General features: G+C 69.8%; 59 protein-coding genes (2 of these 59 running past the window's edge). 24 read left to right on the top strand and 35 right to left on the bottom strand.

The window, feature by feature from the left end:
- Positions 1 to 257 carry the 5' end (the start) of an imidazole glycerol phosphate synthase subunit HisH gene (hisH, locus tag H4W30_RS01680; RefSeq protein ID WP_192742381.1) on the bottom strand. It extends 367 nt beyond the left edge of the window, so only the first 257 of its 624 coding nucleotides appear in the window; the start codon lies at positions 255 to 257; the stop codon falls past the left edge of the window.
- Between the two features lie 136 nt (positions 258 to 393).
- Between hisH and H4W30_RS01675 the strand changes: the two genes are divergently transcribed.
- The 3 genes from H4W30_RS01675 (at position 394) to H4W30_RS01665 (ending at position 2526) form a co-directional block, all read left to right on the top strand.
- A complete protein-coding gene (locus H4W30_RS01675; RefSeq protein WP_192741149.1) occupies positions 394 to 573 on the top strand; it encodes a hypothetical protein in 180 nt (59 codons plus the stop codon).
- A gap of 72 nt (positions 574 to 645) precedes the next feature.
- Positions 646 to 1818, top strand: a complete 1173-nt coding sequence (locus H4W30_RS01670; protein WP_192741148.1) for an acyl-CoA dehydrogenase family protein — start codon at positions 646 to 648, stop codon at positions 1816 to 1818.
- 39 nt (positions 1819 to 1857) lie between these two features.
- Positions 1858 to 2526 carry an NIPSNAP family protein gene (locus H4W30_RS01665; RefSeq protein ID WP_192741147.1) on the top strand — a complete coding sequence of 223 codons (669 nt, stop codon included), beginning with the start codon at positions 1858 to 1860 and terminating at the stop codon, positions 2524 to 2526.
- Here the strand turns inward: H4W30_RS01665 and H4W30_RS01660 are convergent.
- The 3 genes from H4W30_RS01660 to H4W30_RS01650 are packed head-to-tail and all read right to left on the bottom strand — an operon-like array spanning position 2512 to position 4538.
- Positions 2512 to 2940: an NUDIX hydrolase gene (locus H4W30_RS01660; RefSeq protein ID WP_192741146.1), complete on the bottom strand. Its 429-nt coding sequence runs from the start codon at positions 2938 to 2940 to the stop codon at positions 2512 to 2514. The two genes, H4W30_RS01665 and H4W30_RS01660, sit on opposite strands and share 15 nt — an antisense overlap.
- Before the next feature lie 10 nt (positions 2941 to 2950).
- The gene (locus H4W30_RS01655) at positions 2951 to 3841 is read right to left on the bottom strand and encodes a transketolase family protein (RefSeq protein WP_192741145.1); all 891 of its coding nucleotides are present in this window, start codon (positions 3839 to 3841) and stop codon (positions 2951 to 2953) included.
- Positions 3842 to 3845: 4 nt separating this feature from the next.
- The gene (locus H4W30_RS01650) at positions 3846 to 4538 is read right to left on the bottom strand and encodes a thiamine pyrophosphate-dependent enzyme (protein ID WP_192741144.1); all 693 of its coding nucleotides are present in this window, start codon (positions 4536 to 4538) and stop codon (positions 3846 to 3848) included.
- 52 nt (positions 4539 to 4590) lie between these two features.
- Here H4W30_RS01650 and soxR point away from each other — a divergent pair, with 52 nt between their 5' ends.
- Positions 4591 to 5052: a redox-sensitive transcriptional activator SoxR gene (gene soxR, locus H4W30_RS01645; RefSeq protein ID WP_016335982.1), complete on the top strand. Its 462-nt coding sequence runs from the start codon at positions 4591 to 4593 to the stop codon at positions 5050 to 5052.
- 46 nt (positions 5053 to 5098) lie between these two features.
- Positions 5099 to 5647, top strand: a complete 549-nt coding sequence (locus H4W30_RS01640) for an RNA 2'-phosphotransferase (protein ID WP_192741143.1) — start codon at positions 5099 to 5101, stop codon at positions 5645 to 5647.
- Here the strand turns inward: H4W30_RS01640 and H4W30_RS01635 are convergent.
- Both H4W30_RS01635 and H4W30_RS01630 read right to left on the bottom strand, forming a co-directional pair.
- Positions 5644 to 6516 (bottom strand): prenyltransferase/squalene oxidase repeat-containing protein, encoded by an 873-nt coding sequence (locus H4W30_RS01635; RefSeq protein ID WP_192741142.1) that lies wholly within the window; start codon positions 6514 to 6516, stop codon positions 5644 to 5646. The genes H4W30_RS01640 and H4W30_RS01635 overlap by 4 nt on opposite strands.
- Before the next feature lie 46 nt (positions 6517 to 6562).
- Positions 6563 to 7132, bottom strand: coding sequence for a TetR/AcrR family transcriptional regulator (locus H4W30_RS01630; protein WP_192741141.1), 570 nt, complete (start codon positions 7130 to 7132; stop codon positions 6563 to 6565).
- 160 nt (positions 7133 to 7292) lie between these two features.
- Between H4W30_RS01630 and H4W30_RS01625 the strand changes: the two genes are divergently transcribed.
- Entirely contained in the window at positions 7293 to 9473 is a 2181-nt protein-coding gene (locus H4W30_RS01625; protein WP_192741140.1) for an MMPL family transporter, read from the top strand.
- 116 nt (positions 9474 to 9589) lie between these two features.
- Here the strand turns inward: H4W30_RS01625 and H4W30_RS01620 are convergent, their stop codons facing one another.
- A complete protein-coding gene (locus tag H4W30_RS01620; protein ID WP_225948718.1) occupies positions 9590 to 10144 on the bottom strand; it encodes an NADAR family protein in 555 nt (184 codons plus the stop codon).
- A 55-nt stretch (positions 10145 to 10199) separates the two neighbouring features.
- Positions 10200 to 10355, bottom strand: a complete 156-nt coding sequence (locus tag H4W30_RS01615) for a hypothetical protein (RefSeq protein ID WP_167373564.1) — start codon at positions 10353 to 10355, stop codon at positions 10200 to 10202.
- An 88-nt stretch (positions 10356 to 10443) separates the two neighbouring features.
- Here H4W30_RS01615 and H4W30_RS01610 point away from each other — a divergent pair, with 88 nt between their 5' ends.
- Genes H4W30_RS01610 through H4W30_RS01600 form a run of 3 tightly spaced genes read left to right on the top strand, consistent with a single transcriptional unit; the run spans position 10444 to position 11823 of the window.
- The gene (locus H4W30_RS01610; RefSeq protein ID WP_192741139.1) at positions 10444 to 10782 is read left to right on the top strand and encodes an ArsR/SmtB family transcription factor; all 339 of its coding nucleotides are present in this window, start codon (positions 10444 to 10446) and stop codon (positions 10780 to 10782) included.
- A 55-nt stretch (positions 10783 to 10837) separates the two neighbouring features.
- The gene (locus H4W30_RS01605) at positions 10838 to 11254 is read left to right on the top strand and encodes an SRPBCC family protein (protein WP_318780505.1); all 417 of its coding nucleotides are present in this window, start codon (positions 10838 to 10840) and stop codon (positions 11252 to 11254) included.
- Positions 11251 to 11823 carry a dihydrofolate reductase family protein gene (locus H4W30_RS01600; RefSeq protein WP_192741137.1) on the top strand — a complete coding sequence of 191 codons (573 nt, stop codon included), beginning with the start codon at positions 11251 to 11253 and terminating at the stop codon, positions 11821 to 11823. Before H4W30_RS01605 ends, H4W30_RS01600 begins: the two co-directional genes overlap by 4 nt.
- A gap of 16 nt (positions 11824 to 11839) precedes the next feature.
- Here the strand turns inward: H4W30_RS01600 and hisB are convergent, their stop codons facing one another.
- From hisB to hisD, 3 genes are read right to left on the bottom strand one after another with little or no spacing between them, the layout of a single operon-like run.
- Positions 11840 to 12439: an imidazoleglycerol-phosphate dehydratase HisB gene (gene hisB / locus H4W30_RS01595; RefSeq protein ID WP_005155296.1), complete on the bottom strand. Its 600-nt coding sequence runs from the start codon at positions 12437 to 12439 to the stop codon at positions 11840 to 11842.
- Positions 12436 to 13536, bottom strand: a complete 1101-nt coding sequence (locus H4W30_RS01590; RefSeq protein WP_192741136.1) for a histidinol-phosphate transaminase — start codon at positions 13534 to 13536, stop codon at positions 12436 to 12438. Before H4W30_RS01590 ends, hisB begins: the two co-directional genes overlap by 4 nt.
- A complete protein-coding gene (gene hisD / locus H4W30_RS01585) occupies positions 13533 to 14858 on the bottom strand; it encodes a histidinol dehydrogenase (RefSeq protein ID WP_192741135.1) in 1326 nt (441 codons plus the stop codon). Before hisD ends, H4W30_RS01590 begins: the two co-directional genes overlap by 4 nt.
- Positions 14859 to 14942: 84 nt before the next feature.
- Between hisD and H4W30_RS01580 the strand changes: the two genes are divergently transcribed.
- Positions 14943 to 15737 (top strand): carbon-nitrogen hydrolase family protein, encoded by a 795-nt coding sequence (locus tag H4W30_RS01580; RefSeq protein WP_192742379.1) that lies wholly within the window; start codon positions 14943 to 14945, stop codon positions 15735 to 15737.
- Here H4W30_RS01580 and H4W30_RS01575 read toward each other — a convergent pair.
- Positions 15685 to 16173 carry an Lrp/AsnC family transcriptional regulator gene (locus H4W30_RS01575; protein WP_192741134.1) on the bottom strand — a complete coding sequence of 163 codons (489 nt, stop codon included), beginning with the start codon at positions 16171 to 16173 and terminating at the stop codon, positions 15685 to 15687. The genes H4W30_RS01580 and H4W30_RS01575 overlap by 53 nt on opposite strands.
- A gap of 68 nt (positions 16174 to 16241) precedes the next feature.
- Here H4W30_RS01575 and H4W30_RS01570 point away from each other — a divergent pair, with 68 nt between their 5' ends.
- A complete protein-coding gene (locus H4W30_RS01570; protein ID WP_192741133.1) occupies positions 16242 to 17135 on the top strand; it encodes an SMP-30/gluconolactonase/LRE family protein in 894 nt (297 codons plus the stop codon).
- Here the strand turns inward: H4W30_RS01570 and H4W30_RS01565 are convergent.
- From H4W30_RS01565 to eccB, 3 genes are read right to left on the bottom strand one after another with little or no spacing between them, the layout of a single operon-like run.
- Positions 17132 to 17788: a response regulator gene (locus tag H4W30_RS01565; protein WP_034319368.1), complete on the bottom strand. Its 657-nt coding sequence runs from the start codon at positions 17786 to 17788 to the stop codon at positions 17132 to 17134. The genes H4W30_RS01570 and H4W30_RS01565 overlap by 4 nt on opposite strands.
- Positions 17785 to 18507 carry a response regulator transcription factor gene (locus tag H4W30_RS01560; protein WP_225948717.1) on the bottom strand — a complete coding sequence of 241 codons (723 nt, stop codon included), beginning with the start codon at positions 18505 to 18507 and terminating at the stop codon, positions 17785 to 17787. The genes H4W30_RS01565 and H4W30_RS01560 overlap by 4 nt, the downstream gene beginning before the upstream one ends.
- A 14-nt stretch (positions 18508 to 18521) precedes the next feature.
- Entirely contained in the window at positions 18522 to 19946 is a 1425-nt protein-coding gene (eccB, locus tag H4W30_RS01555) for a type VII secretion protein EccB (RefSeq protein ID WP_192741131.1), read from the bottom strand.
- 145 nt (positions 19947 to 20091) lie between these two features.
- Between eccB and H4W30_RS01550 the strand changes: the two genes are divergently transcribed.
- Positions 20092 to 21165 carry a type VII secretion protein EccE gene (locus tag H4W30_RS01550; RefSeq protein WP_192741130.1) on the top strand — a complete coding sequence of 358 codons (1074 nt, stop codon included), beginning with the start codon at positions 20092 to 20094 and terminating at the stop codon, positions 21163 to 21165.
- 201 nt (positions 21166 to 21366) lie between these two features.
- Here the strand turns inward: H4W30_RS01550 and eccD are convergent, their stop codons facing one another.
- The 6 genes from eccD to H4W30_RS01520 are packed head-to-tail and all read right to left on the bottom strand — an operon-like array spanning position 21367 to position 26786.
- Positions 21367 to 22743, bottom strand: a complete 1377-nt coding sequence (gene eccD, locus H4W30_RS01545) for a type VII secretion integral membrane protein EccD (RefSeq protein ID WP_192741129.1) — start codon at positions 22741 to 22743, stop codon at positions 21367 to 21369.
- A complete protein-coding gene (locus tag H4W30_RS01540; protein ID WP_016336001.1) occupies positions 22740 to 23069 on the bottom strand; it encodes a YbaB/EbfC family nucleoid-associated protein in 330 nt (109 codons plus the stop codon). Before H4W30_RS01540 ends, eccD begins: the two co-directional genes overlap by 4 nt.
- Positions 23066 to 23584, bottom strand: coding sequence for a hypothetical protein (locus H4W30_RS01535; protein WP_192741128.1), 519 nt, complete (start codon positions 23582 to 23584; stop codon positions 23066 to 23068). Before H4W30_RS01535 ends, H4W30_RS01540 begins: the two co-directional genes overlap by 4 nt.
- Positions 23585 to 23589: 5 nt before the next feature.
- Positions 23590 to 24939, bottom strand: coding sequence for a WXG100 family type VII secretion target (locus H4W30_RS01530; protein WP_192741127.1), 1350 nt, complete (start codon positions 24937 to 24939; stop codon positions 23590 to 23592).
- Positions 24940 to 24956: 17 nt separating this feature from the next.
- Positions 24957 to 25985, bottom strand: a complete 1029-nt coding sequence (locus tag H4W30_RS01525) for a hypothetical protein (protein ID WP_192741126.1) — start codon at positions 25983 to 25985, stop codon at positions 24957 to 24959.
- 21 nt (positions 25986 to 26006) lie between these two features.
- A complete protein-coding gene (locus H4W30_RS01520) occupies positions 26007 to 26786 on the bottom strand; it encodes a WXG100 family type VII secretion target (RefSeq protein ID WP_192741125.1) in 780 nt (259 codons plus the stop codon).
- 153 nt (positions 26787 to 26939) lie between these two features.
- Between H4W30_RS01520 and eccCa the strand changes: the two genes are divergently transcribed.
- The 3 genes from eccCa (at position 26940) to H4W30_RS01505 (ending at position 33328) form a co-directional block, all read left to right on the top strand.
- Positions 26940 to 30881, top strand: coding sequence for a type VII secretion protein EccCa (eccCa, locus tag H4W30_RS01515; RefSeq protein ID WP_192741124.1), 3942 nt, complete (start codon positions 26940 to 26942; stop codon positions 30879 to 30881).
- A gap of 9 nt (positions 30882 to 30890) precedes the next feature.
- On the top strand, positions 30891 to 31850 hold the full coding sequence (locus H4W30_RS01510) for a serine hydrolase domain-containing protein (RefSeq protein ID WP_225948716.1): 960 nt from the start codon (positions 30891 to 30893) through the stop codon (positions 31848 to 31850).
- A 440-nt stretch (positions 31851 to 32290) separates the two neighbouring features.
- On the top strand, positions 32291 to 33328 hold the full coding sequence (locus tag H4W30_RS01505; RefSeq protein WP_378233845.1) for an HNH endonuclease signature motif containing protein: 1038 nt from the start codon (positions 32291 to 32293) through the stop codon (positions 33326 to 33328).
- Between the two features lie 287 nt (positions 33329 to 33615).
- Here the strand turns inward: H4W30_RS01505 and H4W30_RS01500 are convergent, their stop codons facing one another.
- Complete coding sequence (locus H4W30_RS01500) at positions 33616 to 34425, bottom strand: inositol monophosphatase family protein (protein WP_318780504.1); 810 nt, start codon at positions 34423 to 34425, stop codon at positions 33616 to 33618.
- A gap of 34 nt (positions 34426 to 34459) precedes the next feature.
- Complete coding sequence (cpt, locus tag H4W30_RS01495; RefSeq protein ID WP_318780503.1) at positions 34460 to 34981, bottom strand: chloramphenicol phosphotransferase CPT; 522 nt, start codon at positions 34979 to 34981, stop codon at positions 34460 to 34462.
- A gap of 202 nt (positions 34982 to 35183) precedes the next feature.
- Between cpt and H4W30_RS01490 the strand changes: the two genes are divergently transcribed.
- Positions 35184 to 35882, top strand: a complete 699-nt coding sequence (locus H4W30_RS01490; protein WP_192742374.1) for a S1 family peptidase — start codon at positions 35184 to 35186, stop codon at positions 35880 to 35882.
- Between the two features lie 61 nt (positions 35883 to 35943).
- Here the strand turns inward: H4W30_RS01490 and H4W30_RS01485 are convergent, their stop codons facing one another.
- Positions 35944 to 36690 (bottom strand): hypothetical protein, encoded by a 747-nt coding sequence (locus tag H4W30_RS01485; protein ID WP_318780502.1) that lies wholly within the window; start codon positions 36688 to 36690, stop codon positions 35944 to 35946.
- A gap of 67 nt (positions 36691 to 36757) precedes the next feature.
- The gene (locus tag H4W30_RS01480; RefSeq protein WP_225948714.1) at positions 36758 to 37711 is read right to left on the bottom strand and encodes a hypothetical protein; all 954 of its coding nucleotides are present in this window, start codon (positions 37709 to 37711) and stop codon (positions 36758 to 36760) included.
- 230 nt (positions 37712 to 37941) lie between these two features.
- Between H4W30_RS01480 and H4W30_RS01475 the strand changes: the two genes are divergently transcribed.
- From H4W30_RS01475 to H4W30_RS01450, 6 genes are all read left to right on the top strand, one after another.
- Positions 37942 to 38283, top strand: a complete 342-nt coding sequence (locus H4W30_RS01475; protein ID WP_076153289.1) for a WXG100 family type VII secretion target — start codon at positions 37942 to 37944, stop codon at positions 38281 to 38283.
- Between the two features lie 21 nt (positions 38284 to 38304).
- On the top strand, positions 38305 to 38607 hold the full coding sequence (locus tag H4W30_RS01470) for a hypothetical protein (protein ID WP_005155348.1): 303 nt from the start codon (positions 38305 to 38307) through the stop codon (positions 38605 to 38607).
- 114 nt (positions 38608 to 38721) lie between these two features.
- The gene (locus H4W30_RS01465) at positions 38722 to 39126 is read left to right on the top strand and encodes a hypothetical protein (protein WP_192741122.1); all 405 of its coding nucleotides are present in this window, start codon (positions 38722 to 38724) and stop codon (positions 39124 to 39126) included.
- Positions 39123 to 40442 (top strand): WXG100 family type VII secretion target, encoded by a 1320-nt coding sequence (locus H4W30_RS01460; protein WP_192741121.1) that lies wholly within the window; start codon positions 39123 to 39125, stop codon positions 40440 to 40442. The genes H4W30_RS01465 and H4W30_RS01460 overlap by 4 nt, the downstream gene beginning before the upstream one ends.
- 30 nt (positions 40443 to 40472) lie before the next feature.
- Positions 40473 to 41819, top strand: coding sequence for an alpha/beta hydrolase (locus tag H4W30_RS01455; protein ID WP_192742372.1), 1347 nt, complete (start codon positions 40473 to 40475; stop codon positions 41817 to 41819).
- A 10-nt stretch (positions 41820 to 41829) separates the two neighbouring features.
- A complete protein-coding gene (locus tag H4W30_RS01450) occupies positions 41830 to 42207 on the top strand; it encodes a hypothetical protein (protein WP_192741120.1) in 378 nt (125 codons plus the stop codon).
- Positions 42208 to 42271: 64 nt separating this feature from the next.
- Here the strand turns inward: H4W30_RS01450 and H4W30_RS01445 are convergent, their stop codons facing one another.
- Genes H4W30_RS01445 through nadA form a run of 4 tightly spaced genes read right to left on the bottom strand, consistent with a single transcriptional unit; the run spans position 42272 to position 47037 of the window.
- The gene (locus H4W30_RS01445) at positions 42272 to 43441 is read right to left on the bottom strand and encodes a S8 family serine peptidase (protein WP_192741119.1); all 1170 of its coding nucleotides are present in this window, start codon (positions 43439 to 43441) and stop codon (positions 42272 to 42274) included.
- A 46-nt stretch (positions 43442 to 43487) separates the two neighbouring features.
- Positions 43488 to 44378: a carboxylating nicotinate-nucleotide diphosphorylase gene (gene nadC, locus H4W30_RS01440; protein ID WP_192741118.1), complete on the bottom strand. Its 891-nt coding sequence runs from the start codon at positions 44376 to 44378 to the stop codon at positions 43488 to 43490.
- The gene (locus tag H4W30_RS01435) at positions 44375 to 46030 is read right to left on the bottom strand and encodes an L-aspartate oxidase (RefSeq protein ID WP_192741117.1); all 1656 of its coding nucleotides are present in this window, start codon (positions 46028 to 46030) and stop codon (positions 44375 to 44377) included. Before H4W30_RS01435 ends, nadC begins: the two co-directional genes overlap by 4 nt.
- Positions 46027 to 47037 (bottom strand): quinolinate synthase NadA, encoded by a 1011-nt coding sequence (gene nadA / locus H4W30_RS01430; RefSeq protein ID WP_063277377.1) that lies wholly within the window; start codon positions 47035 to 47037, stop codon positions 46027 to 46029. Before nadA ends, H4W30_RS01435 begins: the two co-directional genes overlap by 4 nt.
- Before the next feature lie 115 nt (positions 47038 to 47152).
- Between nadA and H4W30_RS01425 the strand changes: the two genes are divergently transcribed.
- Together H4W30_RS01425 and H4W30_RS01420 are read left to right on the top strand one after the other, a co-directional pair.
- Complete coding sequence (locus H4W30_RS01425) at positions 47153 to 47788, top strand: NUDIX hydrolase (protein WP_192741116.1); 636 nt, start codon at positions 47153 to 47155, stop codon at positions 47786 to 47788.
- 40 nt (positions 47789 to 47828) lie between these two features.
- Positions 47829 to 48545, top strand: a complete 717-nt coding sequence (locus H4W30_RS01420; protein ID WP_126733757.1) for an LON peptidase substrate-binding domain-containing protein — start codon at positions 47829 to 47831, stop codon at positions 48543 to 48545.
- A 315-nt stretch (positions 48546 to 48860) separates the two neighbouring features.
- Here H4W30_RS01420 and H4W30_RS01415 read toward each other — a convergent pair whose 3' ends face one another.
- The 6 genes from H4W30_RS01415 to H4W30_RS01390 all read right to left on the bottom strand — a co-directional run.
- Complete coding sequence (locus H4W30_RS01415; protein ID WP_192741115.1) at positions 48861 to 49913, bottom strand: M48 family metallopeptidase; 1053 nt, start codon at positions 49911 to 49913, stop codon at positions 48861 to 48863.
- Between the two features lie 48 nt (positions 49914 to 49961).
- Positions 49962 to 50567 carry a DUF2567 domain-containing protein gene (locus H4W30_RS01410; RefSeq protein ID WP_192741114.1) on the bottom strand — a complete coding sequence of 202 codons (606 nt, stop codon included), beginning with the start codon at positions 50565 to 50567 and terminating at the stop codon, positions 49962 to 49964.
- Positions 50568 to 50664: 97 nt separating this feature from the next.
- Positions 50665 to 50868 carry a biotin synthase auxiliary protein BsaP gene (gene bsaP / locus H4W30_RS01405; RefSeq protein ID WP_192741113.1) on the bottom strand — a complete coding sequence of 68 codons (204 nt, stop codon included), beginning with the start codon at positions 50866 to 50868 and terminating at the stop codon, positions 50665 to 50667.
- Positions 50855 to 51871, bottom strand: a complete 1017-nt coding sequence (gene bioB, locus H4W30_RS01400) for a biotin synthase BioB (RefSeq protein WP_192741112.1) — start codon at positions 51869 to 51871, stop codon at positions 50855 to 50857. The genes bsaP and bioB overlap by 14 nt, the downstream gene beginning before the upstream one ends.
- An 84-nt stretch (positions 51872 to 51955) precedes the next feature.
- On the bottom strand, positions 51956 to 52672 hold the full coding sequence (gene bioD, locus H4W30_RS01395) for a dethiobiotin synthase (protein ID WP_192742371.1): 717 nt from the start codon (positions 52670 to 52672) through the stop codon (positions 51956 to 51958).
- A gap of 53 nt (positions 52673 to 52725) precedes the next feature.
- Positions 52726 to 54918, bottom strand: partial view of a SulP family inorganic anion transporter gene (locus tag H4W30_RS01390; protein ID WP_455423566.1) — the 3' portion only. The gene runs 15 nt beyond the window's last position; the window shows 2193 of its 2208 coding nt (coding positions 16–2208); the start codon falls outside the window, past its right edge — the gene reads right to left on this strand; the stop codon is at positions 52726 to 52728.

The raw sequence follows: 54918 nt of genomic DNA, 5'->3' as shown, positions 1-54918 counted from the left end.
TCGAACAGGATCTGCATGCCGACGCAGATGCCCAGCACGGGACGGCCGCCGGCGAGGCGCTTGCCGATGATCTTCTCCCCCGACACCGACCGCAGCCCCTCCATGCAGGCGGAGAAGGCACCGACACCGGGGACGACCAGGCCGTCGGCCTCGAGCGCGGCATGCGGGTCGGCGGTGACCTCGACGTCGGCGCCGGCGCGCTCGACGGCACGTTCGGCGGAGCGGAGGTTGCCGGACCCGTAGTCCAGGATCACCACGCGAGGAGTAGCCACGCACACCAGGCTAGCGGACCGGATTTTTCCCGGATTCCCCGTTTCGACCTTCACTCTTCTGGGTAATAGCGACTCCGAGTGAAAGGCCGGCGCAGGACCGCCCTGCACTTATGGAGGAACGATGCAGGACGCCGACGAACTGACCCGCCTGCTCAGCGCCTGGCGGGACGACATCGAGAGCGTGCCTTTTCCTACCTTCGCGGAGCTGCTGATCCCGGCGCAGAAGCGGCGCTCCGCCCCCGCCCGGACGGCCACGGCATCGGTTCAGGTGACGAAGACCACCGGATGGCGGAATCACTGACACCCGACTCCGGTCGCGTGTGTGGTTTTCTTCATGGGAAGACGACCCACCGAGCCGACCAGGAGTGACCGCATGAGCAGCAGCCCGGATCCGCGCGACTTCCTCGATCTCGACGCCGAGCTCACCGCCGAGGACCGGGCCATGCGGGACGCCGTGCGCTCCTACGCCCAGGACCAGCTCCTGCCGAACGTGGCCGACTGGTACGAGACGGGCGCGCTGCCCGCCGCCGAGCTCGCCAAGGGGTTCGGGCAGCTCGGACTGCTCGGCATGCACCTGGAGGGTTACGGCTGCGCCGGGACCAGCGCCGTCGCCTACGGCATCGCCTGCCGGGAACTGGAGGCCGTCGACTCCGGGTTGCGCAGCTTCGTCTCGGTGCAGGGTTCGCTGGCGATGTACGCGATCCACAAATGGGGCACCGAGGAGCAGAAGCAGGAGTGGCTGCCCCGGATGGCCGCGGGTGAGGCGCTCGGCTGCTTCGGCCTGACCGAGCCCGACGCCGGCAGCGACCCCGGCAGCATGCGGACCCGCGCGGTGCGCGACGGCTCGGACTGGGTGCTGAGCGGTACGAAGATGTGGATCACCAACGGAACCGTCGCCGACGTCGCGGTCGTCTGGGCGCAGACCGACGAAGGCGTGCGCGGCTTCGTCGTCCCCACGAACACGCCGGGCTTCGCGGCGAACGAGGTCAAGCACAAGCTGTCGCTGCGGGCCTCGCTGACCGCGGAACTCGTGCTCGACGGCGTCCGCCTGCCGGATTCGGCGGCGTTCCCCGAGGTCAGGGGCCTGCGCGGACCGCTTTCCTGCCTGAACGAGGCGCGTTACGGGATCCTGTTCGGCGTCGTCGGCGCCGCCCGCTCCTGCTACGAGTCCGCGCTGGAGTACACGCTGAGCCGGGAACAGTTCGGCAAACCGCTGGCCGGATTCCAGCTCACCCAGCGCAAACTCGCCGATCTCGTCGTCGAGGTCAACCGCGCCGGGCTGGTCGCGCTGCGGATCGGACGGCTCAAGGACGCCGGGACGCTGCACCACAACCACGTCAGCTTCGGCAAGCTCGCCAACGTCCGCTCCGCGCTGGAGGTCGCGAGGACCGCTCGCGCCATGCTCGGCGCCAACGGGATCTCGCTGGAGTACCCGGTGATGCGCCATATGTCGAACCTGGAAACCGTGCTGACCTACGAAGGCACCGAAGAGATGCACGCGCTCTCGCTCGGGCAGTCGGTCACCGGGCTCGCCGCCTTCCGCTGAGCGCCGGAAACTGTCGGTGCCGGCCTCTAGGGTCCGCACATGACCGATTCCCCCGAGTTCCAGTCCGTCGTCGAGCTGCGCCGGTACACGCTGCACCCCGGCCGCCGGGACGAGCTGATCGAGCTCTTCGAACGCGAGTTCGTGGAGACCCAGGAAGCCTGTGGCATGCGCTTGTTCGGCCTCTTCCGCGAGCCGGCCGAGCCGGACAAGTTCGTGTGGCTGCGCGGTTTCCGGGACATGGAGTCCCGGCGTGCCGCGCTCGAATCGTTCTACTACGGGCCCGTGTGGCGCGCGCACGGGCCCGCGGCGAACGAGACGATGATCGACGCCTCCGACGTCCTCCTGCTGCGCCCGTCCGGGCCGGGGTTCCCCGCTCCCGGCGATGCCGGGGATTCCCGGGTGCTGGTGACGGTGTGTCATCCGATCGGTCCCGTCAAGGAGTTCTCCGAACACTTCGCGGAGAACGTGGCGCCCGCCCTGCGGGAATCCGGCGTGGAGACGTTCGGCCACTTCGAAACCGAGCCCGCGGAGAACACCTTCCCCCGGCTGCCCGTGCGAGAGGGCGAGACGGTGTTCGTCTGGTTCGCGAAGGTCGCGGACGAACACCGCGAACTCCTCGCCCGGACAGGCTCCGAACTTGCGAGCCGCCTCGAACTCCCTTGGGAACAGCGGGAACTGACGCCGACCGCGCGGTCAGCGCTGCGCTGAAAGGAGGTCCGCGAGTCCGTCCGGGTACAGGATCGCCTTGCCGCTGGCCACGTCGGCCAGCGGCAGCCAGTGCACGCGCGCGCCTTCGTCGAGCACCACGCCGACCTCGTCGCGCTCGTAGAACGCCTTGTCCGTCAGATCCGCGGTGAACAGGAACACGATCTCGTGCCCCGGCCTGCCTTCGTAGGTGTACACGTTCTCCAGTACGCCGATCTGCTCGACCGAGGTCAGTTCCGCCGCGAGTTCCTCCTGGAATTCGCGGTGCAGCGCCTCGGCGGCGGTCTCCCCGAACTCGATCCCGCCGCCGAGCGGGCGGTGGTAGGTCACCCCTTTGGTGTGATCACGGCCTTCGAACACCAGAAGGTCTTCACCACGTCGGATGACCCCGAGCGCGAGCGGGCGGATCTTCGTCATCCTGGTGACGCTAGCGGAGGAATTCCTTGACGGACAAGGCGATCGAGCCGGCGTCGAGACCGTGCGCGAGGTCGTGGTCGGCCATTTCGCCGTAGATCCGCACTTCCGCGTCGCGCCGGACGCCGAGGGAGAGCAGCCGGTGCGGCCTTTCGGACAGCGCGCCCGTCACCTCGTGCGCCGACGTCCCCGCGAGGTACGGCTCGATCAGCACGACGTCGGTGGCCCCGGCGGCGTCGACGGCCGCGCGCAGCCCGGCGGCGTCGAACGGCCGGACGGTCGAGGTGTAGAGCACGGTCACGTCGAGATCGGCGGTCGCCTCCAGCGTCCGGTCGAGCATCGGCCCGACGGCCACCACCACCCCCCGCCCGCCTTCGCGCAGCGTCTGCAGTCCCGCGCCCAGATGCGCTTTCGCGTTCTCCTGCGCGGAAAGCCGGAGATAGACGCGCCCGCCGCCAGGGATGGACTCGAGCAGCAGCCGCCGTGCCTCTTCGGGATGCCCCGGCACGTGCACGGTCCAGCCCGGCAGCGTGTCGATGAGGGCGACGTCCCCGGGTGCCTGGTGGGTCCGCCCGGCGGTCGGCATGTCATAGGACGCGCCGGAGGACACCAGCACGGCCCCGACGTCCTGGTGCCCGAGGTCGAGTTTGATCTGCTCGAAAGCCCGCTCCACGAGGAACGACGAGAAGGTGTGGACGATCGGGCGCATCCCGGCCAGCGCGAGGCCGCCCGCGGTGCTCATCATCAGTTGTTCGCGGATGCCGACGTTCAGCACCCGGTCGGGATGTTTCCGCGCGGCGAAGGCGAGTTGTGCCGCGGAGATGTCGGCGAGCACGACGGCGACGTTCGGGTCGGTGTCGAGCGCGTCGGCGGCGGCTTCGAGGAACGTTTCACGCATGTTCACGGGTTCAGCCCTTTCGCTCGACGGTCGCGACCACGGCGAGCGGCCGGTCCGGATGCGGTGTGGTGAAGGCTTCGTGGAGCGCGTCGTGATCGCGGCCGTCGACGGTGCGGGTCGTCCAGCCTTCGACCTCGAACCGGCGCGCGATCCCGCCGGGCCAGCCATGGGTGGCCGAGGAGTTGTCGACGACGACCGCGGTCAGCTGCGGCATGCCGATCCGGCCGGCGACCGCGATGGCCTCCTGGTTGGAGCCTTCGTCGAGCTCCGCGTCGCCGATGAGGGTGACGACCTTGGCCTCCCGGAATCCCTTGGCGCGCAGGCCGAACACGGTGCCGATGGCCAGCGGGAGACCGTGCCCGAGCGAACCGCTGGAGATCTCGGCCACGGGCAGCCTCGCCCGGTCGGGGTGGTGACCGAGCCGGGACTCGGCCGAGGTCCAGTCGGCGAGTTCCTCCTCGTGGATGAAGCCCTTCTTCGCCAGCACCGCGTAGTAGGCCATCGGGCCGTGACCCTTCGACAGCAGGAAACGGTCGCGGCCCGGGGCACGGACGTTCTCCGGGGTGATGTCGAGCACACGGTCGTAGAGCACCCACAGGACGTCCACTGTGGACTCCGCGGCGGCCTGATGCTTCTCGTCGCCGGTCATCAACGAGATCAGCCTCGGCAGATCCTCGTAGCCGGTCTTGGTGTCGGTGGTCATGTACCGAGGTTGCAACCTCGACTTAGGTCGAAGTCAAGGCTAGCCTGGCGACGTGACGAGACTGGCTGAACACCTGAGCATCGGGCAGGTCGCCGACCGCAGCGGCGTGCCCCACACGGCTTTGCGTTTCTACGAGGACAAGGGACTGATCAGTTCCGAGCGTTCGGCGGGCAATCAGCGCCGGTACTCGCGCTCGGTACTGCGCCGGATCGCCTTCATCCGCGCCGCGCAGCGGGTCGGGCTCAGCCTGGACGACATCAGCTCGGCACTTGAGACCCTGCCCAAGGACCACGCCCCCACCAAGGCCGACTGGGCCCGGCTGTCCCGGGGCTGGCAGGACGAGCTCGACGCGCGGATCGACGCGTTGCAGCGCCTGCGCGACAGGCTGACCGGATGCGTCGGCTGCGGCTGCCTCTCCCTGCGCAGCTGCGGGCTCTACAACGCCGACGACCAGATGTCCCGCTTCGGCCCCGGCGCCGGGAAACTGCGCCCGGCTTCCGAGGGCGGCATCTGAATTCCGTTGCCACGCGGGTGCCGGATATGCGTCACTGTGACTCGAAATGGACAAGAAACACCTCATCCGGGTCTCGAAACGACTCTCCCGGCATCTGCGCCACGCACCCGGCGACATCGGCGTCACCCTCACCCCTGACGGCTGGGTCGACGTCGACACCCTCCTGGCGGCCTTGCGCCGCAACGGTTTGCCGCTGACCCGCGCCGAACTCGACGAAGTGGTCGAGGGCAACGACAAGCGCCGCTTCGCCTTCGACGAGTCCGGCCTGCGGATCCGCGCCAGCCAGGGCCACAGCGTCGACGTCGACCTCGCCCTGCCCGCCGCGATCCCGCCGGACGTGCTCTACCACGGCACGGTCTCCCGGTTCCTCGACGCGATCCTGCACGAAGGGCTACGGCCGATGAAGCGGCACGCCGTCCACCTTTCGGCGACCGTGGAGACCGCGCGGACGGTCGGAGCGCGGCGCGGCGTCCCGGTGCTGCTCGCCGTGGACGCCGGCGAGATGGCCGCCGCCGGGCACGAATTCCAGGTGAGCGCGAACGGCGTCTGGCTCACCGCCGCCGTTCCGCCGGAATTCCTGCGCCGTCTCCCCTAGACCAGGCCATTGGCCCGCAGGAGCCCCAGCGTGCCCACGGTGAACATCCCGTTCCACTCCAGCGCGGCGGCCGGCGAATAGCTGGCGTAGTCGACCCGCCAGCCCCCGTCTTCGTGCTGGCCGCCCGCCACCCGGCGCAGATCCGCTTCGATGACCTCGGGCCGGAAGAGCTTCCGTGCCGGGCCACCGGGCTCCGGCGCGAAATCGAGCGGGCGCATGGCCTCGCCCTCGATCCCGCCGCCGACGGCGACCACGCCGTCGTCCGGGACGAACCGGCCGAGCTTCTCGACCAGACGCGTGTCGCCCAGGGCGTCCACCAGCTTCATCGCGAAGGCGAGCACGAGCGCGTGCGGTGCCTCGTCGAGCTTCTCGATCTCCTTCAGGCAGTAACCCGTGGCCTTCGCCAGCCAGGGATGCGCGGCGACCGCGGGGTCGTGCGCCGCGACGCGGTGCGCGGTCACCGCGACGATCGCGGTGATCTGCAGCGAAGAGACCGTCGGATCCGCGCTCGCCCAGAACGGCGCGCTGCCGACTGAATCCGGCATCGGCAGCGCGAACGGGATCCCGCCGTCGGGCAGGGAGATCGAGGCGAGCCAGTCGCAGAGTTCGGCCGCACGCGGACTTGTCGACTTGCCGACGTCGGCGAAGACCTCGAAGGCGTGCAGCGCGCCGGCGGGCTGACTGGTCGCCGAACGGCAGTCGGGTTCGAGCCCGTGGCCGTAGCCCCCGTCGGGATTGCGGTACGCCTCCAGCGCGGCGAGCGCCGCCGCCGGATCACCGTCGCGGAAGAGGACGTCGAAGCGCCGCCTGTCGAGCAGCCGGGCCTGGGTGGCCATGAACGTGGCCGCCGCGTTCAGATCGATGTTCATACCGAGAGGGTCGCGCGGATCGCGGCACCTGTCTTGAACACATCGGTCACGAACGGCGGCGCGGGCGGTTGTAGAGCTTGCGGCCGACGGCCAGGAGCGTTTCGCGCAGCGTCTCGTCGTCGAGCGAAGCGACCTCGGGCGAGCCGCCGGCGAGGGCGATACCGGCGAGGAGCACCTGCGCGGTGACCATCCCCAGCGCGTCCGGCTCCGGGCCGGCGAGGATCTCCAGCAGCCGGTTCTTGAAGCTTTCCGAGCGGTGGACGGATTTTTCGATCGCGCGGGCGATACCGGGGTCGCTGGAGAACAGGGCGACCAGCGCGCGGTGCCGCACCACGAGATCGACGAATCCGTCGAGCAGGTGGTCGATCTGGGCGCCCCGGGTGCGCTGGGCGCGGGCGTCGTCGACGATGCCTTCGAGCTCCAGCAGCACGGGTTCGGCGACGGATTCGGTGATCTCCGCCTTCGTCTTGAAGTGGTAGTAGACGGCGGCCTTGGTGACGCCGAGGGCGTCCGCGATCATCTGCAGCGAGGTGCCTTCCACGCCGTGTTCGGTGAACAGCCGCAACGCCGTGCCCAGTAGTCGCGTGCGGGTGTCCTCCACGTGGACGACGTCCATGTTCCCTCCTCGTTCAGCCGTCGGAGATTACGTCAAGCGTGGCCGCCCGGCCAAACGAGTACTAGCCGTGCGGCTAGTCACACACTTGCCGATCGGCTTGTAGGCCCCTAGCCGATCGGCTAGCTTGAAATGAACCTGAACGAGTGAACGGGAGACTTTCGTGGCCAGCTTCCTGTACCGCCTGGGCCGGTTCTCGTTCCGGCGCCGGGTCCTGGTGACGGCGGTGTGGGCCGCCGTCCTGGTGGCCCTCGGCGCGGGCGCGCTGACCCTGTCCGGCCAGCTTTCGAACTCGGTGACCATCCCCGGTACCGAATCGCAGAAGGCGATCGACCAGCTCGCCGACCGGTTCCCGGAAGCCGCCGCGGGTGGCGCGACCGCACGCGTCGTCATCTCGACGCCCGGCGACATCACCGACGAGGCCGGACGGGCGGCGATCACGGGTCTCGTCACCGGGCTCAAGGACGCGCCGAAGGTCGCCGGCGTGGCCGACCCGCTGCAGATGCAGGCCATCTCCCCCGACAAGCACGTCGCGCTGGCGCAGGTCAGCTACCGCGTTCCGGGCTTCGAGCTCACCGACGCCGACCGCGACGGCCTGATGGCCGCCGCGGATTCCGCCAGGGCCGCCGGGTACACCGTGGAATTCGGCGGTGACGCCGTCCAGGCGATGCCCGCCACGAACGCCACCGAAGGCCTCGGTGTCGCCGTCGCCGCGGTCGTCCTGATCATCACCTTCGGCTCGCTGCTCGCGGCCGGGATCCCGCTGCTGACCGCGCTCATCGGCGTCGGCATCGGCATGGCGGGGATCACCACGGCGTCCGGTTTCCTCGAACTGAACACGAACACGCCGGTGCTCGCGCTGATGATCGGGCTCGCCGTCGGCATCGACTACGCGCTCTTCATCGTTTCCCGCTACCGGCACGAACTCACCATCGGGCGGGATCCGGAGGAAGCGGCCGGGCGCGCCACCGGCACGGCGGGCTCCGCGGTGGTGTTCGCCGGGCTGACCGTGATCATCGCGCTGGCCGGCCTGACCGTCGTCGGCATCCCGTTCCTCGGCGAGATGGGCATCGCCGCGGCGATCACCGTCGCGATCGCGGTCGTCATCGCGCTCACCCTGCTGCCCGCGGTGCTCGGGTTCGCGGGCGGCAAACTGGCGGGCGGCAAGATCCGGCTGCGCCGCAAGGAAAACGCGACGACACACGGCGAGCGCTGGGCACGTTTCGTCGCCCGCCGCCGGATCCCGGTGCTGATCGCCGCGATCGCCGGTCTCGCGATCGTCGCCATCCCGGCCGCGAGCATGCAGCTCGGCCTGCCGAACGACAGCACCGCCGCGCCGGACACCACCCAGCGCAAGGCCTACGACACCGTCGCGCGCAGCTTCGGCGAAGGCGCGAACGGGCCGCTGGTGATCGTCGTCGACCTGAGCGGCAGCGCCGACCGCCAAGCCGCGCTCCAGCAGGCGGCCGCGGGCATCGGCGGCCTCCCCGAACGCCCGATCGTCACGCCGCCGAAGACCAACCGGGCCGGCGACCTGGCGCTGCTGACCGTCATCCCGAAGAGCGGCCCGAGCAGCACCGCGACCGAAGACCTGGTCAGCGACATCCGCGGCCTGAACGCGGGCCTCGGCACGGCCACCGGCGCGTCGCTGGCGGTGACCGGCCAGACCGCGGCCAACATCGACGTCTCGGAGAAACTCGCCGACGCGATGCTGCCCTATCTCGCGCTGATCGTCGGGCTGGCGTTCCTGCTGCTGATGCTGGTGTTCCGGTCGATCGTGGTCCCGCTGAAGGCGACGCTGGGCTTCCTCGGCTCCGTGGTCGCGACGTTCGGCGCCGTGGTGGCGGTGTTCCAGTGGGGCTGGCTCACCGACCTGCTCGGCGTGAAGACGACCGGGCCGATCATGAGCATGCTGCCGATCCTGCTGATCGGCGTGCTGTTCGGGCTCGCGATGGACTACCAGGTGTTCCTGGTGACGCGGATGCGGGAGGAGTACGTCCACGGCGCCGACCCGCAGCAGGCGATGGTCACCGGTTTCCGGCACGGCTCCCGCGTCGTGGTCGCCGCGGCGCTGATCATGATCAGCGTGTTCGCCGGGTTCGTCCTCGCGGAATCGTCGCTGATCCAGTCGATCGGGTTCGCGCTGGCCTTCGGGGTGCTCGTCGACGCGTTCGTGATCCGGATGACCATCGTGCCGGCGCTGATGTCACTGCTCGGCCGCGGTGCCTGGTGGCTGCCGAAGTGGCTGGATCGCGTGCTGCCCGATGTCGACGTCGAAGGCGAGAAGCTCGCGAAGCAGCTCGACGCGCCTGACGAGCGAGAGCTGGTCGACGCCTCGAAGTAGGTTCTGGAGGCGAAGGCGGCCTGGGCCCGGTGCGCCCATGTCGCTTGGCCCCCCTCGATAAGTACGTGAAGGCCCCCTTCATTGCGTCTAGCGCAGTGAAGGGGGCCTTCACGTACTCAGGCGAGCGCCGCGCGGGCCTCCCCCAGTGCGAAGCCGAGCAGGTTCAGGCCGCGCCAGCGTTCCGCGTTCTCGACGTCCGGATGGTCGGCGGCGAGCCCGATCCCCCAGATCGCGTCCAGCGGGCTGGCCTCGACCAGCACCCGATTCCTGGTACCGAGCAGGAAATCGCGTAGTTCCGGATGCTGCCCGAACTTCGCGATCGTTCCGTCGAGGACGATGCCGGAGCGCGCGTCCTCCCAGCGGCTCTGCTCGAATCCCCGCACTTCGCGGCCCAGCTCCTTGGCCTGACGCGGATGCCGGGCGGCGAGGATCCGCGTCGCGCTCTCGGCGTCGTCGAACAGGACGGCTTTGCGCCACATCATGTAGTGCTCCGCCGTCGGGAAGGTCTCGCCGTCGGCGGTGAACCGGGCGGGCCACCACTGGCTGAAGCATTCGGGCCCGATCGTGCCGTCACGCCGGGGCTGATGGCCCCAGAAGAACAGGAATTTGACGCGGCTCCCCGATCGCTGGAGCCGGACGACTTCGGCGACCGAGCGCGGATTTCCGGACATGCCGGACAGCATGCCCGCCGCCTTCACGGCGCGCAGCCGAATTACCGGGCGGCGGTCAGGCCAGCCAGGCGATGGCCCCGCCGATCGCCAGCACCGCGCCGATCCCCAGTACGACGGCCATGAACTTGACGCTCTTCCAGGTCGCGTAGACGCCGCCGATCAGGAAGCCGCCGAGCGCGAACAGCAGCACAGCGATGGTCGTGTTACTCACGACCGCCACCCTGCCACACCTCCGCCACCACGACCGCGCCGGGCCCGCACCTTGCCCTCGGGACCGGACACGGCTAACGTACAACCACATGGTTGTACTTTGTGAGGAGAGCGAGGAGTCGCTCAACCGGCTCTTCCGCGCCTTGGCCGACGGCACGCGCCGCGACATCCTGGCGCGGGCCATCACGGAAACGCCATCGGTCTCCGATCTCGCCGCGCAGTACGAGATGAGCTTCGCCGCCGTGCAGAAACACGTCGCCGTGCTCCAGCGCGCGGGTCTGGTCCGGAAACGCGCCAACGGCCGCGAACAGCTGGTCTCGACCGACCGCGAGCGCCTCCAGCGCGCCACCGAGCTTCTCGACTCCTACGAAGTCCTTTGGCGCCAGCGGGTGGCGCAGCTCGACGATGTCCTCCGGGAAGGGGAATGACGAAATGCCGATCACCTCGGTCACCAAGGATCCCGAGAAGCTCAGCCTCACCGTCGTGGCGGACTTTCCCGTTCCGCAAAAGCGGCTTTGGGCGGCTTGGGAGGATCCAAGGCAACTGGAGCGCTTCTGGGGACCACCGTTCGCGCCCGCCACGTTCACCCGTCACGATTTCCGGTCAGGCGGCCGCGCCGAATACTTCCTGACCGGACCCAACGGGGAGAAGTGGCCCAATTCCTGGAAGTTCACCGCGGTGAACCCCATCGACTTCTTCGAGGCGGAAGACGGCGACGACAACGACGAGGACATGCCCACCTCGATGACGTTCACCTTCGAGACGACACCCATGGGATCACGGATGGTCCATGTGACGCGCTTTTCCAGCGTCGAAGCCATGGAGAAGACGATCCCCGGGATGGAAGAGGGCTTCCGCGCCGCGATGCCCCAACTCGACGCGCTGCTGGAGACGAAATGAGAAAACTCAAGATCATCGAGCACATCTCGCTCGACGGCGTGATCCAGCATTCCGAAGACGAGAACGGCTTCCCGTACAGCGGCTGGAACATGCCGTACCGGACCCCCGCCGGCCGGGAAGCCCTCCTGGCCGCGCACACCGAAAGCTTCGACCTGCTGCTCGGCCGCCGCACCTACGACCTCTGGTCGGAATACTGGCCGGACGCGCCGAGCGACCCGTTTGCGGACCGGCTCAAGGCGGCGACGAAGTTCGTCGTCACCCACCGGCCGGAAAGCCTGAAATGGGGGCCGTTCGAGGGAGTCGGGCCGGACCTCGTCGAAGGCGTTCGCCGCGTCAAGGCGCAGGACGGTCCGGACCTCGTCCTCTCGGGCAGCTCCACGCTGACCTCGGCACTGCTCGAGAACGGACTCGCGGACGAAGTCGTGCTGGCCGTCTACCCGCTCCTTTTGGGCACAGGCAAGCGTTTCTTCGCCGAAGGAACGCCTGCCCAGACCCTGGACTTCGCCGGCTCGACGACGACCCCGTCCGGTGTCCAGCTCAATACCTACAAGCCCACCGGACGCATTTAGTCCTCTGGATGCGGGGTTAGAGGACGCCCTTCGTGGACGGGATGCCGCCCGCCCGCGGGTCCGGCTCGGTGGCGGCGCGCAGCGCACGCGCGACGGCCTTGTACTCGGCCTCCGCGATGTGGTGCGGGTCGCGGCCGTGCAACACCCGCACGTGCAGCGCGATCTGCGCGTGGAACGACAGCGAGTCGAACACGTGCCGCGTCAGCACGAACGGGTAGTTCCCGCCGATGGTGAAGCTGTTGAACTGCTCCGGCTCGCCGAGGTGCACGCAGTACGGCCGCCCGGAGACGTCGATCGCGGCGTGCGCGAGGGTCTCGTCCATCGGGATCCACGCGTCACCGAAGCGGCGGATGCCGCTCTTGTCGCCGAGCGCCTGCCGCAGCGCCTGGCCGAGCACGATCGCGGTGTCCTCGACGGTGTGGTGCGCGTCGATGTGCACGTCACCGGTCGCCTGCACCTTGAGGTCGAGCGAGCCGTGCACGCCGAACGCGGTGAGCATGTGGTCGTAGAACGGGACACCGGTGTCGATCTCCACCTGCCCCGTGCCGTCCAGGTCGAGCTGGACCGAAATGGACGATTCCCTGGTGGTGCGATCCACCTTGCCGACGCGACTCATCGCGGCACCTCCTTGCTGGCCTCGAGAAAGGCGTCGTTCTCTTCCGGCGTCCCGATGGTCACCCGCAGGTGCCCCTCGATGCCGACGTCCCTGATCAGCACGCCGTTGTCCAAATAGGACTTCCAGGTCGCGGGCGCGTCCGCGAACCGTCCGAAGAGGACGAAGTTCGCGTCGCTCGGGACCGGCGTGAATCCCAAGCCCAGCAACGCTTCCACCACGCGGTCGCGTTCGGCAGCGAGTTTGGCGACCGAGGCGAGGGTGGCGTCCGCGTGCCGCAGCGCGGCGCGCGCGGCGGCCTGCGTGAGTTTCGAGAGGTGGTACGGCAGCCGCACCAGCTGCAGCGCGTCGACGATCGCGGGCGCGGCCGCGAGATACCCGAGCCGCCCGCCCGCGAAGGCGAACGCCTTGCTCATCGTGCGCGACACGATCAGCTTCGCCGGGTACTCCTCGAGAAGCTCGACGGCGCTCGGCTGCGACGAGAACTCCGCGTACGCCTCGTCGACCACCACGATGCCCGGCGCCGCTTCGAGCAGCCCGCGCAGCTCGTCGAACGGGATCGACCCGCCAGTCGGGTTGTTCGGGCTGGTCACGAACACGATGTCCGGACGGCGTTCGCGCACCAGCGCGGCAGCCTTCTCGGTGTCGAGCGTGAAATCGTCGCGACGCGGCACCGGCAGCCAGTCGGTGCGGGTGCCCGCCGAAATGATCGGGTGCATCGAGTACGACGGCTCGAAACCCAGCGCCGAGCGGCCGGGACCGCCGAAGGCCTGCAGGATCTGCTGCAGGATCTCGTTGGATCCGTTGGCGGCCCACACGTTCGACTCCGACACGAGCACGCCGGTGGACACCGCGAGGTAGTCCGCGAGGTCCTGGCGCAGCGCGACGGCGTCGCGATCCGGGTAGCGGTGCAGCGAAGCGGCTTCGGCACGGACGGCCTCGGCGACGTCGGCCACCAGCGCGTCCGGCGGCGGGTACGGGTTTTCGTTGGTGTTGAGCCGGATCGGCACGTCCAGCTGCGGCGCGCCGTACGGGGTCTTGCCCCGCAGGTCGTCTCGCAGCGGGAGCGCGCCGAGCGTGATCTCCTCGCCGATACTCATCCGCGCTCACCTTCGAACCGCGCCGTGATGGCCTCGCCGTGCGCGGGCAGGTCTTCGGCGTTCGCCAGCGCGACGACGCGGCCGGCGATCTCGCGCAGCGCGTCCTGGCTGTAGTCGACGACGTGCACGCCCTTGAGGAAGCTCTGCACCGAAAGCCCGGACGAGTGCCGCGCGAACCCGCCGGTCGGCAGGACGTGGTTCGACCCGGCGCAGTAGTCGCCGAGCGAGACCGGCGCGTACGCCCCGACGAAGATCGCGCCGGCGTTGCGCACGCGGGCAGCCACCGCCGGCGCGTCCGCGGTCTGGATCTCCAGGTGTTCCGCGGCGTACGCGTCCACGACGCGGATACCGTCGTCCACAGTGGAGACGAGGATGATGCCTGACTGCTTGCCGCTCAAGGCCTCCGTCACCCGCTCGGAGTGCTTGGTCGCGGCGACGCGGCCGGTCAACTCCTTGTCGACGGCGTCCGCGAGCTCCTCGGATGTGGTGACCAGCACGCTCGCGGCGAGCGGGTCGTGCTCGGCCTGGCTGATCAGGTCGGCGGCGACGTGCACCGGGTCGGCGGTCTCGTCGGCGAGGATGGCGATCTCGGTCGGGCCCGCCTCGGAGTCGATCCCGATGATGCCGCGCAGCAGCCGCTTGGCCGCGGTGAGGTAGATGTTGCCGGGACCGGTGACGACGTCGACCGGCTCCAGCGTCGCGCCGTCGGTGTCGGTGCCGCCGTACGCGAGCAGCGCGACGGCCTGCGCCCCGCCGACGGCCCAGACCTCGTCGACGCCGAGCAGTTCGGCGGCGGCGAGGATCGTCGGGTGCGGGAGCCCGCCGAACGCGGCCTGCGGCGGCGAGCACAGCACGAGCGTGCCGACGCCGGCGATCTGCGCCGGGACGACGTTCATCACCACGGTCGAGGGGTAGACCGCGAGCCCGCCCGGCGCGTACAGCCCGACACGCTCGACCGGGATCCAGCGCTCGGTCACGGTGCCGCCGTCGACGACCTCGGTCGTGACGTCCTGACGGCGCTGGTCGCCGTGGACCTTGCGGGCGCGGACGATCGACTCCTCCAGCGCCTCGCGGACGGCCGGATCGAGGTTCGCGAGCGCGCTGGTGAGCTCCGCGGCGGCCACGCGGACGCCGCCGGGGCGGACCTTGTCGAACTTCTCGGTGTACTCGAGAACCGCCTCGACCCCGCGATCGCGGACCGCCTCGACCACCGGCCGTACGTGATGCAGCGCCGCGTCCACGTCGTACTCGGCACGCGGGAGCGTGCGCCTGAGCTCGGCAACGGACGGGACCTGTCCACGCAGGTCGGTACGGTTCAGCATGGGTCAAGGGTACGAGGTGGCCGGATCGCCCCGAGCAGGCACACTGGGGTGGTGACCAGCGATCCCACGATGAGGGAGGCCTCCGTGCCGCGAATCGGGTTGTGCCAGCTCACGGCCGCCGAGGATCCCGAGACGAACCTGAAGCTGATTCGCGAGGGCGTGACGGCCGCGGCGGGCGAAGGCGCCCGGATCGTCGTGTTCCCGGAGGCGGCGATGGCGCGCTTCGGCATCCCGCTCGGGCCCGTCGCGCAACCCCTGGACGGACCGTGGGCGTCCACTGTGGCCGGGCTCGCCGAGGAGCACGGCGTCGTGGTCGTCGCGGGCATGTTCACGCCGTCACCCGACGGGCGCGTGAGCAACACCCTGCTCGTCACCGGCGCGGGGCATCACTTCGGCTACGACAAGATCCATCTGTACGACGCCTTCGGGTTCGCCGAGTCCGACACGGTCGCGCCCGGCGCCGCGCCCGCCACCTTCGAGGTCGACGGGACCACGTTCGGCGTCGCGACCTGCTACGACATCCGCTTCCCCGAACTGTTCCGGAAGCTGGCCGACGACGGCGCCGACATCGTCCTCGTGCCGACGTCCTGGGGTGCCGGCGAGGGCAAACGCGAGCAGTGGGAGGTGCTGGTCCGCGCCCGCGCGCTCGACTCCGGCTGCTGGGTGCTGGGCTGCGGGCAGGCCGATCCGGCCACGACCTCGACGCCGGTGAACCCGAAGGCGCCCACGGGGATCGGCTACTCCACGGTCTCCGACGGTTTCGGCCGCGTCCACACCCAGCTGGGTGCCGGGCCGGAGCTGGTGGTCGTCGACGTGGATCCAGCGGTCAGCGGGAAGGCGCGGGCGGCGACGGGGGTGCTGGCGAACCGTCGCCTCTAGCGTCTACAGACCGCTCGAAGAAGGATTCGAGCACCACGATCGTCTGCGTCCCGGTGACGCCTTCGATGGCGTACAGCCTGCGCAGTGACGCCTGCAGTTCCTCGGTGGTCGGCGTGCGCACCTTCACCAGCAGCGAGGCCGGGCCCGCGATGATGTGCGCCTCGACGACCTCCGGCAGCGCCTCCAGCGCGGCCTTGGTCGGCGCGTCGCCCATCCACGAGCCCGCCTCGACCAGCACGAACGCCATCACTCCCCGGCCGACGGCCGCCGGATCGACGTCCACGGTCGTGCGCCGGATGACGCCCTGTTCACGCAGCTTGCGGACCCGCTCGTGCGCGGCGCCCGCGGACAGGCCGACCGCCTTGCCGAGCGCGGCGTACGCCTGAGTCGCGTCCTGCTGCAATGCGGTGAGCAGCATGCGATCTACGTCATCCATGGGTTGACCATATCAAGTTCAGCGGTTCATGATGATCGCAATATCTCATTCAGAGCACTGGGGTTTCCATGGACATGGTCAAGGCGCATTTCGAAGTCCTCGACGAACGGTTCGCCCGCGTCAACGGGGACGAGTGGATGCAGCGGATCCACACCGGCTGCCGGTGGACCGAGGGGCCCGCCTACTTCCCGGCCGGCCGGTACCTGGTGTTCAGCGACATCCCGAACGACCGCGTCCTGCGCTGGGACGAGACCACCGGCTCGGTCGGCGTGTTCCGCGAGCCCGCCGGATTCCACAACGGGCACACCGTCGACCGCCAGGGCAGGCTCGTCAGCTGCGAACAGGGCGGCCGCCGGGTGACGCGCACCGAACACGACGGCACGACCACCGTTCTCGCGGAGACCTATCAGGGCAAGAGGTTCAACAGCCCCAACGACGTCGTCGAGTCCTCGGACGGCGCTATCTGGTTCACCGACCCGAGTTACGGCATCGACAGCGACTACGAAGGCCATCAGGCGGAAAGCGAGATCGGCGCCTGCCACGTCTACCGGGTCGATCCGGATGGTTCCGTACGGATCGTCGCGGACGATTTCTCGCGCCCGAACGGGCTGGCGTTCTCACTCGACGAGTCGCTGCTCTACATCGCGGACACGCGACAGAAACCCAGTCACATCAGGGTTTTCTCGGTGGACGGGTCCGTGTTGTCGGGCGGCGAGGTTTTCGCGACCTGCGACGCCGGCGGTTTCGACGGCGTGCGCGTGGACGCCGCGGGCCGGGTCTGGGCCGCGGCGCACGACGGCTTGCACTGCTTCGCGCCCGACGGCACGCGGATCGGGAAACTGCGCGTGCCGGAGGTCTGTTCGAACCTGACCTTCGGCGGGCCGCGGCGGAACGATCTGTTCATCACCGCGTCCAGTTCGGTGTACACGCTGCGGGTGAACTTCTCGGGGCCCCGCGCCTAGCGCAGCAGGCCCTCGCGGATCGCCACGCGCACGAATCCGGCCCGGCGCCGTTCCCCGGTCTTGTCCCGGATCCGGTCGAGATAGGACCGCACGGTCCGCACGCTGATGTTCAGGATCTCCGCCACGTCGACGTCCCGTTCGCCGGCCGCGACCAGCCTCAGGACCTGCTTTTCCCGTTCTGACAGGACGATCTTGGGCCCGGCGTGGCGGTCTTCGCTGTCCTGGATGATCATTCCGGCCAGCGTCGGCGACACGTACGCGTTGTCCTCGGCGATGGTGCGGATGGCGCGCAGGAGTTCGTCGCCGTCGACGTCCTTGGAGAGAAAGCCTTTCGCCCCGGCCTGCATGGCGCCCAGCACCTCGGGCTGCTCGGCGTGCGCGGACACCACGAGCACCTTGTGCCCCATCTGCCCCACTTCGAGCACGGCGGCGGCGTCCTGGACGCCCCTCAGCTTGAGATCGAGGACGACGACGCTGCCGGGCGGCTGTTCCTGGACGGCGAACCGCGCGACGGAGTCGGCGACGGCGCCCAGCGCGATATCGGGCGCTTCGGTGAGGACCCGCGCGACGGCGTCCCGGTAGAGCGGATGATCTTCGATCACCCCGACGTTGATCGGCGTGGTGCGTTTCGGCTGCTGCTCGTCTGCGTTCACCGGCGTCCTTCGAATCCGCCCGCGTCGGCGCGGGGCGCGACCGGCCGAGCCGGGCCGGGCACCTCCGGCGGAGACGCGAGACCGAGCTGGATGGCCTTGCGGACCAGACCGGCCCGCCTTCTCTCTCCGAGTTTGTCACGGATCCGGTCCAGATAACCGCGGACCGTCCGAACTCCGATGCCGAGGATGCGGGCGATGTCGACGTCGCGTTCGCCCGCCGCGACCAGCCGCAGGACCTGCTTCTCCCGCGCGGAGAGCGCGACGTCCGGGGCCGACGCGGGACGGTCGGCGTTGTCCTTGATGATCATCCCGGCCACCACCGCGGAAACGTAGGCGCGGCCCCGCGCGACCGTCCTGATCGCCGTCAGCAGCTCGTCGACGTCGACGTCCTTGGACAGGAATCCCTTGGCACCGGCGGCGATCGCGCCGAGCACCTGCTCGGGCTCGGCCTGCGCGGACACCACGAGCACGTGATGTCCCAGTTCGGCCACCTGGAGCACGGCGGCCGCCCCGGCGATCCCCGGCAGGCCGAGGTCGAGCAGCACCACACTGCCGGGCGGCTGCGGATGGACGTGGAACCGGGCGACCGAATCGACCACGGCGCCCAGTTCGATCCCTTCGGCCTCGGTGAGGACGCGGACCACGGCGTGCCGGTACAGCGGATGGTCTTCGATCACCGCGACGTCGACGCGGTCGGTCTCCGGCCTGTCTTCGGTCATCTGCACGTTCCCGATCACCCCGTCCCACCCGCCGCGGACACCGCACGACCCGCTTGCGCCGGATCCAGCGCGGGACCGCGCGGAACCAGTGCCAGCAATCCATTCGGAACCGGCTGCCGTTCGGCTTGGCCGTACCCGAGGGAGGCGAGCGCCTCGGTGCTCGCCACCGGGTACTTCAGGCCCGTGTCGGTGACGACGTAGACCGTGCCGGAACCGGATTCCGCCACCACCGCACCACCGGACGGAGGCACGAAGACGGCGTCGGCGACGAGCGCGTCCGTGCGCGCCGTCACCGGGATCGCCTTCGCACCTTGCGGCAACGGGACCTGTGCGGAGATAACGATTCGAGAACCCTGTGCGCATAACGTCACGGACTGTCCGGTAACGGGTGCTTTTCGCGGGATCCGGTCCGGATACTCGGCGGGATCGGCGCCGCCCGTCCTCGCCGTGGCGACCTTGGGCACCGCGGCGACGTCGGCCGCGCGCACCGCGACGGGCGCCGGGACACCGTTGTAGGCGGCCGCGTTCTCCGGCGTGTTGATCAGCAGACTCGCCTCGGTCTGGCCGATCGGCTGGAGCCCTTCGGCGCGGACGAGGTAGTACGACGTCGCGTCGTTGGGCGAAGCCATCGCGTCGACGACGCCGAGCACCGAACCGACCTTCGTCGCGGTGCCACCGACCTTCGGACCGGGCCGGCCGGCGTCCTCGACCGCGCGGTAGGCCAGATCACGTCCGGCGGCGACGGTACCGATCCACCGGGAGGACACCGCGATCACCGGATAGGTGTCGAACTGAAGCGCCGTGGCGGCTTCCGGGGTGAGCTTGTAGCGGCGCCCCGCTGTCACGAGGTAGCGCTCGCCGTCGGGGACACGGACCACGACGGCCTGGTCCCTCGGCAGGTCGACCCCGGCCGCGGGCGCGCCGAGGACCACCGTCGTCTCCGGTTCGGCCGACGCGGGCGCGTCCTGAGTGGTCCGTGAGCAGCTCGTCCACGGTGTTTTGACGAGCGCGGCCGCCGCGGGCAGCGAGTCGGGGGCGCCGGGAATGCCGATCTGCGAACCGCGCGGCGCCTTCGCGAGCTTGTCCGAAGGGACGGTCACGGTGGCCTCGCCGTTGCCGCCCGCCATCAGCCGCGCGGAGGCGTAGTTGAGCACGGGGTGCAGCGCGCCGTCCTGGCCGAGGATGTAGCGCGCGCCGGTGCCCTCTTCGACGATCACCTTGCCGCCCGCCAGCCAGTCCTTGCCGCCGGACGGGTTCAGCAGGCCGATCACGCCGAACACCGCGGTGACCAGCAACGCGACGCCGAGGCCGCACAGGGTTCCGATGACGAGCCTTCTGCTCGGGGCGACCGGATGGTTGGCGTCAGCCGAGACCAGTGCCGAAACCAGTCTCCTGCGGAGGAATTGGTAGGCCTGGATCTGGTCCCGCTGCGTCCACACGCTCCCGTCCCCCGCCGCTCTTGCCCACCCGTTCGAGGGTGCTCACGTTAGGTTCCGGCCAGGTTCGCGGTGAGGGTATTTTTTACGCCCCTCCCCGCGCGGGGCGGGGCTACCGTCGTGCGCGTGCACGGAGGAGGGGAATTCCTTGTCGGTTGACGCCCCGGCCCGCCCGGTCCCGGAACAGGCGCCCGCGCGCGGGGTCGCGGGCGCGGCGCCGCTGCCCTGGCTGCTGCCGATCCGCCCGCTGCAGGCGGCGCTCTGGGAGATCGCCGGGATCGCGATCCTGCTGGCCTTGACCGTCGATGGGATCCCTCAGGCGGCGTGGATCAGTATCGTCGCCGTCGCCGGAGTCCTCGTGCTGACGACTTCGGTCCGCTTCGCCGGACGCCACGCCGCGGGCTGGGCGCTCACCTGGGTCGTTTACCGGTTGAAGCGCGGTGACAAGCACGAAGTCCCCGATCCGCTGCACCGGCTCGCCGGTCCCGTCCGGGTGCGTCAGCACGTCGACCGCGCGGGCAACCGGTTCGGCGTCGCCGAGGTGAGCGACGGGTGGAGCGCCATCGTGCGGCTCACCCCCGGCACCGTGGCACCGTCGCCGGACACGCTCGTCGGCATCCTGCGTGAGGCGTACACCAGCACCGGAATCCCTTTGTCCAGCGCGCAAATGCTGACCTGGACCGTCCCTAATGGACAGTCCTTGCTGCGGGTCCGCTGGCTCACCGTCCGGTACCGGCCCGAGGACGCGCCGATCGCCGCGCTCGCCAGGGGCGGCGGAGAGCTCGGCGCGTTGCGGAGCACCGCCTGCGCGGCGCTACGCCTGATGGGCGCGCTGGCCGAAGCCGGGTTCGAGAGCACCGTGCTCGAAGCCGGCGAGGTGACGGAGAACCTGCGCGTCGCGCTCGGCAGCGGCCAGGACGCGCCGGTGGACGGCTGGCGTTCGTGGGATTGGGGCGGGGCGTCGCAGGTCTGCTACCGGCCCCGGTCGGAGCGGGATCTCGCGCGGACACTGGATCTTCACGTGCCCGGCTCGGCGTTCACCGCGACTTCGTACACGCTGTACCGGTCGCCTGGCGGACGCGAGAAGTCCGAGGTGACCATCCGGGTGGGCGGACGGCCGGGAGCGGAACCGGTGCGGCCGTCCGGGATCGCGGTCACCCCGCTGCACGGACGGCACGCGGCGGCGGTCCGGCGGACCCTGCCGCTGGCGCTGGAGAACTGAGGGGACGGTCCGTGGAGGACTCCTTTCTTCTCTGAGGGTAGGGAAGGAGTCCTTCACGGACGTTATGCGTTTCGTCCTCTGAATGCGGTGGTTGCACGAAGCAAGTACCGCATCCGCCTGGACGTCGCGAAAGCCACTTTCGGGACATCAGACGTCGCGAAAGTGGCTTTCGCGACATCACCGCACGAAATGCGGGAGAGATCAGCCTCGCACGGCCTCGTAGACGCCGGCGATCATGCCGACGAAGGGGATCAGCGAGAGCAGCACGAGGAACTCGACGATATCGAGAGTCCTTGCCCAGTAAGGAGAACGACGTCCCTTCGCGACACGCGTCGCGTAGGTGAGACAGACGCCCGCCGCGACGACGACGGCGCATCCCGCGGCGAAGACGAACGAACGCGGCCCGCTCGCGGCGAGCCAGAACGCGGCCGCCGCCAGGGCCGCCGCGCCGAAACCGATGAGCACCACCCGCTGCGAACGCCCGGCGAAGGCGCGCGAGCGCAACATCAGCGCCAGCCCCAGCAGTGCGCTCAAGCCCGCTTCCCAAGCCCCGCCGGACGAAGACAGGACCACCGACGCCGAAACCACGACGAGGCCGAGCGCGACGAGCAGTCCGGTCAGCAACGCCTGCGCGTACGTCGTGCCCCCGACCATGTCCTCGCCGAGCGATGGGTTCTCGTCGGCACGGAACGCGTCCATGTCGTCGGGCACCCGCGGCAGCGGCAGCCTGCCGAGCCGCAGCGCCATCATCGGCGCGACCGCGGCCAGCGCCGTCGCCACCACCGCGACCACCGCGGCCGCCGAAACCGGGCGGACGTCGGCCAGCAGGACGATGGCGGTGGTGATCGCGCCGAGCCCGGCCGACACCGTCACCGCGACGAACCACGGCAGCCGGTCCGCCACCGAAACGGCCGCGATCACGCCATAGACGGTCACCACCGCGAGCCCGGCGGCCAGCGGCCCGGCCGACAGCGAGAACAGCGGATGCGGCGGCAGGATCGACATCCCCGCCAGCAAGGCCGCGCCGACCCCGGCGAGCGCACCGGCGGCACCGGCCTCCGCGTCGCCGTACGCGCGGCTCAGCGCGCCACCGCCCAGCACCAGCACGAGCGCGAGCAGCCCGGTCCCGATCGGCGCCAGCACGCTGCCGGACGCCGCGGCCTGCACCAGCAGCCCACCGGCGAGCAGCAGCACCACGGACGCGACGATGCCGGCCTTGCGCGCCACCGACGGCCCCCACCGTCCGGTGCCCGACTCGGCGACGCTGGCGATCGAGTCGACGACGTCGTCGAACAGCAGCGGACCCCGCGGGCGTTCCCGCGGGGTCAGATGGAGGACTTCGCCGTCGCGCACCTGCGCCGCGGCGACCGTGAGCCCGAGCGCGAGCGGAGCGCCGCCGAGCCGCGACAGCACCCAGCCCGGATGCTCGGCCGACGCCTGCCCCGAAGCGCCCGCGAGCCGCACGAGCTGCGGGACGAGTTCGGCGAACGTGCTCTGCTGCGGCAGCGCCACGTCGACGCGCGCCCTCGGTGTCACCACCGTGACGCGCCGGGTGGAACCCGCGATCGCGGCCGTCATGCTTCGATCGACTTGGCGGACTCGATGACCGGGGCGAATTTGGCGCTGCTGGCCTCGGCCAGTTTCTGCAGCCCGTTGTTGACCGCCTCCAGCACGATCTCCGAGAGGTTGCGCGCGTCGTACTGCCGCACCGCGCGCGGGTCGATGTCGATCGAGGTGAACCGGCCGTCGCCGCGCAGCACGACGGTGACCTCGTTCTGCCGCGAGTGCGCCTTGACCTCCATCGCCTCGACCGAACGCTGGATGCGCTGCACCTCTTCGGTCTGCTTGCGGACCTGGTCCAGCAACTCGTCCATGTCCGGCATGGCGTAGGGGTCGGTGGTCACGAGTCTTCTCCTTCATCTGCGGTGAAATCCCGCCGGACGTGGACACTGCCCACGAACCGCCGGAAGTCGTCGCCGAGGCCACGGGCCGCCTCGGGCGTTGCGGTACAGGCGATTTCGAGGATCAGCCGCTCGGCCGGGGTCGCCCCCGGCACGGTCAGCAGCACCTGCGTCTGCACGAGATCCTGCCCTTCGCCGGTGCGGACGCGCAGCACCTGCGTCACCCCCGGCGCGATCCCGGTGCCGATCACCTTGCGCCGCACCACTTCGAGCGCGGCCATGGTCCGGCCGAGGCGCTCGACGGACTCGTCGGCGATATCGGTGATCTCCGCCTGGTCGGGCCGTTGCCCGATGCTCAGGGTGATGTTCGGGGTGAACTCCGCGTACGTCCCGGAGCGCACCGCCACGAAAACCGCGCCTTCGGCACCGACGGACGCCGGCTCGACCGGCACCCAGCCCTCGGGGATGTCGAACCCGAGCGGGAGGGAGACCCGGTCCTGCGTCATCGCTTCGCTCATCCCCGTCACCACGTGCCCACGTAGGTGATCGCGTCGTCCCACGCCTCGCCGACGGCGTCCGCCGCCTGGCCCGCCGCGCCGCTGACCGCGTCGACGGCCGCGCCGCCGTACTCGCCGACGGTGTCCGCGATCTTCGGCAGATCGATGTCGATCTTCGCGCCGATCCCGGCACCGAGGCCGAGCGCGAGACCCGCCTTGAAGTTGACCTTGATATGCCCGGCGTCGTAGACGGCCTGGCCGTCGAGCTGCGCGCCGAGTCCATATTGGAGAGTGCCGCTCGCACCGACGCCGATCCCGGCCACGTCCGCCGCGAGCTCGCCTTCGATCTTGCCGCCCACGAAGGCGTTGGCGTGCACACCGACCCCGTGCGCGCCCGCCTGCAGCGATCCGTTCACCTCACCGCCGACGAACGCGGTTCCCTTGGCGCTGCCCGAGGCGACGCCCCATTCGCCCTTGCGTTCGAGTTCTTCCTTGAAGGCGGCCAATTCCGCGTGCCCGGAAGCCTTGACGTCCCAGCCCTGCGAAGAGATCTTGGCGTCCCAGCCCGGGGTGAAGCCGTCCTGTTCCTGCTTCCACTTGGCGTAGGTGATCTCGGTGTTGCCCCAGGCCTTTTCGCCGAGGCTCTCCGGCTTCGGCCTGCCGAACGGGGTGTCGGCCGCGCGCGGGGCACGCGTGCCTTCCAGACCGTCCCAGGTGAGCTTCTTCCAGCCGGAATTGCCGAACCACGAAGGATGCGAGCGCGGACGTTTGCGGCCGTCGAGCGTTTCGCCGTTGAGCCAGTACAGCGGGCCGCGGCCCCATTTGCCGAGCTCGTGCTCGATCCGGCCAGTGCCCTCCGGTGGGAACAGCCGCGCGAGTTCTTCGCTCAGCTCGTCGGCGATCTCCTGCGCCGCCTGCGCGGCGCGTTCGCCGAGCTGCCGGGCGGCGGAGATGAACGCGTCGACCGCGTTCGCGTTCGCCGTCCGCGCCTGGCTGATGAGCTGCGCGGCGTACTGGTCGAACTGGGCGAGGATCGAGTCCACACAGGACTTCGCGCCCTGCAGGGCCTGCGCGCCCGCCCGCAGCCGGTTCGACTGGTCGCTCAGTTTCGCGCCGAGCTCACCGAGTTCCTGGCTCAGTTTCGCAGCGGAGATGGAGTACGCCGTGTAGGCGTCGCCCTCCCAAGACGCGTTGAGCGCCTTCGCCGCCTTGCCGATCTCGTCCGCCCGGCCGGAAACCGTCGATGCCCGGTCGCCGCACCGCTGGCCCGCCGCGGTCAGCGCCGAAGGATCACCGGTGACCCGCCGCTGGTACTCGACCACGAGCCGCCGGTAGTTCGACAGGATCGAACTGACGACGCCCGAAGCGTCGACCACACCGCTCCCCCACACGGCTACCTGCCCTTCGCCGGTGAGTCAGCACCCGCATCGATATCGATGTGCTGCTCGAAGTGCTTTCCGCCGTAGTTCATGTCGATGTCGATATCGATGTCCTGCCCGCCCGGTGCCTGCACGGTGGACTTGCCGGTGCTCAGGTCGGTGGCGATGGTGACCGTGTTCCCGTTGCCCACGCCCGGCAGGGAGCCTCCGGAGGAACCCGCGCCGCCGCCCGAGGGTCTGTCCACCGGGATCCACGCGTCGGCACCGCCGGGCCAGTTGCCCTGGGAACCGTTGCCGCCCAAGGCCGGCGGCCGGTACTGGGTGAACGGCGGCGTCTCGCCCGGCGTGGAACCACCGCCACCGGAACCGCCGATGGCCGCCTGCCCCGAACCGCTGGCGACCGAACCCGGCGCCTGCGGATTGGTGACCGGGGTACCCGAGACCGCCGAGTTGCCCGCCGCGCCGTTGTCCCCCGCGTCGTTGTGCCCGAACAGTTTCTGGACCTCGCCGATGATGGTGGCGATCTGGGTGATCTGGTTGGCGAGGTCGACCACGCCGAGCGCCTTCAGCAGCGCGCCGATCGCGGTGATGAACGCGCGCAGCGAAGCACTGGTGGCGGTGGAAAGCGCGACCGCGGCCCCGTAGGTCCACGGATTCGACATCAGTCCCGCGACCGTCGGGTTCACCGCCGAGACCACCGCCTTGTACGCGGTCTGCGCGGTCTTGATCAGCGTCCCGGCGATACCGAGCAGCTCGGCGCCCTTCTGCACGACCTGGATGATCTTGGTCAGCGAGTTCAGGGAGTCGGTGATCTTCTTCAACGCGGAGTCCGACGCGGCACCGGACCAGATCTTGCCCAGCTGCTCGGCGGCCTTCGTCACCTCGTTGTACATGGTGAGGAACTCGTTGGCCTTCTTGAGCACTTCGAGGACGTGCTTCGCGATCTGCTCCGGCTGGCCGGTGAGGATCTGCGGCAGGATCGTGATCGGCCCGCCCGAGGACGCCGTGGCGTCCATCGCGCTGGAATTGGGGTAGGTCAGCATGGTCGCTCCTCAGGCCGGAAGTCAGACGGAAGCCGGGCGGTAGACACTGACCTTCGCCAGGCCGTTGATGTCCGCGTCGACGATTCCGTGGTTGTAGAGCAGCCCGCCCTCTCCGGCGATGGCGATGACCGGCTCGCGGTCGGAGAACAGGAGCGGTTCGACCACGACGACGTCGCCGCTGTGCACCCCGCCCGGCACGTCGCCGAAATTGCGCGCCGTACCGGCGTAGACCTCGATGACCCCGACCCGCGCCTGGTTGTCGGCGTCACCGGCCAGCCAGTCGTTGAAATCCGAGACACCGTGGAACCGCGTGTCGGTGATCGGGTGGTCGCCGAGCTGACCCAGCCGCGCGTCTCCCAGGTAGCGCAGCACGTTGCCGACCGACGACGGCTCGCCCTGTCCGCCGGCGCTGTCGTTGATGGCCAGGGTGGCCAGTTCGGAGGCGTGCGAGTTGCCCCAGATCGACGACGACGTCGAACCCGCGCCGCCGCCGGGACGGCCGCCGTAACCGCCCGCGACCGCCTCGTCCGCGGCCTGGTAGGCGTCGGCACTGCTCTTGATGAAGCCGTTGATCTGCTGCAGCAGTTGCAGGAGCGTCCGGACCGCGACCACCTGCTGGCTCTGCATGGCGGTGTTGGCCGCCGCCACCGCGCTGCCGAACGTGGCGAACGACATCGGCTGGAGGACGGTGCGTTCGAGGTCGGCGACGACGTTGATGCCCTGCATGATGATGCCGCCCAGGTTCCCGACCGCCGAGCGCATGGCCTCGGGCTCCGCCCGGTACTCGCCCGTGCCGACCATGGCTCTCCTTTTCTCGTTCCCCCACGTCTGCGTTGACCAGCAGCGTAAGTTCGCCACCAGACGTGAGCGGACGGCAAAAGTACCCACCGCAACGGCGGCACGAGTGGCCAGAATGATCGGCAGGATTACCCACAAGCGGCCAGAAAGACCCTGATGAGCGCCACTCGCGACCGCCTGCCGGCCCTGGGCGAGCAGCCCGGTGAGATCGTCCTGCAGTCCCCGCCGATGCTGCCGAAGGGCTCCTCCGGCGGAGCCATGCAGCTGCTGATGTTCATGCCGATGATGCTGGGCATGGGCGCCATGTCGTTCGTCTACATCGGACGCGACGGCGGCGTGATGACCTACATCTTCGGCGCGTTGTTCCTCACCGCGATGGCGGGCATGGTGGTGATGTCGCTCGGCCGCGGCGGCGCGCAGAAGAAGGCGCAGATCAACGAGGAACGCCGGGACTACCAGCGGTATCTGACCGGGTTGCGCGGCCAGGTCCGGGACATCGCGGACAACCAGCGCGCGGCGATGACGGCGCTGCAACCCGATCCGGCGGATCTGTGGGCCTGCGTCGAGACGGGCAGGCTGTGGGATCGGCGGCGGTCCGACGCGCAGTTCGGGCAGGTGCGGATCGGGACGGGGCCGCAGCGGCTGGCGACCCCGCTGAAGGCGCCGCAGACCGTCCCGCTGGAAGACCTCGACCCGGTGTGCTCGACGAACCTCAAGCACTTCATCCGCACCTATTCGACGGTCGACGGGCTCCCGGTCGCGGTCTCGCTCCGGTCGTTCGCGCAGGTCAGTCTGTCCGGCCGGCGCCCGGACACGCTCGGGACCGCGCGTGCGCTGCTGACCCAGCTCGCCACCTTCCACGCGCCCGGCGACCTGCGGATCGCGTTGTGCGTCAAGGACGATCGGCTGCACGACTGGGAATGGGCGAAGTGGCTGCCGCACGTCGCCTCCACCGCCGCCGACGCCGCCGGCCCGCGGCGGCTGGTCGACTCCGGTGCCGGGAAGCTCGCCGAACTCCTCGGCCCCGACCTCGGCGACCGGCCCGCGTTCACCCGGCGGCCGGACGCCCGGCTGGACCTGCCGCATATCGTCGTGATCGTGGACGGCGGGCACACCCACGGCGACACGCGGCTCGTCGCCGAAGAGGGCAAGCTCGGTGTCACCGTGATCGAGATCGGCACGGAGCAGCCACGGGCGGTCTCGTCGGAACGGCTGCTGAGCCTGCACATGAGCCCGGAGCAGCTCGGGATGGTCGTCGGCGACGGGACCGAGCAACGGCTCGGCTTCCTCGGCAAGCCGGACACCTTGGACCGCGGGGCCGCCGAGGCGCTGTCCCGCATGCTGACGCCGCTGTTCCAGGGCGCGGCGGTGGTCAGCGAGGCGCCGATGTCGGCGACGTTCGGGCTGGCCGGGCTGCTGGGCATCGGCGATCCGCGCGACACCGATACCGAGGTCACCTGGGCACCGCGATCCGCGCGGGACCGGCTGCGCATCCCGCTGGGCGTGAACCCCGAGGGCAGGCCGGTCGAACTCGACCTGAAGGAATCGGCCGAAGGCGGGATGGGGCCGCACGGGCTGGTCATCGGCGCGACCGGATCCGGCAAGAGCGAGCTGTTGCGGACGCTGGTCACCGCGCTCGCCGTCACCCATTCGTCGGAAAAGCTGAACCTCGCGCTGATCGACTTCAAGGGTGGCGCGACATTCGCCGGGATGACCGGGCTACCGCACACCTGTGCCGTCATCACCAATCTGTCCGACGATCTCGCGCTGGTCGACCGCATGGCGGACGCGCTGAACGGCGAACTGCTGCGACGTCAGGAACTCCTGCACGCGGCCGGGAACTACGCGTCGGTGCGGGACTACGAAAAGGCCAGGGAATCGGGCGCCAACCTGCGGCCGTTGCCGTCGCTGCTGGTGATCATCGACGAATTCAGCGAGCTGTTGTCCTCGCGGCCGGAGTTCATCGACCTGTTCGTCGCGATCGGGCGGCTGGGCCGGAGCCTCGGGATCCACCTGCTGCTGGCTTCGCAGCGGCTGGAGGAAGGACGGCTGCGCGGGCTGGATTCGCACCTGTCCTACCGGATCGGCCTGCGGACGTTCTCCGCGTCGGAAAGCCGTGCGGTGCTCGGTGTCGCCGACGCCTACCAGCTGCCGCCGGTGCCGGGTTCGGCGTATCTGAAGTCCGACAACGACACCCTCATCCGGCTCAAGGCCGCGTACGTCTCGGGGGAACTGCCGCCGCGCAGCAAGATCGTGCGCAAGGACGGGCAGAGTCTCGGGCTGATGCCGTTCACGCTGGCGCCGGTGGAGATCCCGGTGACCGTCGAAGCCGAGGAACCGGTCGAGAAGGGCACCGGCGAGACGATCATCGGCGCGATGATCTCGCGGATCGAAGGCAAAGGCCCGGAAGCGCACCAGATCTGGCTTCCGCCGCTCGCCGAACCGCCCACCCTGGACCAGCTGCTGCCGCCGCTCGGTGAAGACCCCGAACGCGGCCTGTGCCCGCTCGGCTGGGGCGGGAACGGCAAGCTGATGATCCCGGTCGCGCTGGTGGACAAGCCCTTCGAACAACGGCGCGACATGTTGTGGGCCGATTTCTCCGGTGCCGCCGGGCACGCGCTGATCGTCGGGGCGCCGCAGAGCGGCAAGAGCACCCTGATGCGGGACATCGCCGCGATGCTCGCGCTCACCCATACGCCGGAAGAGGTCCAGCTGTTCGTGCTGGACATGGGTGGTGGCGCGCTGGCGCCGATCGCCGGGCTGCCCCACGTGTCCGGCTACGCGACCCGGCGCGACGCCCAGCGCTGCCGCCGGGTGGTGGCGGAACTGACGACGCTGCTCGAACAGCGCGAGGAGTTCTTCTCCGCCAACGGGATCGAATCGATCACGACGTTCCGCCAGCGACGTTCGGAATTCCGGGAGAGCACGGAAGGCCGCGAGTTCGGCGACGTCTTCCTGTTCGTGGACAACTGGACCACGATCCGCCAGGAATACGAGCAGCTGGAGGAACAGATCACCAGCCTTGCCTCGCGCGGGCTCGGTTTCGGCATCCACGTCGTCGTCTCGATCAACCAATGGATGGGCATGCGGGCGACGTTGCGCGACGCCATCGGCACGAAGTTCGAACTGCGGCTCGGTGAACCGGCGGACTCGCTGATCGACCGCAAGATCGCGCAGAACGTCCCCGCGGACAGGCCGGGCCGAGGGCTGACGGCGGACAAGCTCCACTTTCTCGCGGCGCTGCCGCGGATCGACTCGGACCAGCGCCCGGACACCATCGGCGCCGGTGGCCTGGACCTGAACCGCCGGATTTCGGCGGCGTGGAAGGGTGCGGCGGCGCCGCAGGTCCGGCTGCTGCCTCCCGAGGTCCCGCTGGACTCGTTGGAAGCCGGGCCGCGCAAGCAGATCACGCTCGGCATCGCGGAATCGAACCTGCGGCCGGTGTATCTCGATTTCGCCACCGAACCGCACTTCCTGGCCTTCGGTGACGTGGAGTCGGGCAAGAGCTCGCTGCTGCGCGCGATCGCGCAAGGCATCGTGTCGAAGTACTCGGCGGAAGAGGCCGCGATCGTCGTCGCCGATTATCGGCGAGGGATGCTGGGCGCGGTGCCGGATTCGCATCTGCTCGGCTACGCGGGCTCCGAAACCGTGCTGACCGGGCTGATCGACCAATGTCAGCAGGCCATGCGGAACCGGCTCCCCGGCGCGGACGTCACGCCGGACCAGCTGCGGAACCGGTCTTGGTGGCGGGGGCCGGAACTGTTCGTCCTCGTCGACGACTACGAAATGGTCGCCACCGTTGGCCGCAATCCGTTGCAGCCGCTGCTGGAATTCCTGCCGCAGGCGCGGGACATCGGGCTCCACCTCGTCATCGCGCGCGGCAGCGGCGGTGCCGGGCGTTCGCTGTTCGAGCCTGTGCTGCAACGGATCCGGGAGCTGGGCTCCCCCGGTCTCGTGATGTCCGGGTCGCGGGACGAAGGGGCGCTGCTCGGGGAGGTGAAGCCCGGGCCTCAGCCCGCGGGGCGGGGTGTGCTGGTGTCGCGGCGGCATGGGACGGGGCTGGTGCAGGTGGCTTGGACGAAGCCCGTGGAGGACTAATCTCGGGTCATGGCACTGGATCTGCCCGCTGTCCACGCCGCCGCGGCGGCGCAGGCCGAGCGCGTCACGCCGGGGATCGGCGACATGAACGCGTATCTGGCGAGCCAGGTGAAGGAACGTTCGCATCGTGAGGTGCTGGGGCCGCTGCTGCCGGCGTCCGGAGCCAGCGGGGTGATCCTTCACCGCGGCGAGCGCATCGCCGCGTGGGGTGACCCCGAGACGCCGGAAATGGCCTTCAGCGTCACGAAGAGTGTCGTGTCGATCGTCGCCGGGGTCGCGTTCGATCAGGGCCTGCTCCCCGACCCGCACCGGCCTGTGGCGGACACTGTCGACCTGCCGGAGCTGGCCGGGACCTCGGTCACCTGGCATCACCTGCTGCAGCAGACCAGCGAATGGAACGGGTACCTCTGGGGCAAACCGTCGTGGCTGGACGGCCCTCGCCGCGACGGCACGCCGGGCTCGGCCTGGGAGTACAACGACGTTCGCGTCAACCTCCTTTGCCTGGCCCTCACGCATCTTTTCGCACGTTCCTTGCCTTCGGTGCTGGACGAACACGTCCTCGGCCCGCTCGGCGCGTCCGATACGTGGTCCTGGCACGGCTACCGGAACTCGCTGACCACCATCGGCGACGAGACCGTGCCGGTGGTCAGCGGTGGTGCCCATTGGGGAGGCGGGCTGTGGATCTCCGCCGCCGATCTCGCCCTGCTCTGTCCCCGCGACGGATTGCTCAGCGAAAGCTGGATCGAGCGCAGTTGGACGCCCTGTCCGCTGAAGCCGGACTACGGCTATCTCTGGTGGCTCAACCCGTTCCCGTCCACGCCGTCGACCGGTCGTGCCGCACGTGGTAATGCCGATCAGCACATGTTGTGGGTCGACCCGAGTCGGGATCTCGTCATCGTGTCCCGGTGGGGGCGGGGGGTCGAGGAACTCGTGCGGGCTGTTTCGGAGGCTGTTCCTGTGGTGGGGTGACTTCCCGCCTTTGCTTTGTCGAGGGATGCGCAGTTCTGTATGAGGGAACGCGGGATTAGGTCTCTTTGTTGCACACGGTCTTCTCGCGAAGCAGCACAGCAACGGGGTGAGCCGATCCGAAGTCTGTGCTTTTCAGGTGGTTCGGAATGCGTCGCCACTGATTGCCAAGTCAGGCCGACCTGTCCATCTGCCCCTTTGCAGCTTCTCATCGGTGGCCGCAAACCTAATCTCGGACACTTTCCTCGAACCTATCGATCCAGTGGCGGTCGAACTGGTGTTCGAGTATGATCTTGGTCATGACCACTTCTTTTGCTTTTAATCCGAAAGCTGCTCGTCTTCTTGATGCCGCGTTTGATGAGGAGGTTGTGCTTCGTCGTGCGCAGGGGCGGCAGGTGCGTTCGATAGCGGGTTTCGCTGGGGTGGGTGGTTCGCGAAGATCGGTGACCGAGGAGGTCGCGCTGGTCTTCTCGGTCTCTCGTAATCAGGCGTTCCTGTTGGTGGAGACGTCGTGTGCGTTGGTGTCGCGGTTGCCGAATACGTTGGCGGCGTTGGAGAACGGTGATATCGATCTGTTCAAGGCGTCGAAGGTGTCCCAGCTGACCCGGGAGGTGTCGGATGAGGTCGCCGCCCAGGTGGACGCGTGGATGGCCACACGTCTGGCCGGGCGTGACCCGGCCGCGATCCGGAGATCGGTGGATCACGCGGTGCAGAAGTTCGACCCGGACGGCTACCGGGACCGCGCCGTGAAGAAGCGTGCGTTGCGGCATGTGGCGTTGGAGCACGAGGACGAGACCATGTCGAAGCTGTCGGGCTGGCTCCCGGCCGAGGTGGCGAGTTCGATTTACGCGTCACTGAGCCAGGCGGCGAAGAAACGCCGCCGGACCGACCAGTCCCGGACGTTGGATCAGCACCGGGCGGACATCTTCGCCGAGCGGTTGCTGGCTGAGGATGGCCATGGGACGCCGCGGGCGCATGTCCATGTCTATGTCGACTTGCTGACCCTGATCGGCGCCCGGGAAGATCCCGCGACTCTCGCCGGCTACGGACCGGTTCCCGGGTGGCTCGTGCGCGAGATCGCCGCCGACCCGGACTCGACATGGTCGCGGTTGATCACCGACCCGTTCACCGGGCAACTCCTCGAAGCCAGTCCCGGTACTTACCGGTCCCCGGCGTCACTGGCCAGGTTGATCAAAGCCCGCGACCGGGAATGCACCCACCCCGGCTGCCATCGGCCGGCGGAGTTCTCCGAGATCGACCACATCACCACCTGGGCCCGTCACGGCAACACCGACCACCACAACTGCCACGCCGCCTGCACCATCCACAACCACCTCAAAGAAGAACCCGGCTGGACCACCACCCCCACCAGCAACGGCGGCATGACCATCACCACCCCCACCGGCCACACCTACACCACCACACCCGAACCACTCCACGACCCACGACCCCAACCCGACGACGACACCCCACCCTTCTAACCGACACGGACACGCCTCACGACTACCCGGACACGCGACGGGTAGCGCACCAACGCGTCTTGGACGCGTGCGCGGTACAGATCCCGCGCGCGCCTACGCCGGTGTCCGGTCCGAAGTCCGGCGCGACAGCAGAGTCCGGCAGCGCGTCTCGTTCGCACAAGCCGGCTCGGCATACCGCGCAGCGATGTGAAAAGTGTTCGCCTGAGCGGAAACTGCCGCACGTAAGCGAGATAAGAGGGCTGGCGACTCGATCGACCGCCCTCCCGCCTCGATCATGGCCGGTTTGTTCAGTCGTCACGGTGACGTGACACGACGTCGACCAAATCTCGGTGCGTCGCCGGGTCGGCGGCCGCGACCAATCCTTGGATGCCGGTATGGACCGCTTGCCCGGCAAGGTTGGTCACCACACAGCCGGCGGCTTGGCATAGAGCGATACCACTGGTGTAGTGCACGCTGTCCCGCAAGTGCCCATCGGTGACGTAGGCGGCCCGCCGTCCGGCGGCGACCCAGGCCAACGCCAGCGTCGTGGACAAGACGCGCGGACGGAAGCGGCCGGCGAAAGCGTCGTCCGTCAGCATCCGGGCCGCGCGGAAGGAGGCCGCGTTGGGGAACGGCGGGTCGAGATTGACATCCACGAGTCCATCGCCCGCCGCAGGCGTCAGGGGCTCGTCGCGGCTGTCGCGGCGGAGGGCAGCCCAGCCGTCGCCCGCCCAGAACACCTCACCGGACAAGGGGTCCGCCGACACCGCCACGGTCACGTCGTTCCCGATACGCAGTGCGATGTTCACCGCCACCAGTGGGGTATGCGCCGCGTAGTTCACCGTCCCGCACAGCGGGTCTACCAGCCAGGTCCGGGCCCCGTCCCCCTCGTCCGCCCCGTATTCCTCACCGAGGATCACATCGCGAGGGCATGCTTCCCGCAAACTCCTCCGGATCACGCGCTCCGCGGCGAGATCCACCCCGGTGGCGAAATCTCCGCCGCACTTTCCGAATCGCTCGACCGCGCCACCGTAAGCACGCCGGATCACCTCACACGCGGCGTTCACAGCCCGGATCGCCACCTCCACGTCGGAACCGGCCGTCATCGTCGTGACCACAGGGCACCACCCGTCTCCAGCCCACCCACCGAAATCACCCGACCCGAGCCGCGATCTCCCGCGCACAAACCAAAGCTTCCTTCACCCCGCTGTCCACCTCAAGGTCGTAAACCACGCCCCGATGCACGATTTCGGCCTGCGCCTCCGCCATCCCCGTGACCCGATCTCCCCGCGCCATCTCCCGCCCGGCGGCGACGACGCCGTCACACCTGACCCCGACCCACAGCACGTCGAGTCCGTTCAACGCGTCCCGCCACCGCCGCTGCGACGCGGCCCCACCGAGGAACGCGTCGTCGATGATGACCCGGGCCCCCGCGCGCACCATCGCCGCGACACCGGCCATCCACGCGTTCTCGATCCGCCGGAAACCGGATCCGACGTTCACCCCACCGTCCGCCGCGAAGTCGATCCCGTCGTCCACGGTGGACGGCATGGCGTCGATCAGGGTGTCCACGCCGAGGGTGAGCCAGGGATCCGGCAATACCGCTTGCAGACACCTGGCGATCCCCGATTTACCCGAACTGGAGCCGCCGTTCAGCACGATCACTGTCGTCACGCGAACACCCTAAACGCCGGCGGGCGAGCTACGGGAATCCGGATACAACGGACGTCCAAGGCAAAAGGCAACATCCGTCCCAATTCCGAATTCGCAAAGGGAGATCACCGACTTCAGTAGGTTACAAAAACCCTTACCGCAGCCTAACTTGGTGAAACCGAAACGGAATCCCCGACGCAGGCTGAAGGGCGTATTCATGCGTATGTCCAAGATCGTCGCCACGGTGGCCGGTGCCGCCGCGGCGCTGACCCTTGCCGCCACCCCCGCCGCGAACGCGGGCCAGGACATCATCGGCGGCGGCACCGTGAGTTCCGCGCCGTGGGGCGCCCAGATCTACTGGGACGACGCCACCGCGTTCGGCGGTTTCAACTGCTCCGGCACGATCATCGCCCCGCAGTGGGTCCTTACCGCGAAGCACTGCCTGAACAAGCCCGGCATGCACGTCAAGGTCGGCAACGTCAACCTGAACCAGGGCACCGAAGCCGACGTCGACCAGCAGAAGGCCGCCCCGAGCGGCGACATCGCCCTCCTGCACCTCACGACCGCAGTCAGCACGACGTACATGAAGCTCGGCACCGCGAACCCGGCCAACGGAACCACCAACCAGATCTACGGCTGGGGCCGTACGCAGGGCAACAACCCGCCGTCGAGCGTTCTGAAGACGGCCGACGTCCGCATCACCGGCACCAGCAGCGACGCGTACGGCGGCCAGGCCATCGCCAGCGTCGGCGTCAACGGTTCGGCCTGGCACGGCGACTCGGGCGGCCCGCAGCTCGCGAACGGCGTCCAGGTCGGTGTCTGCTCGACCGGCAGCAACTCCGGCACGAACCCGCAGGGCACCCAGAACTACGCCAGCGTCGCGGCGAGCCGCGACTGGATCCGCACCACCGCGGGAGTCTGAACCGACGGGAAAGGGCCGTCCGGAAACGAACGGCCCTTTCCTCGCCTGGCAACCGGTTAGCTCAGGAGCACTTCGCCTTCGGGTCGATCATCGACACCGAGCCGACCTTGTCCCCGTTGACGGTGAACTCGAAAACCCACCCCGGCTTCCCGTCGACAGGCATCTGGAACCGGCCGTTGTCACCGGCCTTCAATCCCTTGGCGTCGTAGGCCGCCTTGAGTTCCGCCGGCGACGAACCGGCCCCGACCCCTTCCGCCGTCTTCGCGCCCGGAGGAGCGGCGAGTTCTCGCAACCCGTCCTTGCCGAACGAGGCCCCACCGGCGGCCACGAAGGCCTTGTCGCGTTCCTCCCGCTTGCCCGCCAGATCGGCGGACGCCTGAGCGGCGTCGGCGAACAACCGGGTGTCCGCGGCCGACTTCTCCGCCGCCTTGGCGCTCTCCTCCGCGGAGGCACCCGGCTTGGGCTCCGGATCGGCCTGGAGTTCGTCGGCCTTCTTGTTCAGTTCCTTGGCCTTGGTCTCCGCGTCGGCCTCCGCCTTCATCCGCACCGGGTCGGGTGCCGGGCCGCCGGTGTAGGAGAAATCAGCGCAACCGTCCAAAGTGGACGTCGGTGCCGTGGCGAGCTTCCCGCCCGCCAGCGCGGCGTCCTTTGCCATGCCCAAGGTCAGCCCGCGATATCCCGCCGGACCGAACACCTCGGGCGTCGCCGGAGCGGCCGCGTCGGGAGAAGACCCCGACGAACAGGCCACCCCGCCGATCACTACCACCGTGGCGACGAGCACGACGCCCGTCAACCGTCTACGAGTCACAGTTCCCCCTTTGTCGCCCCGAAAGCTATCGGATCGCGATGAAGGTGCCGAACGGATTTCGCGAAGATCACGTCAGCTGGTGCATCGGCCGCGTAGGCCGGAGCGAAAGTGCCGAACCGGCGGCCACGACGGCGAGAATCCCCGCACCCGCGACCAGCGTCCAGAAATCCGGGTGCACGATGGACTGTCCTCGCTGGGCTTGCCAGGTGAGCAGCACGAGCACCCCGGCGAAGCCCACCGACGCGGTCCGCCCCAGATTCCGCCGCACGAATTCCGATTCGAGCACCGGATACCGCCGGGCGAGCTTGAGCAGCCCGAAGGCCACCAGTGGCAGCACCTGGATCGCGTGGATCCCGAAGAAATGCGGGATCCGCATGTCCCCGCCCACGGTACTCCAGCCCAGCACCGGCAGCCCCGGGCCGCCGTCGGGGACACCGACCGCGTGGGCACCGAGGACCGACGGGCGTTCGCCGGCGCGGAACTGGGCCATCTGCTGTTCGTTCGGCCCGAACATCAGCAGCGCGACGCCGATTCCGGCGACCGACAGCGCGGCACCCGCGCGTAACGCGGAGTTCATCGCCCGGTCGGGAAGACGTTGGAACAGCAGGAGAAGCGCGATGGCCGCCGTCGCTCCCCAGCCGGTGAAGGCGCCGTTCGCGACCATGTTGTTGATCCACTGATCGGCGGGCGTCTCCCGGTTGAAGTGGAGTGTCCGGCCGCGAACGGCGATCTGCCAGAACAGCAACGCCATGTCCAGGCCGAGCCCGGCGGCGAACACCGTCCCGAGCCACCAGCCGAGCCGCTTGCCCCGGTTCAGCTGCCCGATCAGCCATGCCAGCGTCACCGCGTAGAGCCCGACGGAAATCGTGAACTTGAGCGGTTTGAGCCAAATGGGCGCGTTGACGAGGCTGCGGTCGTCGAAAACGAGACCGCCGAGCGCGACGACCCCGAGCACCGCCATCGCCGCCGCCAAGATCATCAACGGTCGATGCAGCACAACCCTGGATCCGTTGTCCACCATGGGATCGAGCGTGCCGGGAAGCTCCGATCCGGACACTGGAGCATTCCCCCAGATCGAGGGTGGGGAAAGCCCTACCACCGACCTGTGGGTAATAGTGCCGTCAGCGCGACCGGCAGTTGTGCCGTTTGACCGCACTCCCCTCTTTTCTAGCGTGTCCTTCACAAGAGCAGACAGGGCGTCCCCTGGTGCTCACCGGGATTTCCAGCGAGATGAGAGGAGGTGGCCCATCAATGACCGGTACGGGATATCAGGCAGACGCAGCTGCGATGGCGCGCGCCGTCCAGGGGTTCGAGGAGACCGCGTCGAACGCCAAGACCACGATGGCCAGCTTGGAGAGCGAGCTGACCCAGACCCTGCACAACTACAAGGGTGACCAGGCGGTCGCGTTCTGGGATCTGCAGCGCCGTCTGCAGGAGAAGATGACCATCGCCGTGAACGAGCTCAACACGATGTCGCGCCTCGTGCACGAGAGCAACCGGAACTACAACTCGGGTGACGAGCAGGTCCGGGAAAGCCTCACCGGGGTCAGCGGAGTCGTCGACCAGACCGTGATCCACCGGCTGAACCCCTGATCCGCGAGAGGACCACCAATCATGGCTGACGTCGTCGAAATCAACTTCGCCGCGCTGCAGCACAGCTCGGCCTCGCTGGCCGCCAAGGCCAAGGCGCTCACGTCCCAGCTCGAACAGCTGCACACCAACCTGCAGCCGATCACCCAGACCTGGTACGCCTCCGGCAGCTCCGCCGGTGAGGCCGCCCGTGCGTCTGAAACCCGCCTGCGCCAGGCCACCGCGGACATCGTGGCGATCATCGCGCAGTTCGGTGGCAAGGTCGGCGACGCCCACGATCTCCAGCACAGCCTGGAGAACCGCAACCAGGGCCTGTTCGCCGGCTGATCGTCCCCATCCGTCGGCCGGCCGGTGCTTTCACCCCCCTCGGCACCGGCCGGCCGGCTTTGCGCGTAGTCGTCCCCCTTGTCGGCGTGGCCGTTCACGAGAGAGCCGGGATCAATGCAAGACCAGTCGTACTACGTCCATCTGGAATCACTGAAGGACTTCGTGCGGGAACTGGAGACCCAGATCCACGCGATGTCCAAGCCGAACGACTTCCTGCTGACCCTGACCGAGCAGCCGCTGCTGTTCGGTGAGTTCGGAGAGGCGGGCTCACTCAACAAGGCGCACCAGGCGGCCGTCGCCGAGATGCAGGGCCTGCTGGACCAGGTCAAGGGCGCGATCACCTTCGCGCAGGACGTCACGACGACCGTTGCCGACGGCTACGCGGCCGCGGACGACTCGGTGGCGGGCGACATCAACCACGCGAGCCAGCAGACCGGGCTGCTCGATCCGTTGCTCAACGTCCTCGGGGGCGTGCTGGGCGGTAACAGCGGCTCGAACGGCGGGGGGAACAAGGGATGACCGAGACCGCGCACACGAACTTCGCCGCGTACTCGCACCAGCAGCTCTACGCGATGCTGCAGGCGGGCGACCCCAACACGGCGCGCCACGCGGCCCACAAATGGCAGTCCACCGGCCTCGGGCTCTTCGAACAGGCCGAGAACCTGACCGGCGAGCTGAAGGAGTTCTCCGGCAACTGGACCGGTGGCGCCGCCGACAAGTACCACACCATGATCAGCGATCTCGTCGGCGGAATCCGCAAGGTCGCCCAGACCGCGCAGGCGATGAACAACCTCCTCGAGGACGCCGCGGACGCGCTGGTGAAGGCCAAGAAGGAGATGCCGCCGCCCGTCGCGGTGCCCGACGTCTCCCCCGCGGATCTCGCGCTGGCCGTCAACCCGCCGCTGCTGCCGCCGGATTCGTCGCAGGCGACGATCATCAACGCCGCGCAGCAGCGGCAGCAGGCCATCGCGAACGTCGAAGCGCAGCAGCAGGCCGCGGGCGCGGCCAGCGCGGCGCACAGCAAGGCGATCGTGGTGATGACCCAGCTCGCGGGCGAGTACTCCACCGCGGAGGAGTCCATTCCGGCCTCACCGAACGCCGTCGCCCCGCCGCCGGTCACCGGTGGCGGCACCGCCCCGGGTGGCTCGGTCGGCAACGACATCGGTGGAACCCCCGGCGTCGGCGTGGTGCCGGGCGACAACACGCATCCGCTGCCGTCCGACGGCTCCACGCCGCCCACCACCGGACAGCCGGGCCAGGTGCCCAAATCGAACCCGCTGTTCGGCGACATGTTCACCGCCGGTCTCGCCGCGGCCTCGGCCGCCGCGTTCGGCCGGTTCGGCTCGATCATGCCGCGGGTGCCCCCGTGGGCGAACGGCAAGAACCCCAAGGACGAGAAGAAGGACGGCGAGATCGTCGGCGGCGGTGCCGGCGGCGCGGGCGCGGGCGCGACCGCGGGCGGCACCGGCGGCGGCATCCCGATCGGCGGTGGCGGAGCGCCGTCGCTGGACGGCGGCGCGATCGGCGCCGGCGGAGGCGGCGGCGGATTCTCCGGTCCCGGTGAGGCCCCGGCGGCGTTCTCCGGTCTGGCGGGCGACGGCGGCTCTGGCAGCGCGATGAGCGGCCTGGCGGGCGGAGCGGCCGGCGCCGCGGGCGCGGCGGCGGCCAAGGGCGCGATGCCGATGATGCCCATGATGCCGATGGGCATGGGCGCGGGCGGCGACATGGGCTCCGGGCGGCGTATCCCGCCGTGGCTCGTGGAGACCGAGAACGTCTGGGGCCAGTCGTCCCCGGTCGCTCCCGCCGTGCTCGGCGAAGAACCCGAACAGTACTGATCGTTTTCCACCAGGAGAGGCGGCTCGGTGATGGCATCCAGTGCGGGCGGTTACCGAGTCGCCCCCGCCAGGCTCGAAGCGGCGGCGGCCGAACTCGAACAGCGCGCCGGCGTGCTCAAGACCGCGCAGACCGCGCTGGCGGGTGAGAACGTCCCCGCCACCGCGTTCGGCCAGGTTTCGGCTTCCGGCGCGGCTTCGGCCACGTACACCAAGACGATCAAGGACGTCGCGGGCAAACTCGACGGCCAGATCACCAAGGCGACGGTGATCCACCAGGGCCTGACGGCCGCGGGCGGCGGATACCGGCGCGCCGACGTCCAGATCGCCGCCGCGTACCGGTCACTCATGCCGGAGAACCCGTTGCCCAAGGCCGGGAATCCGGCAGGCGTCGGCGGCGCGGCCGACACCGGCTCGTGGGCCACCGCGATCGCCGAAAACCGCACGAAGGTCACCGACGCGCTGACCACCGAACGCGAGCGTCTCGCGAACCTCCTGGCTCAGGGCGGAAAAGCCGACGACATCGCGAGCGCGCGCACCCGGATCGCGCTGTACGAGGACATCCTCGCCAACGACCGGCAGATCCTGCGGTTCGACCCGTCCGGAAACGGGCGCATCGCCGAACTGGTCGGCCGCATCGAGCCGGGCACCCGCAACGTCGGCTTGTTCGTCCCCGGCGTCAACACCTCGTTCGGCAACTTCCAGAGTTACGCCGACCTCGGCAAGAGCCTGGTCGCCGCGGACGCCACCGGGCGTACCGCGATGGTGGTCTGGGCCGACGGGGTCTTCCCGCAGAACGTCGTCACGGAAGGGCCGGCCGCGCACTACGCGCAGACGATGGCGCCCGATCTCAAGGCGTTCGGCGACGAACTGCGCGGCCAGATCGACAGCCACGCCGGACCGGGCGTCGTGGTCACCGCCGTCGGGCACAGCTACGGCGGCGCGACCGTGGGGCTCGCCGAGCAGCTCGGCCTGCGGGCCGACCAGGTGCTGCACGTCGAGTCCGCGGGGATGGGCCACGGGATCTGGGGCCCGGACGACCTCCCGGCCAGCCAAGCCGGTGTGCAGCGGTACTCCATGACGGCCCCCTTCGACCCGATCGTGGTGGCACAGGGCAACGCGGGCCTCGTCGAATGGCTCGGCGCCGGGCACGGAGCGGACCCCGACCGCTTCCCCGGCGTCGTCGAACTGGAAACGGGCCGCGACGCGAACGGCGATCTGCAGTGGGGCCTCGAATCCCACAGCGGGGTGCTCAAGCCGGGTTCCGATTCCTGGAACAACATCTACGGTGTGATCACCGGCGGCGCGGTCACCCACGAGGGCTTCACCGGTGGCTCACTGCGCGAGATGGTCATCGAAGGCGTCGGACGAGGCTTGTGAGGGGCTGGACATGATCACCAGGAACACCGAGCTCGACCCGCTGGCCGAGGACCTGACCGCGGTCATCGACGGCGTCGCGGGCACCTTCGGCTCCAGCGCGGAGCGCACCGTGGAAGGCGAGCTGGACTGCGACCCGACGCAGCCGGGCCGGTTGCTCTGCTGGCAGTACGGCCTCCGGGTGGACGACGCGACCGACGCGATCCGCAAACTGGTCGACGTCGTGCTGCCGCTGCTGGAAAGCCAGGGCTGGCGCACCCGCGACCGCAGCAACCCGCGTGAGCTGATCGCCCAGTTCAGCCGCGACGGCGCCGACTTCAACGTGCACGTCTCCCGCGCCGGCGACGGCGTGGCCATCGTGGGCTCGACGGCCTGCGTACCCGTCCCCTAAAACCCCAGGGGGTCGCGAAAGACCTCGTGAGCGGCGGCGGTGTCCCCCAGTACACCGCTGCCGCTCACGAGGCGCGGAACCGCGAAGGCTTCCAGCCCCGGCGCTTGCCCCGCCGGACCGCGGCCACCACCACGCCCGCCGCGATGGCCGCCGCCACCCCGGAGATGGCGAGCACACCGGAGACCTTGTCCGCGTTGGCCCGCGCGGGAGCGGCGGCGGGGACGACGAAGGTGTCCGGGCCCGCGCTCGGCGGCCCTCCCGGGCCGGGCGTGCCGGCCGGGATCGAGGCGGAAACGGCGGCGTAGGCGTCGATCGCGCCCCAGCCCCGCCGGGGGTCGTGCCCACCGCTCGGGCCGCGGTGCGCGGTCAGCGTCAGCCGCGTGACGACCTGCTCGGGTGTCAGCTCCGGGTGATACGCGCGCACGAGCGCGGCGACACCGGCGACGTGCGCGGCGGCCAGGCTCGGGTCACTCACCGGCCACCGGTGCGCCACGGTCCCGCCCGCGCCCGCGGACGTGCTGACCAGTTCGGCGCCGGGCGCGGAGATCCCCACGTAGGAACCGGATTCCGTCTGCACCGCCGCACCGGTCTGATTGGTCGATCCCACCGCGAGCACGCCCGGTGTCGCGGTCGGATAGGAGGTCTGGCCCTGTTGCGTCCCCGCGGCGGGAGAGACGATCAAGGCGCCTTTCTCCTTGGCACGCGACACGGCACCGGTCAACGCTGGGCTGTCGGAGGCGGCCGGGACGGCGATCAGGATGATCCCGGCGCCGCGGTTCAGCGCGGTTTCGATGGCGCCCGCGAGCTGCCCGGGGTCGCCGCCGCCGTTCACCTGGGTGTAGCGGATCGGCAGGATCTTGGCGCCCGGCGCGATCCCGGTGAACGTCGTGGACGGATCCGGTTGCGCGCCGACGATCCCGGCCGCGATGGTGCCCCGGCCGTCGCAGTCGTCGGCCTGGGTGCCCTGGCCGCCGAGGAGCTGGCCGGGCGCGAACTGGCCGTTGCCGCCGTCGACCCCGGTGCCGATCACCGCGACCAGCTGGCCGGTGCCGCGGGAGAGCGGCCAGATCCGCACGGGATCGATCAGCCGCTGTCCCCACGGGACGGCCGCGGTGTAGGTGCCCGTCGGGTTCGCACACTGCTCGGCGACCGCCGTCGACGGGACGGGGGTGCCGAGCAGTGCCACGAAACCGACGCATCCCGCGACGGCACTTTTACCGGCAAAGCCCACCATTCCTCCAGAATTCCCTTGTCACACAAGGGAATTCTAGTGCCGCACGTCAGCGCAGGTCCATCCCGAGGTCGAGTGCGGGCGAGGAATGCGTGAGTGCTCCGACGGCGAGGAAATCCACACCGGACTCCGCGTACGCCCGCGCGACGTCCAGCCGCAGACCACCCGAGGATTCCAGGCGGGTCTTCGGTGAAACCTCGTCGCGCCGGTCGACGGCCTTCGCGCATTCGTCGGGCGTGAAGTTGTCCAGCAGTACCTCGTCGGCCCCCGCGGCGAGCGCCTCGTCCAGCTGGGCCAGGTCGTCGACCTCGACCTCGCAATGCAGTTCGGGCGCGTGCTCGCGCGCGGCCGCGAGCGCGGCGGTCACCGAACCGGCGGCGACCACGTGGTTGTCCTTGATCAGCACCGCGTCGCCGAGCCCGAGCCGGTGGTTCACCCCGCCGCCGGCGCGCACGGCGTACTTCTCCAGCAACCGCAACCCAGGCAGCGTCTTGCGGGAATCCCTGATCCGGCAACCGGTTCCCTCCACGGCGCGCACCCAGGCGGCGGTCGCGGTGGCGATACCGGACAGGTGGCACAGCAGGTTCAGCGCGGTGCGTTCGGCGGTGAGCAGGCCGCGCACCGGCCCCCGCACGACCAGGGCGGGCTCCCCGGCGGTCAGCCGGTCGCCGTCGTCACGGGCGGCCAGGATCTCCAGGCCCGGGCCGAGCACGACGTCGAACACCGCCAGCGCCACCGGGATCCCGGCGACCACACCGGCCGTCCTCGGCGTGAGCTCGGCCAGCGCGCGAGCGGATTCGGACACGGTGGCGTTCGTCGTCGCGTCGGGCCCGTACCGCAGATCCTCGGCCAGCGCCGTCGTGACGACACGGTGCACATCGGCGGCGTCGAGACCGTGATCGGCCAGCGCCTCGACCACCCACGGGGAGAATTCGGTCATGCCACACCCTCCAAAGCGATCGGATCGGCCAGCACCGGCTGCCCCGACGGGCTGAGCCGGATGAGCTGACCGCGTTGCCAGACGTCGTCGTCGCGTCCGGGGAAATCGGTCCGCACGTGACAGCCGCGGGACTCCGTCCGGCGCGCCGCCGCCGCGACCAGTGCCTCCGCCACCAAGGTGAGCGCCGCGTCCTCGACGACCCGAGGAGTCCACAAAGGACTCTCACTGACCGAAAGGTCCAGCACCGAGCCCACGACCGAAAGACCTTCGGCGTCCCGGCCGATGGCGGCGTACCGGCTCATCGCCCGCTGCAACGCGTCGCGATCGGCCACCGCGACCTTCGCCGGGGGCACGAGCACACCGCGACGCGGATCGCCCAGCAATCCGGCGGCGAGATCGATGGCGACCGCTTCCGCCACTCGCTGCCCCACCACCAGTCCTTCGAGCAAACTGTTGGAGGCCAGGCGATTCGCGCCGTGCAGACCGGTCCTGGCGACCTCACCCGCCGCGTAGAGACCGCGGACGCCGGAGCGTCCGTCCACAGTGGTCACCACACCACCGCAGGCGAAATGCGCCGCGGGCGTGACCGGGATCGGTTCCTTCGCCGGGTCCAGCCCGATCGCCGCGCACGCCGCGTGCACGGTCGGGAACCGCTTGGCGAAACCGGAGATCCCTGTCGCGTCGAGGAAAACGTGGTCGTCGACCCCACCGGGAGCCTGCACCATCCGGCGGGTGATAGCCGCCGAGACCACGTCCCGTGGCGCGAGATCGCCGAGCGGGTGGACTCCCCGCATCACCGGAGCGCCCGTCGTGTCGTGCAACGTCGCGCCTTCACCGCGCACCGCCTCGGTGACCAGCGGAAGACGGCCGCGCGCACCGGGCGTGAACAGGACCGTCGGATGGAACTGGACGAACTCGACGTCCGCGACCTGCGCCCCCGCGCGCAACGCGAGCGCCAGCCCGTCGCCGGTGGCGATCTCCGGATTCGACGTCGCCTGGTAGAGCTGCCCCAGCCCGCCGCTGGCCAGCAGCACCGCCGGCGCACGGACGACGCCGGGCACCCCGTTGTGGTCCAGGACGGTCACGCCGACGACCTCGCCCGCGGGCGTGCGGATCGCGTCGACGGCGATGTGGTGCTCCAGCACCGGGATCCGCCGGTCACCGGCCGTCGCGACCAGCGTCCGCTCGACCTCCGCGCCGGTCGCGTCGCCACCCGCGTGGATGACGCGGAACGCGCTGTGCCCGCCTTCCCGCGTGCGGGCCAGTTCGGGCCGCCCTTCGGCAGCCGGGTCGAAATGCGCACCTTCGGCGCGCAAGCGGGCCACCGCGGCCGGGCCGCCGGCGATGATCGACCGGACGGCGTCCTCGTCGCAGAGCCCGGCGCCGGCGGTGAGGGTGTCCTCGGCGTGCTTGCCGACCGAATCGCCTCGCTCGTGTTCACCCTCCAGGACGACCGCGATACCGCCCTGGGCCCACCGGGTGTTGCCGTCGGAGACCGTCGCCTTGGTGACCACCAGGACGTGCAGCCCGAGCTCCCGCGCGCGCAGCGCCGCGGTGAGCCCCGCGACGCCGCTGCCGATCACCACGAGATCGGCGGCGGCCTCCCAGACCGGGTGGGTTTTCGCCTGAAGGGCAGTAACCGGGTCGGTCATTCTCCGCCGCCAGGCTGCCCGATCTCGATCATGCGCTGCACGGAAGCGCGGGCACGGGCGGCGGTCTCGGCGTCGACGTGGACCTCGTCGGCACCCTCACGCAGCGACCGCAGCAGGGCGGCAGGCGTGATCATCTTCATGTACCGGCAGGACGCCCGGTCGTTCACCGCGCGGAAGTCGATCTCCGGCGCGGCCTTGCGCAGCTGGTGGATCATCCCGATCTCGGTGGCCACGAGCACCGACTTCGCCTTGGTGTCGCGGGCGGCGTGGACCATGTCGCCGGTCGAGAGGATCTTGACCCGCTCGGGGGCGACGGCGCCCTCGCCGGCGAGGTACAGCGCCGAGGTCGCGCAGCCGCATTCCGGGTGGATGAACAGGTCGGCGTCCGGGTTCTCCGAGGCGCGCTCGGCCAGCTCGGCGCCGTTGATCCCGGCGTGCACGTGGCACTCCCCGGCCCAGATGTGCATGTTCTCCCGGCCGGTCACGCGTTTGACGTGCGCGCCGAGGAACTGGTCCGGCAGGAAGAGAACCTCCTGGTCGGCGGGGATGGAGGCGACCACGTCGACGGCGTTCGACGACGTGCAGCAGATGTCGGTCTCCGCCTTGACCTCGGCCGTGGTGTTCACGTACGACACGACGACCGCGCCCGGGTGCTCGGCCTTCCAGGCGCGCAGTTCGGCGCCGGTGATCGAGTCCGCGAGCGAGCAGCCCGCCCGCGCGTCCGGGATCAGGACCGTCTTCTCGGGTGCCAGGATCTTCGCCGTCTCGGCCATGAAGTGCACGCCGCAGAAGACGATGGTGGACGCGTCGCTGCTCGCCGCGATACGGCTCAGCGCGAGGGAGTCGCCGGTGAAATCGGCGATGTCCTGGATCTCGGGGACCTGGTAGTTGTGCGCGAGCAGGACGGCGTCGCGTTTGCGCGCGAGGCTCCGCACCTCCTCCGCCCAAGCCGCGTCGGCGACCACGCCACCGTACGGAGTCAAATCGTTCTGCAGGGTGCTCGTCATGGTTCTGGCCCTCCTGGACCTGTCTCCGGTTTTCGCCTTATAATCGAAAACCGTGCGAAGTCATCTTAACACCCAGACCCCCCTCGCCCACGAGGTCTTGGGAGCGGTCCTTCAAGTGCGCTCCGACACACTCCGGGTCCTGCTGTGGCGGCGCGCGCTCGATCCGCACCTGGGCCGCTGGTCGCTCCCCGGCGGCAGGCTTCGCCCGGATGAAGACGTCGAGGCGTCCATCCGGCGGCAGCTCGCGGAGAAGGTCGACGTACGCCAGCTGAAGCATGTGGAGCAGCTGGCGGTCTTCAGCGCGCCGGACCGGGTGCCGGGCCCTCGCGTCGTCGCGACGGCGTTCCTCGGCCTCGTACCGTCCGATGTGGACCCCGAGGTGCCCGAAGACACCGAGTGGCACGACGTTTCCGAGCTGCCGCGGACCGCGTTCGACCACGAGTCCATCGTGCTGCGCGCACGGGACCGGCTCCGCTCGAAGCTCTGCTACACGAATCTCGGGTTCGCGCTCGCCCCGGAAGAGTTCACCGTATCGGCGTTGCGGGGCCTCTACTCGGCTGCGCTGGGTTACCGGGTGTCCGCGACGAACCTGCAGCGGGTGCTGTCCCGGCGCGGGCTGCTCCTGCCCACCGGGCACACCGCCCCGCCCGGCCGCAGCGGCGGCCGTCCGGCGGCGCTCTTCTCCTTCGCGGGCAAGGGGATGCAGATCACCGACCCGTTCGCCGTCTTCCGCCCGCCCGCCGGGAAGTGACCGCCCTGCGAACTCCTCCCGGTCCCCGTACCTTGAACGGGTGACCGAGCCGAGCGAGGAGTCCACCGGGAAGGCGATCTTGCCGCTGTTCCCGCTACAGACCGTGCTTCTGCCCGGAACACACCTTCCGTTGCACATCTTCGAACCGCGGTACCGGCAGCTGATGGCCGACCTCGTCGGCGAGGTCGTCCCGGACCGCGAGTTCGGCGTCGTCGCGCTGCGTTCGGCGATGGTGCGGGAGGTCAGCGGGCCGGAGCACGTCCATGAGGTCGGCTGCAGCACGGTGCTGCGCGAGGCGAAACGGCTGCCGGACGGCAGATTCGACGTCGTCACCACCGCGCGGCGCCGGTTCAGGCTGCTCGAGATCGACCGCGTTTCCGCGCCGTACCTGATCGGCGCGGTCGAATGGGTGCCCGACGACCGGGTCGCCTCGGTACCCGGCGACACCGTGAACAGGCTCGCCGACGTCGCGAAGGCCGCGCACCGGCGCTACTGCGAATCCGCCTGGCACGCCGACGACTGGACCACCCCGCCCGAGGACGGCGACATCGCGGCGCTCGCGTACCGGCTCACCGCGGACTGCCTGCTCCCGCTGGAGGACCGGCAGCGCCTGCTGGAGGAGACGAACCCGCTGCGGCGGCTGCGGATCGCGTGCCGGCTGCTGACGCGGGAGGCCGGGTTCCTCAGCACGCTCGGCGCGGTCCCGATGCCGCCGGGGGAACTGGGCGAGTTCACCCGCCCCTCGAACCTGAACTGAGGCGCCTCGTGAGCGGCGGGTCCGCAGCGCCTTGAGGACTCGGCTGCGGCTGGTAGCGAAGGCCTCCTTGCCTACTCTGAAAGTAGTGAAGGAGGCCTTCACCACCTTCGGAGTCGCCGCTCTCGTCCCAGATACACCAGCGACCACAGCAGCCACAGCGGCCGCGCGTGAAGACCCCTTCGCTCGGCTCAGCCGAAGAAACTCGACCTTCACACGTTTCCCGGTACATGAAGGCCCCCATCCTTGCGTCTAGGTACAGGAAGGGGCCTTCATGTACTTCAGCGAGGCACGGGCGCCCGGTACCGAGCCGATGCGCTACTTGCCCTGGTCCGAGGACTCGTCCGATCCGTTGCCCCCGCCGAACTTGCTCCACACCTTGCCCGCCGCCCCGGACACCGCTTCGCCGACGTCGCTGAACACCTTCGTCAGCGGGTCGGTCGAGCCGTTCCAGGAGTCCTTGTACGACTTCGCGGCCGACTTCAGGTCTTCGGTCCAGTTGGACGACGGCGCGTCCTCGTCGCGGCGCGGGTACTCGCCCGCCAGGATCCCCCGGTACTCCTCCGACGCGGCCCACTTCTGCAACTGCGCGGCGCGCACGACGGCCAGCGGATGCGACATCGTCTCGACGTAACGCAGCTTCAGGTAGCTGTCCCGGATGTCCTCGACCGACTCGTACTCCGACGCCTGCTGCAGGAAGGCCGGGATGTCGATCTTCGCCGGGTCGATCCCGCCCGCGACCAGGATCTGCGAGCGCAGCGCCGCCGTCGGATCCTGCGAGCACAGCAGCCCGGCGCGGTCGCAGGACAGCTCGGCCTTGCGGTACCACTCGCGCAGCGCGGCGATGACCACGCGGATGCCGATCGCGCTCACCGGCGTCCACGACATCGACATCTGCAGGCCGATCAGCCGGATCATGATCGTGCGGTACACCGCGTGCCCGGACAGCACGTGCCCCATCTCGTGCCCGATCACGAACCGCAGCGACGCGAGGTCCATCGCTTCGACGGCCGCGGTGTTGAGCACGATGAACGGCTCGTCCATGCCGATCGTCTGCGCGTTGACCTCGGGGCTGCGGGCGACGAACAGGTTCGGCACGCGGTCGAGGTCGAGCGTTTCGGCGCATTCGTTGCGCAGTCTGTCCAGTTCCGGATACTGCTTCGGGCCGACCCTGATCGCGGACGCGAGGGCCATCAGCCGCTCGCCGCGTTCGGCGTAGAAGCCCGAAACCGCCTTCACGACCTGCGCGAATCCGGGAACGGCGCGCAGCGTGGCCAGCGCGCCGCGGTCCACGGGGTGTTCGTAGGCGCGCGGGCTGATCCCCGGGAAACGGACGGCGTTGTGCCGGGAAACCTCGATGTCGTCGGTCAAGAGAATGCCCCCTAGAGATGTGTCCCGGCCCACCCTAGAGGAAATCCGTCAGCCGAGGCGGCGGCCCAGGTCTTCCCGTCCGTTCCACGCGGTCAGCAACGTGTACGCCAGCGTCGTCATCAACGGCGCGGCGAGCATGATCCACGGGGACTCGATCTGCGGCGCCTTCGCGATGACGTCGCCGACGGCGGGGGTCGAGGCGATCTCGTAGCGGCCGTTGGCGAACGCGACGCCCATCGTCGTCCCCAGCCAGCCCGCGAGGGTCGCGCCACCGGTCGCGGCGATCAGGACGACCGGACCGCGGCGCTCCCGGAGCAGCCAGGTCACGATGCCGATCAGCAGCCCGGCTCCGAGCGCGAGGAAACCGTAAACGGCCAGATCGTCGAAGCGGTGCCAGCTCTCCAGCTCCAGCGGGGCGAGGCCACCGCGGTCGTTGATCACCCGCATCCGCTGGGGCGGCGCGAGCCGCGACCACAGCCAGGCCAGCGGGAAGCCGAGCAGTCCCGCCGTGGACAGGACGCTGATCGCCGGCAGCAGATCGGCCTTGACGACGACCTTGGGGTGCGGGCGGCGCGGCCTCGGCAGCACGGGCACCGACCAGGGGTCGGGCACACTGGTAGACAGGTGCGCCGGTTTACCCGTCGTCTCGCCCAACCCCGGACTCCTCCCTCGTGCTGCTTGTGCAGAGCGTAACCAATGACGCCCCCAGCGCACGCGCCTCCACCGCGTTTCGTCCTCTGAATGCGGGAAGTCAGCCGACGAGTTCACCGTGACGGCTGCACCGGGCCGTCCAGCCGACCGGGGTGATCTGGACGACCATCCGCCGCGCGCAGTACGTGCAGTAGCGCGGCGGTTCGAGTGCCGTTCTCGGGTTGTGGCAGGCGGGATGTTCCGCGCCACCGTCGGACGGCTGTCCACAGTGGACGCAGAACGCGGGTTCGTCAGAGGACGTCACTGATCGCCTTCACCGGCATCTTCAGCTCGTCGAGCATCGCCAGATCCGCGGTGGCCGGGCGGCCGAGGTTGGTCAGGTAGTTGCCGACGATGATCGCGTTGATGCCGCCGAGCATGCCCTGCTTGGTGCCGAGGTCACCGAAGGTCAGCTCACGGCCGCCGGAGAAGCGGAGCAGCGGACGGGGCATCGCCAGCCGGAACGCGGCCACGGTCCGCAGCGCGTCCTTGCCCTCGACGACCTCGTAGTCCTCGTACGGCGTGCCCGGCTGCGGGATGAGGAAGTTCATCGTGCACTCGTCCGGGTTCAGCTCGGCCAGCTGCGCGGCGAACTCGGCGCGCTGCTCGATGCTCTCCCCCATGCCGATGATGCCGCCGCAGCAGACCTCCATACCCGCCTCGCGGATCATGCGCAGGGTCTCCCAGCGCTCTTCCCACGTGTGCGTGGTGACGACGTTCGCGAAATGCGAGCGCGCGGTCTCCAGGTTGTGGTTGTAGCGGTGGACACCCATCTCGACGAGCTCGTCGACCTGCTCCTGCGTGAGCATGCCGAGCGAGCAGGCGATCTGGATGTCGTTGCCGTCCTCGCGGATGGCCTTGATCCCCTCGCGGACCTGCGAGAGCAGCCGCTTGTCGGGGCCACGGACGGCGGCGACGATGCAGAACTCGGTCGCGCCGGTCTCGGCGGTCTGGCGGGCGGCCTTGACCAGGCCGGGGATGTCCAGCCACGCCGACCGCACCGGCGTCGGGAAGCGGCCGGACTGCGAGCAGAAGTGGCAGTCCTCGGGGCAGCCGCCGGTCTTGAGGCTGATGATGCCCTCGACCTCGACCTCGGGGCCGCACCAGCGCATCCGGACCTCGTGGGCCAGCGCCAGCAGGTCCGTCAGGTGGTCGTCGTCGAGCCGCAGGACCTCGAGGATCTGCTCTTCGCTCAGCCCGACACCACGCTCGAGGACCTGGTCACGCGCCACGGCGAGGATGTCGACGGTCTCCGGGGCAGTGGTCACGAGGCGGCTCCTGTTCGGGGTGGGGCGGTGAAGCGAAGGCACATCATCGTGCACGACCGGGCCTCTCGGCCACAGCGACGCAGGTCACTTCTGGGCCGACGCGCGGCCGACGAAGCATTCGGGGTCGAACTCCCCGCCGAACCACGGCGAGAGACCCGCCTTGGCCCGGTCGGCGAACTCCTCGGGCCCCGCCGTGCCCAGCCCGGCGGGCAACACGCCCAGCAGCGGGGCGCCGGCGGCGACCGGCAGGTCGGCCAGATTCGACACCGCCGCCAGATCCGGCTCGTCGGGCCATGAGCCGATGATCACCCCGGCCACGGTGAGGCCGCGTTTGGTGGCGACCTCGGCGGTCAGCGCGGTCGCGTTGAGCGTGCCCAGCCCGGCCTCCGCGACGATGAGGACCAGCGCGCCCAGCGACCACGCGACGTCGGCGAGGGTGGCCCCGGCGGCGTCGAAGCGGACCAGCAGGCCGCCCGCGCCCTCGATGAGCGTGAGGTCGTGTTCGCCATCGAGGTCGCTCGCCGCGGCGGCGATCTCGCTCGGGGTCAGCGTCGGCAGTCCCGAGGTCCTGGCGGCCGCCTCCGGCGACAGCGGATCCGGGTATCTCCGCAGCTCACGGGTGGTGACCGGGCCGGCGAGCCGGAGCACGTCGGCGAGGTCGCCCGGTTCGTCCGGGCCCACCCCGGTCTGCGCCGGTTTCAGCACGGCGACACGCTGGCCCTGACCGGCGGCCAGAGCGGCGATGGCGGCGGTGGAGATCGTCTTGCCGACACCCGTACCGGTGCCGGTCATGACCAGCATGCTCACGTGCGTTGAATCTAGTGGGTCGGAATCGAGTCGCGCTGAACGGGCCGTCAGCTCCCCTGTTCGGGCACGGCGGCGACGGCGCCGACCGGGGTGAACGCCGGGCTCTCGTCGTCGGACAGGTAGACCTGCGCCGCCCCGACGTCGAAGTACATCCCGGTCAGGTGCAGTTCGCCGCGCGCCTCCGCCTCGGCGATCAGCGGGTAGTGGCGCAGGTGCTCCAGCTGCTGCAGCACGTTCTGCAGGGCCAGCCGGTCGACCTCGGCGTCCGGACGTTCGCCGTCGAGGGTTACCGCCGCCTTGCGGTTCGCGCTCGGCTCGGCGTGCCGCAGCCAGGAGGCCAGCATCGGCGCGCCGTCCGGGGCGCCGGTGGCCAGCGCCTGCATCGCTCCGCAGCCCGAATGCCCGCAGACCACGATCTCGCGCACCTTCAGCACACCGACGGCGAATTCGACGGTGGCGCCCATCGACGGGTCGGCCCGGCGGGCGGGCACCAGGTTCCCGATGTTGCGGACGGTGAACAGGTCGCCGGGACCGCTGGTGGTGATCATGTTCGGCACGATCCGCGCGTCACCGCAGGTGATGAACAGGGTGTGCGGCGACTGGCCGCCCGCCAGTTTGCTGAGCGCGGGCTGCATGAGCGCGGCCGTGCGCCGCTGGAACTCGGTCGCCCCGCGCAGGGTCGGCCCGCCGCGCTGGCCGGGCACCTCGACGTCCTTGGCCTGCCAGTCGGACCACGGCGCGAGGAACCGCGGCACCGACCGCACCGCGGCCGTCCTGGTCAGCGTGGGGTCGCCGGATTTGCCGTTGGCGAACCACGGATGCCCGACCTCGTCGACGATCACCTTCCCACCGGCGCGTTCGTGCGCCTGCTGCCAGTTCGACAGGCTCTCGAAGGCGGCGTGGTCGAGGTAGTCGACGACCAGCTCCAGGGTCACCTTCGCGCCGTCGGGCACGGTCGCGAGCACCCGGCTGAGCCTCGGCACCGAAAGGAACGTCAGGACACCTTCGACGACGACGCGCCATTCGTCACCGGCGCGTTCGGCGTGGATCCCGGACCACACCGTGCGCCGGAGCATGAGCAGCACCGAAAGCGCGATCCCGAGCAGGACGCCGGTGAGCAGGTCGAAGACGACCACCCCGGCGAGCGTCACAAGGTACAGCCCCAGGTCGCCGTGTTTGAGGACCTGCTTCATGTGGCCGGGGTTGACCAGTTTCGCGCCGACGTGGACGAGCAGGCCCGCCAGCGCGGCGAGCGGGATGTTCTGGATCAGCCCGGCGAACGCGGCGACGAACACGAGGATCCAGACGCCGTGCAGGATCGCGGACACGCGGGTGCGGGCGCCGGCGGCGACGTTGGTGGAACTGCGGACGATCACGCCGGTGACCGGGAGCCCGCCCAGCGCGCCGGAGGTCATGTTCGCGGCGCCTTGCCCGATCAGCTCGCGGTCGAGGTTCGACCGCGGGCCGGTGTGCATCTTGTCGACGGCGACGGCCGAGAGCAGGCTTTCCACGCTGGCGATCAGCGCGATGGTGATGACCGCGACGGCGAACGCGCCCCAGCCCGCGTCCGGGAATTCCGGCGCGAAGCGGATGTTGAGCAGGTCACCCGGCAGGTCGACGCGGGGCAGCGTCATCCCCGCGGCCACGGACAGCACGGTCACCAGCGCGATCGCGGCGAGCGGGCCGGGCACCTTGCGGACGGACGCGGGAAGCCGCGGCCACAGCAGCAGGATGCCGATGGTGAGCACGCCGATCAACGCGGCGGTGTCGTGGTGGCCGACGATCTGCGCGGGCAGTTCGGCGATGTTCTTGAGCGCGGAGCTCTGGGCCGTTCCGCCCAGTACGACGTGGAGCTGGCCGAGGACGATCGTGACGCCGATACCGGCGAGCATGCCGTGGACGATGGCGGGCGAGATCGCGAGCGCCGCGCGGGCGATGCGGCTCAGGCCCAGCAGGATCTGGAGCGCACCCGCGACGACGGTGATCGCGCAGGTCGTCGCCCAGCCGAAGGTCGCGATGGTCTCGGCCATGATCACCGTCAACCCGGCGGCCGGGCCGCTGACTTGGAGGGCGGAACCGCCGAGGGCTCCGGCGACCACACCTCCCACCACGGCGGCGATCAACCCCGCGACGATCGGCGCCCCTGACGCGAGCGCGATCCCGAGTGACAGCGGGACGGCGACGAGGAACACCACCAACGAAGCGGGCAGGTCGTGCCGGAGCACGGCGAGAGGTTTCTT

Source organism: Amycolatopsis roodepoortensis (assembly GCF_014873915.1).
GTDB classification, from domain to species: Bacteria; Actinomycetota; Actinomycetes; order Mycobacteriales; family Pseudonocardiaceae; genus Amycolatopsis; species Amycolatopsis roodepoortensis.
Note: the sequence above shows the minus strand (reverse complement) of the source record. Positions and strands in the feature narration are given on the sequence as shown.

Excerpts from the sequence above, each read along its gene's own strand:
- bioD (WP_192742371.1), bottom strand. The coding sequence starts at position 52,672 with ATGCTGGTCATGACCGGCACCGGTACGGGTGTCGGCAAGACGATCTCC.
- H4W30_RS01490 (WP_192742374.1), top strand. The coding sequence starts at position 35,184 with ATGTCCAAGATCGTCGCCACGGTGGCCGGTGCCGCCGCGGCGCTGACC.
- hisD (WP_192741135.1), bottom strand. The coding sequence starts at position 14,858 with ATGCTGAACCGTACCGACCTGCGTGGACAGGTCCCGTCCGTTGCCGAG.
- H4W30_RS01670 (WP_192741148.1), top strand. The coding sequence starts at position 646 with ATGAGCAGCAGCCCGGATCCGCGCGACTTCCTCGATCTCGACGCCGAG.
- H4W30_RS01650 (WP_192741144.1), bottom strand. The coding sequence starts at position 4,538 with ATGACCACCGACACCAAGACCGGCTACGAGGATCTGCCGAGGCTGATC.
- eccD (WP_192741129.1), bottom strand. The coding sequence starts at position 22,743 with ATGACGGCCGCGATCGCGGGTTCCACCCGGCGCGTCACGGTGGTGACA.
- H4W30_RS01570 (WP_192741133.1), top strand. The coding sequence starts at position 16,242 with ATGGACATGGTCAAGGCGCATTTCGAAGTCCTCGACGAACGGTTCGCC.
- H4W30_RS01560 (WP_225948717.1), bottom strand. The coding sequence starts at position 18,507 with ATGACCGAAGACAGGCCGGAGACCGACCGCGTCGACGTCGCGGTGATC.
- H4W30_RS01610 (WP_192741139.1), top strand. The coding sequence starts at position 10,444 with ATGGTTGTACTTTGTGAGGAGAGCGAGGAGTCGCTCAACCGGCTCTTC.
- H4W30_RS01455 (WP_192742372.1), top strand. The coding sequence starts at position 40,473 with ATGGCATCCAGTGCGGGCGGTTACCGAGTCGCCCCCGCCAGGCTCGAA.
- H4W30_RS01575 (WP_192741134.1), bottom strand. The coding sequence starts at position 16,173 with ATGGATGACGTAGATCGCATGCTGCTCACCGCATTGCAGCAGGACGCG.
- H4W30_RS01640 (WP_192741143.1), top strand. The coding sequence starts at position 5,099 with ATGGACAAGAAACACCTCATCCGGGTCTCGAAACGACTCTCCCGGCAT.
- H4W30_RS01450 (WP_192741120.1), top strand. The coding sequence starts at position 41,830 with ATGATCACCAGGAACACCGAGCTCGACCCGCTGGCCGAGGACCTGACC.
- H4W30_RS01445 (WP_192741119.1), bottom strand. The coding sequence starts at position 43,441 with ATGGTGGGCTTTGCCGGTAAAAGTGCCGTCGCGGGATGCGTCGGTTTC.
- H4W30_RS01630 (WP_192741141.1), bottom strand. The coding sequence starts at position 7,132 with ATGGACGTCGTCCACGTGGAGGACACCCGCACGCGACTACTGGGCACG.
- nadC (WP_192741118.1), bottom strand. The coding sequence starts at position 44,378 with ATGACCGAATTCTCCCCGTGGGTGGTCGAGGCGCTGGCCGATCACGGT.
- H4W30_RS01660 (WP_192741146.1), bottom strand. The coding sequence starts at position 2,940 with ATGACGAAGATCCGCCCGCTCGCGCTCGGGGTCATCCGACGTGGTGAA.
- H4W30_RS01665 (WP_192741147.1), top strand. The coding sequence starts at position 1,858 with ATGACCGATTCCCCCGAGTTCCAGTCCGTCGTCGAGCTGCGCCGGTAC.
- H4W30_RS01520 (WP_192741125.1), bottom strand. The coding sequence starts at position 26,786 with ATGGTCGGCACGGGCGAGTACCGGGCGGAGCCCGAGGCCATGCGCTCG.
- H4W30_RS01510 (WP_225948716.1), top strand. The coding sequence starts at position 30,891 with ATGGCACTGGATCTGCCCGCTGTCCACGCCGCCGCGGCGGCGCAGGCC.
- H4W30_RS01435 (WP_192741117.1), bottom strand. The coding sequence starts at position 46,030 with ATGACCGACCCGGTTACTGCCCTTCAGGCGAAAACCCACCCGGTCTGG.
- H4W30_RS01475 (WP_076153289.1), top strand. The coding sequence starts at position 37,942 with ATGACCGGTACGGGATATCAGGCAGACGCAGCTGCGATGGCGCGCGCC.
- H4W30_RS01590 (WP_192741136.1), bottom strand. The coding sequence starts at position 13,536 with ATGAGTATCGGCGAGGAGATCACGCTCGGCGCGCTCCCGCTGCGAGAC.
- nadA (WP_063277377.1), bottom strand. The coding sequence starts at position 47,037 with ATGACGAGCACCCTGCAGAACGATTTGACTCCGTACGGTGGCGTGGTC.
- H4W30_RS01635 (WP_192741142.1), bottom strand. The coding sequence starts at position 6,516 with ATGAACATCGATCTGAACGCGGCGGCCACGTTCATGGCCACCCAGGCC.
- H4W30_RS01460 (WP_192741121.1), top strand. The coding sequence starts at position 39,123 with ATGACCGAGACCGCGCACACGAACTTCGCCGCGTACTCGCACCAGCAG.
- H4W30_RS01675 (WP_192741149.1), top strand. The coding sequence starts at position 394 with ATGCAGGACGCCGACGAACTGACCCGCCTGCTCAGCGCCTGGCGGGAC.
- H4W30_RS01465 (WP_192741122.1), top strand. The coding sequence starts at position 38,722 with ATGCAAGACCAGTCGTACTACGTCCATCTGGAATCACTGAAGGACTTC.
- H4W30_RS01525 (WP_192741126.1), bottom strand. The coding sequence starts at position 25,985 with ATGCTGACCTACCCCAATTCCAGCGCGATGGACGCCACGGCGTCCTCG.
- H4W30_RS01600 (WP_192741137.1), top strand. The coding sequence starts at position 11,251 with ATGAGAAAACTCAAGATCATCGAGCACATCTCGCTCGACGGCGTGATC.
- H4W30_RS01480 (WP_225948714.1), bottom strand. The coding sequence starts at position 37,711 with ATGGTGGACAACGGATCCAGGGTTGTGCTGCATCGACCGTTGATGATC.
- H4W30_RS01470 (WP_005155348.1), top strand. The coding sequence starts at position 38,305 with ATGGCTGACGTCGTCGAAATCAACTTCGCCGCGCTGCAGCACAGCTCG.
- hisB (WP_005155296.1), bottom strand. The coding sequence starts at position 12,439 with ATGAGTCGCGTCGGCAAGGTGGATCGCACCACCAGGGAATCGTCCATT.
- H4W30_RS01620 (WP_225948718.1), bottom strand. The coding sequence starts at position 10,144 with ATGTCCGGAAATCCGCGCTCGGTCGCCGAAGTCGTCCGGCTCCAGCGA.
- eccCa (WP_192741124.1), top strand. The coding sequence starts at position 26,940 with ATGAGCGCCACTCGCGACCGCCTGCCGGCCCTGGGCGAGCAGCCCGGT.
- H4W30_RS01535 (WP_192741128.1), bottom strand. The coding sequence starts at position 23,584 with ATGAGCGAAGCGATGACGCAGGACCGGGTCTCCCTCCCGCTCGGGTTC.